This is a genomic window from Pseudomonas sp. Irchel s3b2 (assembly GCF_900187445.1).
Taxonomy (GTDB): Bacteria; Pseudomonadota; Gammaproteobacteria; order Pseudomonadales; family Pseudomonadaceae; genus Aquipseudomonas.
Genome location: NZ_FYEB01000011.1, coordinates 1 through 54,801 on the forward strand (window position 1 = coordinate 1; position 54,801 = coordinate 54,801).

General features: G+C 56.0%; 63 protein-coding genes, 4 tRNA genes and 1 rRNA gene (1 of these 68 only partly in view). 55 read left to right on the forward strand and 13 right to left on the reverse strand.

Translation table 11 applies throughout. The annotated features are described in order from the left end of the window. From rrf to bfr, 50 genes are all read left to right on the forward strand, one after another. Positions 1–100, forward strand: a 5S ribosomal RNA gene (gene rrf / locus CKW20_RS20540); the annotation flags it as partial. Positions 101–236: 136 nt separating this feature from the next. Next, positions 237–1,196, forward strand: coding sequence for a bifunctional biotin--[acetyl-CoA-carboxylase] ligase/biotin operon repressor BirA (gene birA, locus CKW20_RS20545; RefSeq protein ID WP_095054547.1), 960 nt, complete (start codon positions 237–239; stop codon positions 1,194–1,196). Next, the gene (locus tag CKW20_RS20550) at positions 1,186–1,935 is read left to right on the forward strand and encodes a pantothenate kinase (protein ID WP_095054548.1); all 750 of its coding nucleotides are present in this window, start codon (positions 1,186–1,188) and stop codon (positions 1,933–1,935) included. The genes birA and CKW20_RS20550 overlap by 11 nt, the downstream gene beginning before the upstream one ends. A 7-nt stretch (positions 1,936–1,942) precedes the next feature. Beyond that, positions 1,943–2,383: a hypothetical protein gene (locus CKW20_RS20555; RefSeq protein ID WP_095054549.1), complete on the forward strand. Its 441-nt coding sequence runs from the start codon at positions 1,943–1,945 to the stop codon at positions 2,381–2,383. A gap of 143 nt (positions 2,384–2,526) precedes the next feature. Next, positions 2,527–2,611, forward strand: a tRNA-Tyr gene (locus CKW20_RS20560). Between the two features lie 24 nt (positions 2,612–2,635). Beyond that, positions 2,636–2,709 (forward strand) — tRNA-Gly (locus CKW20_RS20565). A 26-nt stretch (positions 2,710–2,735) separates the two neighbouring features. Beyond that, positions 2,736–2,811 (forward strand) — tRNA-Thr (locus CKW20_RS20570). 173 nt (positions 2,812–2,984) lie between these two features. Next, a tRNA-Trp gene (locus tag CKW20_RS20575) sits at positions 2,985–3,060 on the forward strand. Between the two features lie 45 nt (positions 3,061–3,105). Continuing rightward, complete coding sequence (secE, locus tag CKW20_RS20580; protein ID WP_007896620.1) at positions 3,106–3,474, forward strand: preprotein translocase subunit SecE; 369 nt, start codon at positions 3,106–3,108, stop codon at positions 3,472–3,474. 9 nt (positions 3,475–3,483) lie between these two features. Beyond that, positions 3,484–4,017, forward strand: a complete 534-nt coding sequence (gene nusG, locus CKW20_RS20585) for a transcription termination/antitermination protein NusG (protein ID WP_007933727.1) — start codon at positions 3,484–3,486, stop codon at positions 4,015–4,017. A gap of 117 nt (positions 4,018–4,134) precedes the next feature. Then, positions 4,135–4,566 (forward strand): 50S ribosomal protein L11, encoded by a 432-nt coding sequence (gene rplK / locus CKW20_RS20590; RefSeq protein WP_007933726.1) that lies wholly within the window; start codon positions 4,135–4,137, stop codon positions 4,564–4,566. After that, complete coding sequence (rplA, locus tag CKW20_RS20595; protein ID WP_003186095.1) at positions 4,566–5,261, forward strand: 50S ribosomal protein L1; 696 nt, start codon at positions 4,566–4,568, stop codon at positions 5,259–5,261. Before rplK ends, rplA begins: the two co-directional genes overlap by 1 nt. 198 nt (positions 5,262–5,459) lie before the next feature. Next, the gene (gene rplJ, locus CKW20_RS20600) at positions 5,460–5,960 is read left to right on the forward strand and encodes a 50S ribosomal protein L10 (RefSeq protein WP_095054550.1); all 501 of its coding nucleotides are present in this window, start codon (positions 5,460–5,462) and stop codon (positions 5,958–5,960) included. A gap of 75 nt (positions 5,961–6,035) precedes the next feature. Next, on the forward strand, positions 6,036–6,401 hold the full coding sequence (gene rplL, locus CKW20_RS20605; protein WP_095054551.1) for a 50S ribosomal protein L7/L12: 366 nt from the start codon (positions 6,036–6,038) through the stop codon (positions 6,399–6,401). A 220-nt stretch (positions 6,402–6,621) separates the two neighbouring features. Further along, on the forward strand, positions 6,622–10,695 hold the full coding sequence (gene rpoB, locus CKW20_RS20610; protein WP_095054552.1) for a DNA-directed RNA polymerase subunit beta: 4,074 nt from the start codon (positions 6,622–6,624) through the stop codon (positions 10,693–10,695). 64 nt (positions 10,696–10,759) lie between these two features. Then, positions 10,760–14,959: a DNA-directed RNA polymerase subunit beta' gene (rpoC, locus tag CKW20_RS20615; protein ID WP_017341073.1), complete on the forward strand. Its 4,200-nt coding sequence runs from the start codon at positions 10,760–10,762 to the stop codon at positions 14,957–14,959. A gap of 216 nt (positions 14,960–15,175) precedes the next feature. Next, complete coding sequence (gene rpsL, locus CKW20_RS20620) at positions 15,176–15,547, forward strand: 30S ribosomal protein S12 (protein ID WP_003186084.1); 372 nt, start codon at positions 15,176–15,178, stop codon at positions 15,545–15,547. Between the two features lie 119 nt (positions 15,548–15,666). Then, positions 15,667–16,137, forward strand: a complete 471-nt coding sequence (gene rpsG, locus CKW20_RS20625; protein ID WP_002555493.1) for a 30S ribosomal protein S7 — start codon at positions 15,667–15,669, stop codon at positions 16,135–16,137. Between the two features lie 30 nt (positions 16,138–16,167). Further along, on the forward strand, positions 16,168–18,273 hold the full coding sequence (fusA, locus tag CKW20_RS20630) for an elongation factor G (RefSeq protein ID WP_030131211.1): 2,106 nt from the start codon (positions 16,168–16,170) through the stop codon (positions 18,271–18,273). A gap of 31 nt (positions 18,274–18,304) precedes the next feature. Beyond that, positions 18,305–19,498, forward strand: a complete 1,194-nt coding sequence (gene tuf, locus CKW20_RS20635) for an elongation factor Tu (RefSeq protein WP_054594277.1) — start codon at positions 18,305–18,307, stop codon at positions 19,496–19,498. A 157-nt stretch (positions 19,499–19,655) separates the two neighbouring features. After that, positions 19,656–19,967: a 30S ribosomal protein S10 gene (rpsJ, locus tag CKW20_RS20640; RefSeq protein WP_003186070.1), complete on the forward strand. Its 312-nt coding sequence runs from the start codon at positions 19,656–19,658 to the stop codon at positions 19,965–19,967. A gap of 80 nt (positions 19,968–20,047) precedes the next feature. Then, complete coding sequence (gene rplC, locus CKW20_RS20645) at positions 20,048–20,683, forward strand: 50S ribosomal protein L3 (RefSeq protein WP_003186059.1); 636 nt, start codon at positions 20,048–20,050, stop codon at positions 20,681–20,683. 12 nt (positions 20,684–20,695) lie between these two features. Further along, positions 20,696–21,298 (forward strand): 50S ribosomal protein L4, encoded by a 603-nt coding sequence (gene rplD, locus CKW20_RS20650; RefSeq protein ID WP_003228735.1) that lies wholly within the window; start codon positions 20,696–20,698, stop codon positions 21,296–21,298. Further along, on the forward strand, positions 21,295–21,594 hold the full coding sequence (gene rplW / locus CKW20_RS20655) for a 50S ribosomal protein L23 (protein WP_002555488.1): 300 nt from the start codon (positions 21,295–21,297) through the stop codon (positions 21,592–21,594). The genes rplD and rplW overlap by 4 nt, the downstream gene beginning before the upstream one ends. 14 nt (positions 21,595–21,608) lie before the next feature. Next, positions 21,609–22,433: a 50S ribosomal protein L2 gene (gene rplB / locus CKW20_RS20660; protein ID WP_003210080.1), complete on the forward strand. Its 825-nt coding sequence runs from the start codon at positions 21,609–21,611 to the stop codon at positions 22,431–22,433. Positions 22,434–22,449: 16 nt separating this feature from the next. Beyond that, complete coding sequence (rpsS, locus tag CKW20_RS20665) at positions 22,450–22,725, forward strand: 30S ribosomal protein S19 (protein WP_002555486.1); 276 nt, start codon at positions 22,450–22,452, stop codon at positions 22,723–22,725. An 11-nt stretch (positions 22,726–22,736) separates the two neighbouring features. Beyond that, the gene (rplV, locus tag CKW20_RS20670) at positions 22,737–23,069 is read left to right on the forward strand and encodes a 50S ribosomal protein L22 (RefSeq protein ID WP_003103908.1); all 333 of its coding nucleotides are present in this window, start codon (positions 22,737–22,739) and stop codon (positions 23,067–23,069) included. A gap of 13 nt (positions 23,070–23,082) precedes the next feature. Next, entirely contained in the window at positions 23,083–23,769 is a 687-nt protein-coding gene (rpsC, locus tag CKW20_RS20675) for a 30S ribosomal protein S3 (RefSeq protein ID WP_003176422.1), read from the forward strand. A gap of 12 nt (positions 23,770–23,781) precedes the next feature. After that, a complete protein-coding gene (gene rplP, locus CKW20_RS20680) occupies positions 23,782–24,195 on the forward strand; it encodes a 50S ribosomal protein L16 (protein ID WP_019409905.1) in 414 nt (137 codons plus the stop codon). After that, entirely contained in the window at positions 24,195–24,386 is a 192-nt protein-coding gene (gene rpmC / locus CKW20_RS20685; protein WP_002555481.1) for a 50S ribosomal protein L29, read from the forward strand. The genes rplP and rpmC overlap by 1 nt, the downstream gene beginning before the upstream one ends. Before the next feature lie 2 nt (positions 24,387–24,388). Further along, positions 24,389–24,655: a 30S ribosomal protein S17 gene (rpsQ, locus tag CKW20_RS20690; RefSeq protein ID WP_003176419.1), complete on the forward strand. Its 267-nt coding sequence runs from the start codon at positions 24,389–24,391 to the stop codon at positions 24,653–24,655. 23 nt (positions 24,656–24,678) lie between these two features. After that, positions 24,679–25,047, forward strand: a complete 369-nt coding sequence (gene rplN / locus CKW20_RS20695; protein WP_002555479.1) for a 50S ribosomal protein L14 — start codon at positions 24,679–24,681, stop codon at positions 25,045–25,047. 11 nt (positions 25,048–25,058) lie between these two features. Continuing rightward, positions 25,059–25,373: a 50S ribosomal protein L24 gene (gene rplX, locus CKW20_RS20700; RefSeq protein ID WP_007896770.1), complete on the forward strand. Its 315-nt coding sequence runs from the start codon at positions 25,059–25,061 to the stop codon at positions 25,371–25,373. A 20-nt stretch (positions 25,374–25,393) separates the two neighbouring features. Then, entirely contained in the window at positions 25,394–25,933 is a 540-nt protein-coding gene (rplE, locus tag CKW20_RS20705; RefSeq protein ID WP_003210069.1) for a 50S ribosomal protein L5, read from the forward strand. A gap of 13 nt (positions 25,934–25,946) precedes the next feature. Further along, positions 25,947–26,252 (forward strand): 30S ribosomal protein S14, encoded by a 306-nt coding sequence (gene rpsN, locus CKW20_RS20710; protein WP_003176414.1) that lies wholly within the window; start codon positions 25,947–25,949, stop codon positions 26,250–26,252. Between the two features lie 210 nt (positions 26,253–26,462). Continuing rightward, positions 26,463–26,855, forward strand: a complete 393-nt coding sequence (gene rpsH, locus CKW20_RS20715; protein ID WP_003186040.1) for a 30S ribosomal protein S8 — start codon at positions 26,463–26,465, stop codon at positions 26,853–26,855. Positions 26,856–26,867: 12 nt separating this feature from the next. Continuing rightward, complete coding sequence (gene rplF / locus CKW20_RS20720) at positions 26,868–27,401, forward strand: 50S ribosomal protein L6 (RefSeq protein WP_003176412.1); 534 nt, start codon at positions 26,868–26,870, stop codon at positions 27,399–27,401. A gap of 10 nt (positions 27,402–27,411) precedes the next feature. Further along, a complete protein-coding gene (gene rplR / locus CKW20_RS20725) occupies positions 27,412–27,762 on the forward strand; it encodes a 50S ribosomal protein L18 (protein WP_003186037.1) in 351 nt (116 codons plus the stop codon). Between the two features lie 3 nt (positions 27,763–27,765). Beyond that, complete coding sequence (gene rpsE / locus CKW20_RS20730; protein WP_003186035.1) at positions 27,766–28,266, forward strand: 30S ribosomal protein S5; 501 nt, start codon at positions 27,766–27,768, stop codon at positions 28,264–28,266. A gap of 2 nt (positions 28,267–28,268) precedes the next feature. Continuing rightward, positions 28,269–28,445, forward strand: a complete 177-nt coding sequence (rpmD, locus tag CKW20_RS20735) for a 50S ribosomal protein L30 (RefSeq protein WP_003186033.1) — start codon at positions 28,269–28,271, stop codon at positions 28,443–28,445. A 3-nt stretch (positions 28,446–28,448) separates the two neighbouring features. Then, positions 28,449–28,886, forward strand: a complete 438-nt coding sequence (gene rplO, locus CKW20_RS20740; RefSeq protein ID WP_007896782.1) for a 50S ribosomal protein L15 — start codon at positions 28,449–28,451, stop codon at positions 28,884–28,886. Then, the gene (gene secY / locus CKW20_RS20745; RefSeq protein WP_007896784.1) at positions 28,887–30,215 is read left to right on the forward strand and encodes a preprotein translocase subunit SecY; all 1,329 of its coding nucleotides are present in this window, start codon (positions 28,887–28,889) and stop codon (positions 30,213–30,215) included. It abuts the gene before it with no gap. 27 nt (positions 30,216–30,242) lie between these two features. Further along, positions 30,243–30,359, forward strand: coding sequence for a 50S ribosomal protein L36 (gene rpmJ, locus CKW20_RS20750; protein WP_002555468.1), 117 nt, complete (start codon positions 30,243–30,245; stop codon positions 30,357–30,359). Positions 30,360–30,489: 130 nt separating this feature from the next. Next, positions 30,490–30,846, forward strand: a complete 357-nt coding sequence (gene rpsM / locus CKW20_RS20755; protein ID WP_003186020.1) for a 30S ribosomal protein S13 — start codon at positions 30,490–30,492, stop codon at positions 30,844–30,846. Positions 30,847–30,876: 30 nt separating this feature from the next. Continuing rightward, positions 30,877–31,266 carry a 30S ribosomal protein S11 gene (gene rpsK, locus CKW20_RS20760; RefSeq protein WP_002555466.1) on the forward strand — a complete coding sequence of 130 codons (390 nt, stop codon included), beginning with the start codon at positions 30,877–30,879 and terminating at the stop codon, positions 31,264–31,266. Positions 31,267–31,284: 18 nt separating this feature from the next. Then, the gene (gene rpsD / locus CKW20_RS20765) at positions 31,285–31,905 is read left to right on the forward strand and encodes a 30S ribosomal protein S4 (RefSeq protein WP_003176404.1); all 621 of its coding nucleotides are present in this window, start codon (positions 31,285–31,287) and stop codon (positions 31,903–31,905) included. 22 nt (positions 31,906–31,927) lie between these two features. Then, complete coding sequence (gene rpoA / locus CKW20_RS20770) at positions 31,928–32,929, forward strand: DNA-directed RNA polymerase subunit alpha (RefSeq protein WP_003186012.1); 1,002 nt, start codon at positions 31,928–31,930, stop codon at positions 32,927–32,929. A gap of 42 nt (positions 32,930–32,971) precedes the next feature. Then, positions 32,972–33,358 (forward strand): 50S ribosomal protein L17, encoded by a 387-nt coding sequence (gene rplQ / locus CKW20_RS20775; RefSeq protein WP_007924175.1) that lies wholly within the window; start codon positions 32,972–32,974, stop codon positions 33,356–33,358. Positions 33,359–33,597: 239 nt separating this feature from the next. After that, positions 33,598–35,046 carry a catalase gene (locus CKW20_RS20780; RefSeq protein ID WP_095054553.1) on the forward strand — a complete coding sequence of 483 codons (1,449 nt, stop codon included), beginning with the start codon at positions 33,598–33,600 and terminating at the stop codon, positions 35,044–35,046. Between the two features lie 155 nt (positions 35,047–35,201). Beyond that, positions 35,202–35,666, forward strand: a complete 465-nt coding sequence (gene bfr / locus CKW20_RS20785) for a bacterioferritin (RefSeq protein WP_095054554.1) — start codon at positions 35,202–35,204, stop codon at positions 35,664–35,666. A gap of 152 nt (positions 35,667–35,818) precedes the next feature. Here the strand turns inward: bfr and uvrA are convergent, their stop codons facing one another. Continuing rightward, positions 35,819–38,653 carry an excinuclease ABC subunit UvrA gene (gene uvrA / locus CKW20_RS20790; RefSeq protein WP_095054555.1) on the reverse strand — a complete coding sequence of 945 codons (2,835 nt, stop codon included), beginning with the start codon at positions 38,651–38,653 and terminating at the stop codon, positions 35,819–35,821. Positions 38,654–38,844: 191 nt separating this feature from the next. Between uvrA and CKW20_RS20795 the strand changes: the two genes are divergently transcribed. Then, positions 38,845–40,242 carry an MFS transporter gene (locus CKW20_RS20795; RefSeq protein WP_095054556.1) on the forward strand — a complete coding sequence of 466 codons (1,398 nt, stop codon included), beginning with the start codon at positions 38,845–38,847 and terminating at the stop codon, positions 40,240–40,242. Between the two features lie 9 nt (positions 40,243–40,251). Beyond that, positions 40,252–40,776 carry a single-stranded DNA-binding protein gene (locus CKW20_RS20800; RefSeq protein WP_007896798.1) on the forward strand — a complete coding sequence of 175 codons (525 nt, stop codon included), beginning with the start codon at positions 40,252–40,254 and terminating at the stop codon, positions 40,774–40,776. 175 nt (positions 40,777–40,951) lie between these two features. On the opposite strand, the gene CKW20_RS20805 is transcribed toward CKW20_RS20800, so the two are convergent. The 10 genes from CKW20_RS20805 to CKW20_RS20850 form a co-directional block, all read right to left on the reverse strand. Continuing rightward, complete coding sequence (locus CKW20_RS20805; protein ID WP_095054557.1) at positions 40,952–43,144, reverse strand: OsmC domain/YcaO domain-containing protein; 2,193 nt, start codon at positions 43,142–43,144, stop codon at positions 40,952–40,954. Between the two features lie 108 nt (positions 43,145–43,252). After that, positions 43,253–44,410 (reverse strand): glutathionylspermidine synthase family protein, encoded by a 1,158-nt coding sequence (locus CKW20_RS20810; RefSeq protein WP_095054558.1) that lies wholly within the window; start codon positions 44,408–44,410, stop codon positions 43,253–43,255. 12 nt (positions 44,411–44,422) lie between these two features. Beyond that, positions 44,423–45,148 carry a DUF1190 domain-containing protein gene (locus CKW20_RS20815; RefSeq protein WP_095054559.1) on the reverse strand — a complete coding sequence of 242 codons (726 nt, stop codon included), beginning with the start codon at positions 45,146–45,148 and terminating at the stop codon, positions 44,423–44,425. Positions 45,149–45,166: 18 nt separating this feature from the next. Then, complete coding sequence (locus tag CKW20_RS20820) at positions 45,167–45,595, reverse strand: DUF350 domain-containing protein (protein WP_095054560.1); 429 nt, start codon at positions 45,593–45,595, stop codon at positions 45,167–45,169. A 14-nt stretch (positions 45,596–45,609) separates the two neighbouring features. After that, complete coding sequence (locus tag CKW20_RS20825; protein ID WP_095054561.1) at positions 45,610–46,284, reverse strand: DUF2491 family protein; 675 nt, start codon at positions 46,282–46,284, stop codon at positions 45,610–45,612. Further along, complete coding sequence (locus CKW20_RS20830) at positions 46,271–47,305, reverse strand: ion channel (RefSeq protein ID WP_095054562.1); 1,035 nt, start codon at positions 47,303–47,305, stop codon at positions 46,271–46,273. The genes CKW20_RS20825 and CKW20_RS20830 overlap by 14 nt, the downstream gene beginning before the upstream one ends. A gap of 70 nt (positions 47,306–47,375) precedes the next feature. Then, entirely contained in the window at positions 47,376–47,939 is a 564-nt protein-coding gene (locus CKW20_RS20835) for a rhomboid family intramembrane serine protease (RefSeq protein WP_095054563.1), read from the reverse strand. A 164-nt stretch (positions 47,940–48,103) separates the two neighbouring features. Then, the gene (locus CKW20_RS20840; protein ID WP_095054564.1) at positions 48,104–48,802 is read right to left on the reverse strand and encodes a PspA/IM30 family protein; all 699 of its coding nucleotides are present in this window, start codon (positions 48,800–48,802) and stop codon (positions 48,104–48,106) included. Positions 48,803–48,826: 24 nt separating this feature from the next. Beyond that, positions 48,827–49,408 (reverse strand): YjfI family protein, encoded by a 582-nt coding sequence (locus CKW20_RS20845; protein WP_095054565.1) that lies wholly within the window; start codon positions 49,406–49,408, stop codon positions 48,827–48,829. Between the two features lie 304 nt (positions 49,409–49,712). Next, the gene (locus CKW20_RS20850) at positions 49,713–50,261 is read right to left on the reverse strand and encodes a cysteine hydrolase family protein (protein ID WP_095054566.1); all 549 of its coding nucleotides are present in this window, start codon (positions 50,259–50,261) and stop codon (positions 49,713–49,715) included. A gap of 102 nt (positions 50,262–50,363) precedes the next feature. Here CKW20_RS20850 and CKW20_RS20855 point away from each other — a divergent pair, with 102 nt between their 5' ends. The 3 genes from CKW20_RS20855 (at position 50,364) to CKW20_RS20865 (ending at position 53,524) form a co-directional block, all read left to right on the forward strand. Further along, a complete protein-coding gene (locus CKW20_RS20855) occupies positions 50,364–51,359 on the forward strand; it encodes a GlxA family transcriptional regulator (protein ID WP_095054567.1) in 996 nt (331 codons plus the stop codon). 307 nt (positions 51,360–51,666) lie between these two features. After that, the gene (locus tag CKW20_RS20860) at positions 51,667–52,776 is read left to right on the forward strand and encodes a DUF3182 family protein (RefSeq protein WP_095054568.1); all 1,110 of its coding nucleotides are present in this window, start codon (positions 51,667–51,669) and stop codon (positions 52,774–52,776) included. Next, complete coding sequence (locus CKW20_RS20865) at positions 52,766–53,524, forward strand: S9 family peptidase (protein WP_095054569.1); 759 nt, start codon at positions 52,766–52,768, stop codon at positions 53,522–53,524. Before CKW20_RS20860 ends, CKW20_RS20865 begins: the two co-directional genes overlap by 11 nt. A gap of 125 nt (positions 53,525–53,649) precedes the next feature. On the opposite strand, the gene CKW20_RS20870 is transcribed toward CKW20_RS20865, so the two are convergent. Next, positions 53,650–54,636 carry a lysylphosphatidylglycerol synthase domain-containing protein gene (locus tag CKW20_RS20870; RefSeq protein ID WP_095054570.1) on the reverse strand — a complete coding sequence of 329 codons (987 nt, stop codon included), beginning with the start codon at positions 54,634–54,636 and terminating at the stop codon, positions 53,650–53,652. Continuing rightward, positions 54,633–54,801, reverse strand: partial view of a cardiolipin synthase ClsB gene (clsB, locus tag CKW20_RS20875; protein WP_095054571.1) — the 3' end only. 1,118 nt of this gene lie beyond the right edge of the window; 169 of the gene's 1,287 nt are visible here — the last part of the coding sequence; the start codon falls outside the window, past its right edge; it ends in the stop codon at positions 54,633–54,635. The genes CKW20_RS20870 and clsB overlap by 4 nt, the downstream gene beginning before the upstream one ends.

The following is a 54,801-nucleotide window of genomic DNA, read 5'->3' on the forward strand; positions in this document are numbered from 1 at the left end:
CATTGGAACCACCTGATCCCATCCCGAACTCAGCAGTGAAACGATGCATCGCCGATGGTAGTGTGGGGTTTCCCCATGTGAGAGTAGGTCATCGTCAAGATTAAATTCCGAAACCCCTATCTGCGTATGCAGGTAGGGGTTTTGTTTTGTCCGCAGGAAAATCTCGCTTGCAGGGTTTCTATGCAACAGCCCGGGGCATGGCTATCATGCGGGCCTCATTGTGAGGCGAGACTTGCATGCTGACCTTGTTAAAGCTTCTTAAGGATGGTCGATTCCATTCAGGCCAGGCCCTGGGTGCTGCCTTGGGCGTCAGTCGTAGCGCTGTATGGAAGCAGCTTCAGCACTTGGAAGCCGAACTCGGTTTATCCATTCACAAAGTGCGCGGTCGCGGCTATCAACTGGCTGCGCCATTGACACTGCTTGATCCTGCGGAAATAAGCGCGCTGGCGTCTTCTTGTGAGTGGCCCATCCTAGTCTTCGATTCAATTGACTCCACCAACGCTGAAGCCTTGCGCTCTATCGAGCGTGGTCAGCCTGCGCCATTTCTGGTGCTAGCTGAGCGGCAAACGGCCGGTCGCGGACGGCGTGGACGCAAATGGGTGAGCCCGTTTGCAGAAAACCTCTATTACAGTCTGGTGCTGCGCATTGATGGTGGGATGCGGCAGTTGGAAGGCTTGAGTCTTGTCGTTGGGCTTGCCGTAATGCAGGCCTTGCGAGGGCTTGGTGTTTCAGGTGTGGGGTTGAAGTGGCCGAATGATCTTCTGGTGGGGCAGAAAAAGATCGCTGGAATACTGCTCGAATTAGTGGGAGATCCTGCTGATGTTTGTCACGTGGTAATCGGTGTCGGAATCAATGTAAACATGCAGATGACCGATGAGGTTGATCAGCAATGGACGTCCATGCGACTCGAGTCGGGTATGGCGGTTGATCGCAATCATCTGGTTGCGGAGTTAGGGGTAATGCTCCAGGCCTATTTAAATCGCCACCAGGCCGGCGGATTTCCTGCTATCCAGGCGGAGTGGGAGCAAAATCATCTATGGCAGGGGCGGGCGGTGTCTTTAATTGCCGGTGTTAGTCAGATAGATGGTGAGGTGTTGGGTATCGATAGTCAGGGTGCCTTGCGCTTGAAGGTGAATGGTGTGGAGAAGGTCTTTAGTGGTGGCGAGCTCAGCCTGAGGTTACGTGATGATTCTTGAGCTCGATTGTGGAAACAGTTTCATCAAGTGGCGTGTGCTCAGCAAGGATGTCCGGCGGGTGGTTGGCGAGGGGGTCGTTGATTCGGATCTCGCACTGCTGGAGAGTTTGAAGGGGCTCAAGGGGCTCGCTCTCATGCATTGTCGTTTAGTCAGTGTCAGAACTGCCGAAGAAACCAGTGCGCTGATTTCTCTGCTGGCCGAGGTTTTCGGCGTTTCCGTAGTGTGCGCGACGCCGACTCGCGAGATGTCCGGGGTTCGAAATGGCTATGAGGAGTTCGAGCGGCTAGGGCTTGATCGCTGGCTTGCAATGCTCGGAGGATTTCATCTGGCTTCGGGTGCTTGTCTGGTGTTCGATTTTGGTACGGCTGTTACGGCTGACTTTATTGCAGGGGATGGTGAGCATCTCGGAGGATTTATCTGTCCCGGGATGCCTTTGATGCGCAACCAGCTGCGTACCCATACCCGTAGAATTCGTTATGGAGATCTTGCTGCTGAGCGCGCTTTGGAGAGTCTCGTTCCTGGGCGTACAACCGTCGAGGCTGTCGAGCGAGGTTGTTTGCTAATGTTGAGAGGGTTTGTCCTGACTCAGCTAGAGTTGGCGCGTAGCTATTGGGGGGAAGATTTCGCAGTTTTCCTGACTGGAGGGGATGCTGATCTGGTCTCTGAGATTGTACCCCAGGCCAGGGTGGTTCCAGACCTGGTATTTGTAGGTTTGGCGATGGCCTGTCCCTTGTCCTGAGGTTTTTATGCGTTGGTTGTTCCTGTTGTTGTTTGTTCTCAATGTGTTCTATTACGTCTGGCACCAACAGGAGGCTCCGCTTCGAGCGAAAGATGTAACCCCCTTGAGTTTGTATCGCGGCTCGCAGCAGGATATTCGTTTGTTGAGCGAGGCAACTGATACGGCTCGAGACAAAGGAAAATCTACGCAGGCGGATAGCAGTTGTCTCTATCTGGGAGGTTCTGCTCGACAGGAAATCGCCCTGGTAATCGAACGTCGATTGAATGCCATGGATATCAAGTTTCAGTCCCTGCCGAAGGATCTCCCCGAATATGCTGGTTACTGGGTGCGCATAGCCCCGGAAAGCCGGCGTTTGCTGGGTGACTCGCAGTTGCAAAACCTTTCTAAAGAATTCAATGAGTTAAAACATAAAATAATGCCTTGCGAGGGGGTTGCACCCGTCGAATAGTTTGCATAGAATGGCGCCCGCTCCGCAGTGAAGACCTTTAACAGTCAACAGCGCGAAGCGAGGTCAATGCAGCTAAGCTCAGGTTTTTAATGAGAAAAATGCTTGACAGAAGGCTGGCATGATGTAGAATGCCGGCTCGCTTAGGAGGGGTTCCCGAGCGGCCAAAGGGATCAGACTGTAAATCTGACGTCTACGACTTCGAAGGTTCGAATCCTTCCCCCTCCACCATTTTTAGCGAGAGCTGCAAGCCTCGCGGGTATAGTTTAGTGGTAGAACCTCAGCCTTCCAAGCTGATGATGCGGGTTCGATTCCCGCTACCCGCTCCAAGTTTGCAGGTTTTGCAAAGTGTTACGCTCTTGTAGCTCAGTTGGTAGAGCACACCCTTGGTAAGGGTGAGGTCAGCGGTTCAAATCCGCTCAAGAGCTCCATATAACAAGGCAGATATGAAAATATCTGCCTTTGTTTTAATGGCTTGTGGTTGTTCTGTGCTGTTCGCGAGGGTGATTGATTGCTCTGGTGTCGGTGGGGCGGTCGAGGTCGTTGAGTAAGTTGTTGTAAAGTCTTTTTCGGATCGGCATAATGGTCGGCCTGATTTCGTTTTAGGTCAGTAGCTCAATTGGCAGAGCGACGGTCTCCAAAACCGTAGGTTGGGGGTTCGATTCCCTCCTGACCTGCCAGATTCACCACGTGTGTCTGGCTTTCTTTTCACAGGATCTTCATAGATGACTCCTAAAGCTGAAGCTCAAGGCTCTCGCTTCGATCTGCTCAAGTGGCTAGTAGTAGTCGCTTTGGTGGTTGTTGGCGTTGTTGGCAATCAGTATTACTCTGCTTCGCCGATCCTGTACCGCGTACTCGCTTTGCTCGTGATTGCTGCTGTAGCTGCCTTTGTAGGTCTGCAGACAGTCAAGGGCAAGTCTTTCTTTGTGCTTGTCAAAGAGGCACGCACCGAGATTCGTAAAGTCGTATGGCCAACTCGCCAGGAAACCACGCAGACCACGTTGATCGTTGTGGCTGTTGTTCTGGTTATGGCGTTGCTGTTGTGGGGGCTTGATTCCCTGCTCGGCTGGCTTGTTTCTTTGATCGTCGGCTAAGGGTGTCCCGTGGCTAAGCGTTGGTATGTTGTGCATGCTTACTCCGGTTACGAGAAGCATGTAATGCGCTCGCTCATTGAGCGCGTAAAGCTGGCTGGCATGGAAGATGGCTTCGGCGAGATTCTGGTCCCCACTGAAGAAGTGGTTGAAATGCGCAATGGCCAGAAGCGCAAAAGCGAGCGCAAATTCTTCCCAGGCTATGTGCTGGTGCAGATGGATATGAACGAGGGTACTTGGCACTTGGTCAAGGATACGCCTCGGGTGATGGGTTTCATTGGCGGTACCGCCGACAAACCAGCCCCAATCACCGATAAAGAAGCAGAAGCGATTCTGCGTCGCGTTGCTGATGGTAGCGATAAGCCGAAGCCGAAGACGTTGTTCGAGCCAGGCGAGTCGGTGCGTGTCAATGACGGACCGTTTGCTGATTTTACTGGCACGGTTGAAGAGGTTAACTACGAGAAGAGCCGGATCCAAGTGGCAGTGCTCATTTTCGGTCGCTCTACACCGGTAGAGCTAGAGTTCAGCCAGGTCGAAAAGGTCTAGCTGAGCAAGCATCCCAACCCCACAGCCTTAGGCTGTGGGGTTTTGTCGTCACTGGGATAAACGCGCAAGTAACCGGGGAGCCTTTCGAGGCGTTCGAACCCGTAATTGGAGTGCCTCATGGCCAAGAAGATTACCGCTTACATCAAGCTGCAAGTGAAGGCCGCTCAGGCTAACCCAAGCCCACCTGTTGGTCCTGCTCTGGGTCAGCACGGCGTGAATATCATGGAATTCTGCAAGGCTTTCAACGCCCGTACTCAGGGTCTTGAGCCAGGTCTGCCGACTCCAGTGATCATCACTGTCTACAGCGACCGTAGCTTCACTTTCGAAACCAAATCCACCCCTGCTTCGGTTCTGCTGAAGAAGGCGGCCGGTCTGACCAGCGGTTCCGCTCGTCCGAACACCGTTAAGGTTGGCACTGTGACTCGTGCTCAGCTGGAAGAAATCGCGAAAACCAAAAACGCGGATCTGACTGCAGCTGATATGGAAGCAGCCGTGCGTACCATCGCCGGTTCTGCTCGTAGCATGGGCCTTAACGTGGAGGGTGTGTAATGGCTAAGCTGACCAAGCGTCAAAAGGCTATCGCCGGCAAAATCGAAGCAGGCAAGGCCTACAATTTTGTAGATGCTGCTGCTCTGCTGGCTGAGCTGTCGACTGTCAAGTTCAGCGAGTCGTTCGACGTTGCTGTGAACCTGGGTGTTGACCCGCGTAAATCCGACCAGGTCGTTCGTAGCGCTACTGTGCTGCCACACGGCACTGGCAAGACCGTTCGCGTTGCTGTGTTTACCCAAGGTCCAGCTGCTGAGGCCGCTCTGGCTGCCGGCGCTGACCGTGTAGGTATGGACGACCTGGCTGCCGAAATGAAAGGCGGCGACCTGAACTATGACGTAGTTATCGCATCCCCGGATGCCATGCGCGTTGTTGGTCAATTGGGTCAGATCCTCGGTCCACGTGGTCTGATGCCTAACCCTAAAGTCGGCACTGTAACTCCAGACGTAGCTACCGCGGTTAAAAACGCCAAGGCTGGTCAGGTTCGTTATCGCACCGACAAAAACGGCATCATCCACACTTCCGTTGGCAAGATCGGCTTCGACGCCGTCAAGCTGAAGGAAAACGTTGAAGCCCTGATCGCTGATCTGAAGCGTATCAAGCCAGCTTCCTCGAAAGGCATCTACGTCAAGCGCGTTACCCTGAGCACCACTATGGGCCCAGGTTTGGTTATCGACCAAAGCTCGCTCGACGCGTAAGACACAAATTGGTGCAAGCGATTGCGCCAATTGAAAAATTGGGGTCCCTGCCTGGCGGGGGCTATCCAAGACCGTAGGCGACGCAAGTCTTAAACCACAAGCCTACGCAGATGGTGCTCCCGGTTCCTTACCGAATCAGACACCAAAACGACATCCGGCTCCGGCCAGATGAAACGGTAACAAGCAGGAGTTAAACCCGTGGCAATTAAACTCGAAGACAAGAAGGCCATCGTCGCTGAAGTCAACGAGGCTGCCAAAGTCGCTCTGTCCGCTGTCGTGGCTGATGCCCGTGGCGTAACAGTAGGCGCGATGACCGGACTCCGTAAAGAGGCTCGTGAAGCTGGCGTTTACGTACGTGTTGTGCGTAACACCCTGCTCAAGCGCGCTGTTGCTGACACTGAATTCAGTGTTCTCAACGACGTGTTCACCGGCCCTACCCTGATTGCCTTCTCCAAGGAACATCCAGGCGCTGCTGCCCGGATTTTCAAAGAGTTCGCAAAGGGTCAGGACAAGTTCGAGATCAAGGCAGCTGCGTTCGAGGGCAAGTACCTCGCAGCTAACCAAATCGACGTACTGGCAACTCTGCCGACCCGTGACGAAGCAATTTCTCAGCTGATGAGCGTGATTCAAGGCGCTACCAGCAAGTTGGCTCGTACTCTGGCGGCAATTCGCGACCAGAAAGAAGCTGCTGCAGCCTAAGGCTCGTCAACTTCTCGCGTTTTTTGTTTTTTTCGATGGTCGCGTAGGCCGTCCCCAATATCAGGAATTAGATTCATGTCTATCTCTCAGAACGATATCCTTGAAGCAGTTGGCAACATGTCCGTAATGGAAGTTGTTGAGCTGATCAAAGCTTTCGAAGAAAAATTCGGTGTTACCGCTGCTGCTGCATCGGCTGGTCCAGCTGCTGCTGCCGCCGTTGTTGAAGAGCAAACTGAATTCAACGTCATGCTGACCGAAGCTGGCGAGAAGAAAGTTAACGTGATCAAGGCAGTACGTGAACTGACCGGTCTGGGCCTGAAAGAAGCCAAGGCTGTAGTTGACGGCGCTCCTGCCATGGTTCTGGAAGCTGTTTCGAAAGACGCAGCTGACAAAGCCAAAGCAACTCTGGAAGAAGCAGGCGCTAAAGTCGAGCTGAAGTAAGCATCGACTTTGCACCTCCAGCCCGAGCGTTAAGCGAAAGGCTGATGGCTGGTGGCTCTTGCCACCGGCCTTTTTCCGTTATTGGCAACCGACTGGGTCGGTGCTGGTAACGAGCTGTAACCACCCGATGCGGTGGCGCAAACCATGGGGTTTGCACGATTTTCTGGCTGCTCCCGTCGGGAGGGGCCAAACAAGCAGGTGACCAAGCTGGGGAACGCTGATGGCTTACTCATATACTGAGAAAAAACGTATCCGCAAGGACTTTAGCAAGTTGCCGGACGTCATGGATGTGCCGTATCTCCTGGCAATCCAGCTGGATTCGTATCGTGAATTCTTGCAGGCGGGAGCGACTAAAGATCAGTTCCGCGACGTGGGCCTGCATGCGGCCTTCAAATCCGTTTTCCCGATCATCAGCTACTCCGGCAATGCTGCGCTGGAGTACGTCGGTTATCGCCTGGGCGAACCGGCATTTGATGTCAAAGAATGCGTATTGCGCGGTGTAACTTACGCCGTACCTTTGCGGGTAAAAGTGCGCCTGATCATTTTCGACAAAGAATCGTCGAACAAAGCGATCAAGGACATCAAAGAGCAAGAAGTCTACATGGGTGAAATCCCCCTGATGACTGAGAACGGTACCTTCGTAATCAACGGTACCGAGCGTGTAATCGTTTCCCAGCTGCACCGTTCCCCGGGCGTGTTCTTCGACCACGACCGTGGCAAGACGCACAGCTCCGGCAAACTCCTGTACTCCGCGCGCATCATTCCTTACCGCGGTTCGTGGCTGGACTTCGAGTTCGACCCGAAAGACTGCGTGTTCGTGCGTATCGACCGTCGTCGCAAGCTGCCTGCATCGGTACTGCTGCGCGCGTTGGGCTATACCACTGAAGAAGTGCTGGACGCCTTCTACACCACCAACGTCTTCCACGTGCAAGGTGAAAACCTCAGCCTGGAACTGGTGCCTCAGCGCCTGCGTGGTGAAATTGCTGTCCTGGATATCCTGGATGACAAAGGCAAGGTTATTGTCGAGCAAGGTCGTCGTATTACTGCTCGCCACATCAACCAGCTGGAAAAAGCAGGGATCAAAGAGCTGCAAGTGCCTCTGGACTACGTCCTGGGTCGCACTACCGCCAAGGTCATCGTGCATCCGGCAACCGGCGAAATCCTGGCAGAGTGCAACACCGAGCTGAACACCGAGATCCTGGCAAAAATCGCCAAGTCTCAGGTTGTTCGTATCGAAACTCTGTACACCAACGATATCGACTGCGGTCCGTTCGTCTCCGACACTCTGAAGATCGACTCTACCAGCAACCAATTGGAAGCGCTGGTCGAGATCTATCGCATGATGCGTCCTGGCGAGCCGCCAACCAAAGACGCAGCCGAGACTCTGTTCAACAACCTGTTCTTCAGCCCTGAGCGCTATGACCTGTCTGCGGTCGGCCGGATGAAGTTCAACCGTCGTATCGGTCGTACCGAGATCGAAGGTTCGGGCGTGTTGTGCAAGGAAGACATCGTCGCGGTACTGAAGACTCTGGTCGACATCCGTAACGGTAAAGGCATCGTCGATGACATCGACCACCTGGGTAACCGTCGTGTTCGCTGCGTAGGCGAAATGGCCGAGAACCAGTTCCGCGTTGGCCTGGTACGTGTTGAGCGTGCGGTCAAAGAGCGTCTGTCGATGGCTGAAAGCGAAGGCCTGATGCCGCAAGACCTGATCAACGCCAAGCCAGTGGCTGCGGCGGTGAAAGAGTTCTTCGGTTCCAGCCAGCTTTCCCAGTTCATGGACCAGAACAACCCGCTGTCCGAGATCACCCACAAGCGTCGTGTTTCTGCACTCGGCCCTGGCGGTTTGACTCGTGAGCGTGCTGGCTTTGAAGTTCGTGACGTACACCCGACTCACTACGGTCGTGTATGCCCGATTGAAACGCCGGAAGGTCCGAACATCGGTCTGATCAACTCCTTGGCTGCCTATGCGCGCACCAACCAGTACGGCTTCCTCGAGAGCCCGTACCGTGTGGTGAAAGACGCTCTGGTCACCGACGAGATCGTGTTCCTGTCCGCCATCGAAGAAGCTGATCACGTGATCGCTCAGGCTTCGGCCACGATGAACGACAAGAAAGTCCTGATCGACGAGCTGGTAGCTGTTCGTCACTTGAACGAGTTCACCGTCAAGGCGCCGGAAGACGTCACCTTGATGGACGTATCGCCGAAGCAGGTAGTTTCGGTTGCAGCGTCGCTGATCCCGTTCCTCGAGCACGACGACGCCAACCGTGCGTTGATGGGTTCGAACATGCAGCGTCAAGCTGTACCAACCCTGCGCGCTGACAAGCCGCTGGTAGGTACTGGCATGGAGCGTAACGTAGCCCGTGACTCCGGCGTTTGCGTCGTGGCTCGTCGTGGTGGCGTGATCGACTCCGTCGACGCCAGCCGTATTGTGGTTCGTGTTGCTGATGATGAAGTTGAAACCGGCGAAGCTGGTGTCGACATCTACAACCTGACCAAGTACACCCGCTCCAACCAGAACACCTGCATCAACCAGCGTCCGCTGGTGAGCAAGGGTGATCGGGTTCAGCGCAGCGACATCATGGCCGACGGTCCGTCCACCGATATGGGTGAGCTGGCTCTGGGTCAGAACATGCGCATCGCGTTCATGGCATGGAACGGCTTCAACTTCGAAGACTCCATCTGCCTGTCCGAGCGTGTTGTTCAGGAAGACCGTTTCACCACGATCCACATTCAGGAACTGACCTGTGTGGCACGTGACACCAAGCTTGGGCCAGAGGAAATCACTGCAGACATCCCGAACGTGGGTGAAGCTGCACTGAACAAGCTGGACGAAGCCGGTATCGTTTACGTAGGTGCTGAAGTTGGCGCAGGCGACATTCTGGTCGGTAAGGTCACTCCGAAAGGCGAGACTCAACTGACTCCAGAAGAGAAGCTGTTGCGTGCGATCTTCGGTGAAAAAGCCAGCGACGTTAAAGACACCTCCCTGCGTGTGCCTACCGGCACCAAGGGTACCGTCATCGACGTACAGGTCTTCACCCGCGACGGCGTTGAGCGTGATGCTCGTGCACTGTCGATCGAGAAGACTCAACTCGACGAGATCCGCAAGGATCTGAACGAAGAGTTCCGTATCGTTGAAGGCGCCACTTTCGAACGTCTGCGTTCCGCTCTGGTCGGCCACAAAGCCGAAGGCGGCGCCGGTCTGAAGAAAGGTCAGGACATCACCGACGAAATTCTCGACGGTCTTGAGCATGGTCAGTGGTTCAAACTGCGCATGGCTGAAGATGCTCTGAACGAGCAGCTCGAGAAGGCTCAGGCCTACATCGTTGATCGCCGCCGTCTGCTGGACGACAAGTTCGAAGACAAGAAGCGCAAACTGCAGCAAGGCGATGACCTGGCTCCAGGCGTGCTGAAAATCGTCAAGGTTTACCTGGCAATCCGTCGTCGCATCCAGCCGGGCGACAAGATGGCCGGTCGTCACGGTAACAAAGGTGTGGTCTCCGTGATCATGCCGGTTGAAGACATGCCGCACGATGCCAATGGCACCCCGGTCGACGTCGTCCTCAACCCGTTGGGCGTACCTTCGCGTATGAACGTTGGTCAGATCCTTGAAACCCACCTGGGCCTCGCGGCCAAAGGTCTGGGCGAGAAGATCAACCGGATGGTAGAAGAGCAGCGTAAAGTTGCTGAACTTCGCACCTTCCTGGACGAGATCTACAACCAGATCGGCGGTCGTAACGAAGATCTGGATAGCTTCTCCGACCAGGAAATCCTGGATCTGGCGAAGAACCTGCGTGGCGGCGTACCAATGGCCACTCCAGTGTTCGACGGCGCCAAGGAAAGCGAAATCAAGGCCATGCTGAAACTGGCAGACCTGCCAGAAAGCGGCCAGATGCAGCTGACTGACGGCCGTACCGGCAACAAGTTTGAGCGCCCGGTTACTGTTGGCTACATGTACATGCTGAAGCTGAACCACTTGGTAGACGACAAGATGCACGCTCGTTCTACCGGTTCGTACAGCCTGGTTACCCAGCAGCCGCTGGGTGGTAAGGCGCAGTTCGGTGGTCAGCGTTTCGGGGAGATGGAGGTCTGGGCACTGGAAGCATACGGTGCCGCTTACACTCTGCAAGAAATGCTCACAGTGAAGTCGGACGATGTGAACGGTCGGACCAAGATGTACAAAAACATCGTGGACGGCGATCACCGTATGGAGCCGGGCATGCCCGAGTCCTTCAACGTGTTGATCAAAGAAATTCGTTCCCTCGGCATCGATATCGATCTGGAAACCGAATAACACGTGACGCGAATCGAGAGCGGGGCAGGATTGCCCGCTCTCTGCTCCGCCAGGAGGAAAGGCCTTGAAAGACCTACTGAATTTGCTGAAAAACCAGGGTCAAGTCGAAGAGTTCGACGCCATCCGTATTGGATTGGCATCGCCTGAGATGATCCGTTCGTGGTCGTTCGGTGAAGTTAAAAAGCCGGAAACCATCAACTACCGTACGTTCAAACCTGAGCGTGACGGCCTGTTCTGCGCCAAGATCTTTGGCCCGGTAAAGGATTACGAGTGCCTGTGCGGTAAGTACAAGCGCTTGAAGCACCGTGGTGTGATCTGCGAGAAGTGCGGCGTTGAAGTCGCGCTGGCAAAAGTTCGTCGTGAGCGCATGGCGCACATCGAACTGGCCTCGCCAGTTGCCCACATCTGGTTCCTGAAATCGCTGCCGTCCCGTATCGGCTTGCTGATGGACATGACCCTGCGTGATATCGAACGCGTTCTCTACTTCGAGAGCTATGTCGTTATCGATCCAGGCATGACCACCCTTGAAAAGGGTCAGCTGCTCAACGACGAGCAGTACTTCGAAGCGCTGGAAGAGTTCGGCGACGATTTCGATGCCCGCATGGGTGCCGAAGCTGTCCGTGAACTGCTGCACGCTATCGACCTGGAACACGAGATTGGCCGCCTGCGTGAAGAAATTCCGCAAACCAACTCCGAAACCAAGATCAAGAAGCTGTCCAAGCGTCTGAAGTTGATGGAAGCCTTCCAGGGTTCCGGCAACCTGCCAGAGTGGATGGTGCTGACCGTTCTGCCGGTTCTGCCGCCAGATCTGCGTCCACTGGTCCCGCTGGATGGCGGTCGCTTCGCGACTTCCGACCTCAACGATCTGTATCGTCGAGTGATCAACCGTAACAACCGCTTGAAGCGTCTGCTCGATCTGTCCGCTCCGGACATCATCGTGCGCAACGAAAAGCGTATGTTGCAGGAAGCTGTCGACGCACTGCTCGACAACGGTCGTCGTGGTCGCGCTATCACCGGTTCCAACAAGCGTCCTCTGAAATCCCTGGCTGACATGATCAAGGGTAAGCAGGGTCGTTTCCGTCAGAACTTGCTCGGTAAGCGTGTTGACTACTCCGGTCGTTCGGTAATTACCGTTGGCCCGACTCTGCGTCTGCACCAGTGCGGTCTGCCGAAGAAGATGGCTCTCGAGCTGTTCAAGCCGTTCATTTTCGGCAAGCTGGAAATGCGTGGTCTTGCTACCACCATCAAAGCTGCCAAGAAGATGGTCGAGCGCGAGCTGCCAGAGGTTTGGGATGTTCTCGCTGAAGTGATTCGCGAACACCCGGTTCTCCTCAACCGTGCACCGACCCTTCACCGTCTGGGTATCCAGGCGTTTGAACCGGTACTGATCGAAGGCAAGGCTATCCAGCTGCACCCTCTGGTCTGTGCTGCGTACAACGCCGACTTCGACGGCGACCAAATGGCCGTACACGTACCGCTGACACTGGAAGCCCAGTTGGAAGCGCGTGCGTTGATGATGTCGACCAACAACATTCTGTCGCCAGCCAACGGTGAGCCAATCATCGTTCCGTCGCAGGACGTTGTATTGGGTCTGTACTACATGACGCGTGAAGCGATCAACGCCAAGGGCGAAGGTCGTGTGTTCGCGGATCTGCAGGAAGTTGACCGTGTGTTCCGTGCCGGCGAAGCCGCGCTGCACGCCAAGGTCAAAGTGCGGATCAACGAAACCGTCAACGATCGTGATGGTGGCAGCGTCAAGAACACCCGTATTGTCGACACCACTGTCGGCCGTGCGCTGTTGTTCCAGGTTGTTCCACCTGGCCTGTCGTACGACGTCGTCAACCAGCCGATGAAGAAAAAGGCGATCTCCAAGCTGATCAACCAGTGCTATCGCGTGGTTGGTTTGAAAGAGACCGTGATCTTCGCTGACCAGTTGATGTACACCGGTTTTGCCTATTCGACCATCTCCGGCGTTTCCATCGGTGTTAACGACTTCGTTATCCCGGATGAAAAAGCCCGCATCATCGGTGCGGCCACCGACGAAGTGAAAGAGATCGAAAGCCAGTACGCCTCCGGCCTGGTAACCCAGGGCGAGAAGTACAACAAAGTGATCGACCTTTGGTCCAAGGCGAACGACGAAGTTTCCAAGGCGATGATGGCCAACCTCTCGAAAGAGAAAGTCATCGACCGTCATGGTGTCGAAGTCGACCAAGAGTCTTTCAACTCGATGTACATGATGGCCGACTCGGGCGCACGGGGTTCTGCTGCGCAGATCCGTCAGCTCGCCGGTATGCGTGGCCTGATGGCCAAGCCGGACGGTTCCATCATCGAAACGCCAATTACTGCGAACTTCCGTGAAGGTTTGAGCGTACTTCAGTACTTCATCTCCACTCACGGTGCTCGTAAAGGTTTGGCGGATACCGCGTTGAAAACTGCGAACTCCGGTTACCTGACTCGTCGTCTGGTAGACGTTGCGCAGGATCTGGTTGTGACCGAGATCGATTGCGGCACCGAACATGGCCTGGTAATGACTCCGCACATTGAAGGCGGTGATGTTGTTGAGCCGTTGGGTGAGCGCGTATTGGGTCGTGTCATTGCTCGTGACGTATTCAAGCCAGGTACTGAGGAAGTTATTGTTCCTGCCGGCACTCTGGTAGACGAGAAGTGGGTCGAGTTCATCGAGCTGAACAGCATCGACGAAGTGATCGTGCGTTCGCCGATCAGCTGCGAAACCCGCTACGGCATTTGCGCCAAGTGCTACGGCCGTGATCTGGCTCGTGGTCACCAGGTGAACATCGGTGAAGCGGTCGGCGTTATCGCTGCCCAGTCCATCGGTGAGCCGGGTACCCAGCTGACCATGCGTACGTTCCACATCGGTGGTGCGGCAAGCCGGACCTCCGCGGCCGACAGCGTTCAGGTGAAGAATGGCGGTACCGTCCGTCTGCATAACCTGAAGCACGTTGAGCGAGTGGATGGCTGCCTGGTTGCTGTGTCCCGTTCCGGTGAGCTGGCAATCGCTGATGACTTCGGTCGTGAGCGCGAGCGTTACAAGCTGCCGTACGGTGCTGTGATTTCGGTTAAAGAAGGTGACAAGGTCGACGCTGGCGCAATCGTGGCCAAGTGGGATCCGCACACTCACCCAATCGTTACCGAAATGAAAGGTACCGTGACCTACGTGGGCATGGAAGAAGGCATCACGATCAAGCGTCAGACTGACGAATTGACCGGTATGACCAACATTGAAGTACTCGACGCCAAAGACCGTCCAGCTGCCGGTAAAGATATCCGTCCTGCTGTGAAGATGGTTGATGACAACGGCAAGGATCTCTTGCTGCCGGGTACCGACGTAATCGCTCAGTACTTCTTGCCTGCCAACGCCTTGGTCGGTGTGGCGGACGGTGCGAAAATCGCGATCGGTGATGTTATCGCTCGTATTCCGCAAGAGACTTCGAAGACCCGTGACATCACCGGTGGTCTGCCTCGTGTTGCCGACTTGTTCGAAGCCCGTCGTCCGAAAGAAGCTTCGATTTTGGCTGAAGTCAGCGGCACCATCGCGTTCGGTAAAGAGACCAAAGGCAAGCGCCGTCTGGTTATCACCCCGAACGACGGTAGCGATCCGTACGAAGAGCTGATTCCGAAGTGGCGTCACCTGAACGTCTTCGAAGGCGAACAGGTAAACCGCGGCGAAGTTATCTCCGACGGCCCGAGCGATCCACACGACATCCTGCGTCTGCTGGGTGTGAGTGCGCTGGCCAAGTACATCGTGAACGAGATCCAGGACGTTTACCGTCTGCAAGGCGTGAAGATCAACGATAAGCACATCGAGACCATTCTGCGTCAGATGCTGCGTAAAGTTGAAATCGCTGAATCCGGCGATTCCAGTTTCATCAAGGGTGACCAGATGGAATTGACTCACGTTCTGGTAGAGAACGAGCGTCTGGCTGGCGACGAGAAATTCGTTTCCAAGTTCACTCGCGTACTGCTGGGTATCACCAAGGCGTCGTTGTCCACCGAATCGTTCATCTCGGCGGCTTCCTTCCAGGAAACCACTCGCGTACTGACCGAGGCGGCGGTAACCGGCAAGCGCGATTACCTGCGCGGCCTGAAAGAAAACGTAGTCGTGGGTCGTTTGATCCCGGCAGGTACCGGTCTGGCTTATCACAGCGAGCGCAAGCGCCGCCGTGATGCTGACAAACCGTTGCGCGTAAGCGCCAGTGAAGTGGAAGCTGCACTGACCGAAGCGCTGAACTCGAGCGGTAACTGAGTTCTGCGATAAATGAGCGTAGGGCCCTGGCCATTCCGTTCATCGAATCGAGACAATTTGTCGAGGTTGGATGAGCGGGGAGGTCGGGGCCTTGCCTTGACTGGGGGCAAGATCCTCTTTAGACTCTTGTACCCCTAAATTTGGCGGGAATTCGTTCCTGCCATTTTGCTTTTCTTGCAAGACAATAGCGTCGCAAGACAACAGTGGAGCTAGTAGATGGCAACTATCAACCAGCTGGTACGTCAGCCGCGTAAGCGTATCGTCGAGAAATCCGACGTGCCTGCGCTGCAGAACTGCCCGCAACGTCGTGGCGTATGCACCCGTGTGTATACCACCACGCCGAAAAAACCTAACTCGGCACTGCGTAAAGTATGCCGTGTGCGTCTGACCAACGGTTTCGAGGTTTCCTCGTACATCGGCGGTGAAGGCCACAACCTGCAAGAGCACAGCGTGGTACTGATCCGCGGCGGTCGTGTAAAAGACTTGCCAGGTGTTCGTTACCACACCGTACGCGGTTCTTTGGATACTTCCGGCGTTAAAGGTCGTAACCAGGGTCGTTCGAAGTACGGTACCAAGCGTCCGAAGTAATAGCCGCTTGCTGCAAAAAACTGATTTCTATTTTTCTGAGTCGATAAGAGTAAGGTCGGAGGCGTCCCGTGAAGGGCACCGATTCCGAGCGAACCTGAAGACCGTTTGAGGGCTTATCCATGCCAAGAAGACGCGTAGCAGCCAAGCGCGAAGTGCTTGACGATCCAAAATACGGCAGCCAGATCCTGGCCAAGTTCATGAACCACGTAATGGAAAGCGGCAAGAAAGCCGTTGCCGAGCGTATCGTTTATGGCGCGCTGGAAAAGGTTAAAGAACGCAAGAACAGCGATCCCCTGGAAATCTTCGAGAAAGCTCTCGACGCCATCGCTCCGCTGGTCGAAGTAAAGTCGCGCCGTGTAGGCGGTGCTACTTACCAGGTTCCGGTCGAAGTTCGTCCGTCCCGTCGTAACGCTCTGGCAATGCGCTGGTTGGTAGACTTCGCTCGCAAGCGCGGCGAGAAGTCTATGGCTCTGCGTTTGGCTGGCGAACTGTTGGACGCCGCCGAAGGTAAAGGTGCTGCAGTTAAGAAGCGTGAAGACGTGCACCGTATGGCTGAAGCCAACAAGGCTTTCTCGCACTACCGCTTCTAATTTTAGCGTCACTAATTTTGCGAGGGCTTTATGGCTCGTACTACACCGATTAACCGCTACCGTAACATTGGTATCGTTGCTCACGTGGATGCTGGTAAAACCACCACCACCGAGCGCGTCCTTTTTTACACTGGCAAAAGCCACAAGATGGGCGAGGTGCATGACGGCGCCGCGACCACAGACTGGATGGTGCAGGAACAGGAGCGTGGTATTACCATTACTTCTGCTGCTATTACCGCCTTCTGGCAAGGTTCTGCGAAGCAGCACAAGGACCAATACCGCTTCAACGTCATCGATACCCCGGGTCACGTAGACTTCACTATTGAAGTTGAACGTTCCCTGCGTGTACTCGACGGCGCTGTCGTTGTGTTCTGTGGTACTTCGGGCGTTGAGCCGCAGTCCGAAACCGTATGGCGTCAAGCCAACAAGTACGGTGTTCCACGTATCGTTTACGTGAACAAGATGGACCGTGCCGGTGCGAACTTTCTGCGCGTGATTGCTCAGATCAAGCAGCGCCTGGGTCACACCCCGGTGCCTATCCAGTTGGCTATCGGTTCCGAAGACAACTTCCAGGGTCAGATCGATCTGATGACCATGGAAGCGGTTTACTGGAACGATGCCGACAAGGGTATGACTCCGCGTCGCGAAGCTATCCCTGCCGAACTGCAGGAGCTGGCTGAAGAGTGGCGCAGCAACATGGTTGAGGCTGCGGCCGAAGCCAGCGAAGAGCTGATGAACAAGTACCTTGAAGGTGAAGAGCTCACCATCGAGGAAATCAAGGCCGCTCTGCGTCAGCGTACTATTGCTGGTGAGATCGTTCTGGCTGTTTGCGGTTCTTCCTTCAAGAACAAGGGCGTTCCCCTGGTTCTCGACGCCGTTATCGACTACCTGCCTGCACCAACTGACATTCCTGCCATCAAGGGTACTGACCCGGATGACGAGGAAAAGCAGATGGAGCGTCATGCAGACGACAACGAGCCGTTCTCGGCTCTGGCGTTCAAGATCGCTACCGACCCATTCGTGGGTACCTTGACCTTCGTCCGCGTTTACTCGGGCGTGTTGGCCTCCGGCGACGGCGTGATCAACTCGGTCAAAGGCAAGAAAGAGCGCGTGGGTCGTATGGTGCAAATGCACGCAAACGCCCGTGAAGAGATCAAGGAAGTGCGCGCTGGCGACATCGCGGCCTTGATCGGCATGAAGGACGTCACCACTGGTGAGACTTTGTGCAACGCTGACAAGCCAATCATCCTGGTTCGCATGGACTTCCCGGAGCCGGTTATTTCGGTTGCCGTTGAGCCAAAGACCAAGGATGACCAGGAAAAAATGGGTATCGCTCTGGGCAAGCTTGCTCAGGAAGACCCGTCTTTCCGCGTCAAAACTGATGAAGAGACTGGTCAAACGATCATCTCCGGCATGGGCGAGCTGCACCTGGACATCCTGGTTGACCGGATGCGCCGTGAGTTCAACGTCGAAGCCAACATCGGCAAGCCTCAGGTTTCCTATCGTGAGCGCATCACGAAGAACTGTGAAATCGAAGGCAAGTTCGTTCGTCAGTCCGGCGGTCGTGGCCAGTTCGGTCACTGCTGGATCCGTTTTGCTCCTGCTGACGAAGGTCAGGAAGGTCTGCAATTCGTGAACGAAGTAGTGGGTGGTGTGGTTCCTAAGGAATACATCCCGGCTATCCAGAAGGGTATCGAAGAGCAGATGAAGAACGGTGTTGTTGCCGGCTATCCGCTGATCGGCCTGAAGGCTACCGTGTTTGATGGTTCCTACCACGACGTCGACTCGAACGAGATGGCGTTTAAGGTGGCTGCTTCCATGGCGACCAAGCAACTGGCCCAGAAGGGCGGTGGTGAGCTGCTTGAGCCGATCATGGCGGTAGAGGTTGTTACGCCTGAAGACTATATGGGTGACGTGATGGGCGACCTTAACCGTCGTCGCGGCATGATTCTGGGTATGGAAGATACGGTCTCCGGTAAGGTGATTCGTGCTGAAGTTCCGTTGGGCGAGATGTTCGGTTATGCGACCGACGTTCGTTCGATGTCCCAGGGTCGCGCAAGCTACTCTATGGAATTCAAAAAATACAATACAGCTCCGTCGCACATCGTCGAAACTGTTACCAAAAAACAAGGCTGATTCAGCCCCTTTAGGCTAGGAGTTAATTGTCGTGGCTAAAGAAAAATTTGATCGTTCCCTTCCGCACGTCAACGTTGGCACCATCGGTCACGTTGACCACGGTAAAACCACTCTGACTGCTGCTCTGACTCGCGTCTGCTCCGAAGTTTTCGGTTCGGCTCGTGTTGACTTCGACAAGATCGACAGCGCACCAGAAGAGAAAGCTCGCGGTATCACCATCAACACCGCGCACGTTGAGTACAACTCGAAGATTCGTCACTACGCTCACGTTGACTGCCCAGGTCACGCTGACTACGTGAAGAACATGATCACCGGTGCTGCTCAGATGGACGGCGCGATCCTGGTTTGCTCGGCCGCTGATGGTCCGATGCCGCAAACCCGTGAGCACATCCTGCTGTCCCGTCAGGTAGGCGTTCCGTACATCGTGGTTTTCCTGAACAAGGCTGACCTGGTAGACGACGCTGAGCTGCTGGAACTGGTTGAGATGGAAGTTCGCGACCTGCTGTCCACCTACGACTTCCCGGGCGATGACACTCCAATCATCATCGGTTCGGCTCGTATGGCTCTGGAAGGTCTGGACGACAACGAGATGGGCACCACTGCCGTCAAGAAGCTGGTTGAAACTCTGGACAGCTACATCCCGGAGCCAGAGCGTGCTATCGACAAGCCGTTCCTGATGCCAATCGAAGACGTGTTCTCGATCTCCGGTCGCGGTACTGTTGTGACTGGTCGTATCGAGCGCGGTATCGTTCGCGTTCAGGATCCACTGGAAATCGTTGGTCTGCGTGACACCACTGTCACCACCTGCACCGGTGTTGAGATGTTCCGCAAGCTGCTCGACGAAGGTCGTGCTGGCGAGAACTGCGGCGTTCTGCTGCGTGGCACCAAGCGTGACGACGTTGAGCGTGGTCAGGTTCTGGTTAAGCCGGGTTCGGTTAAGCCTCACACCAAGTTCACTGCAGAAGTTTACGTTCTGAGCAAGGAAGAAGGCGGTCGTCACACTCCGTTCTTCAAAGGCTACCGTCCACAGTTCTACTTCCGTACTACTGACGTGACTGGTAACTGCGAGCTGCCAGAAGGCGTTGAAATGGTAATGCCAGGTGACAACATTCAGATGACTGTTACCCTGATCAAAACCATCGCGATGGAAGATGGTCTGCGTTTCGCTATCCGTGAAGGCGGTCGTACCGTCGGCGCTGGCGTCGTAGCCAAAATCATCGAGTAATCTCTTTGTTGAGATAGCTTTGATGCTTTGAAAAAGCCCCCGCTCAGCGGGGGCTTTTTTATTGGGTTGACACCTATCTGGGGCGTCTATAGAATTGCGCCTCCTTTTAACGGGCGTATTGCGCTCGGTGGGAATAGCAGCCGGAGTCTGAAATCCAATGCAAAATCAGCAAATCCGTATCAGGTTGAAGGCTTTTGACCATCGCCTGATCGACCAATCCACCCAGGAAATCGTGGAAACCGCGAAACGTACTGGTGCTCAAGTGCGTGGTCCAATTCCACTGCCTACCCGTAAAGAGCGGTTCACCGTTCTGGTCTCCCCGCACGTCAACAAAGACGCGCGTGACCAGTACGAAATCCGTACTCATAAGCGCGTTCTGGACATCGTCCAGCCAACGGATAAAACCGTTGATGCTCTTATGAAGCTTGATCTTGCGGCCGGTGTGGAAGTGCAGATCAGCCTCGGCTAAGACTCGGTCTTAGTCGTGTAACGCTCTGAAATGGGCGGCCATAGCGGGTGAAAGCCCCGTACACTCATGAGGTTTACAACATGACTATTGGTGTAGTCGGTCGTAAATGCGGTATGACCCGTATTTTCACCGAAGAAGGTGTCTCCATTCCGGTCACGGTCATTGAGATCGAGCCGAATCGCGTCACCCAGTTCAAAACTGAAGAGACCGATGGCTATCGTGCAGTGCAAGTCACTGTCGGCGAGCGTCGTGCTTCGCGTGTAACAGCAGCTCAGGCTGGCCACTTCGCTAAAGCGAACGTTGCCGCTGGTCGTACCGTAATGGAATTCCGCCTTGAAGAAGGCGAGTACCAGGCCGGCGATCTGATCAACGCTGAAATCTTCGCCGCTGGTCAACTGGTTGATGTAACCGGTCAGTCCAAAGGTAAAGGCTTCCAGGGTACGATCAAGCGTTGGAATTTCCGCGGGCAAGATAACACCCACGGTAACTCCGTATCCCACCGCGTTCCAGGCTCTATCGGCCAGTGCCAGACTCCTGGTCGTGTATTCAAGGGCAAAAAAATGTCCGGTCATATGGGCGCTGAGCGCGTGACCGTGCAGTCCCTCGAAGTAGTGCGCGTGGACGCTGAACGCAATCTGTTGTTGGTCAAGGGCGCTGTTCCTGGCGCTACTGGCGGCAACTTGGTTGTACGTCCAGCAGCCAAGGCTCGCGGTTAAGGGGAAGCTGACATGCAATTAAATGTAAATGACGCTCAAGCGATCGAAGTTTCCGAACTGACATTTGGCGGCGAATTCAACGAGACGCTGGTTCACCAAGCAGTCGTGGCCTACATGGCCGGCGGCCGTCAAGGTAGCAAGCAGCAAAAGACCCGTTCCGACGTTCGTGGTGGCGGTAAGCGTCCATGGCGTCAGAAAGGTACTGGCCGTGCTCGTGCTGGTACTATCCGTAGCCCAATCTGGCGTGGCGGCGGTACCACTTTCGCAGCTCGTCCTCAGGATCACTCCCAGAAGCTGAACAAGAAGATGTATCGCGCAGCAATGCGTTCCATCCTTGCTGAGCTGGTGCGTACTGATCGTCTGGTTGTGGTTCAGGATTTCGCCGTTGAAACGCCGAAAACCAAAGACCTGCTGGGCAAGCTGAACAACATGAGCCTGACCGACGTTCTGATCGTGTCGGACGCTGTTGATCAGAACCTGTACCTGGCTGCTCGTAACCTGCCACACGTAGATGTACGTGACGTGCAAGGTTCCGATCCAGTTAGTCTGATCGCATACGACAAGGTGTTGATCACTGTGTCGGCCGTGAAGAAATTCGAGGAGCTGCTGGGATGAACCAGGAACGCGTATTTAAAGTTCTGCTTGGCCCGCACGTTTCCGAGAAGGCTACGGTTCTGGCAGACAAGAAAGGCCAGTTCGTTTTCAAGGTTGCTACTGATGCAACCAAGCTGGAAATCAAGAAGGCCGTCGAAAGCCTGTTCAGCGTGAAAGTAGAGCGTGTTACTACCCTGAATGTTCTGGGTAAGAGCAAGCGCACTGCTCGCGGTCTGGGCAAGCGTAATGACTGGAAGAAGGCAGTTATCTCCCTTCAGCCAGGCCAAGATCTCGATTTCAGCAGCAGTGCTGAGTAAGGAAGGGGTGCATCATGGCAATCGTTAAATGCAAACCGACTTCCCCTGGCCGCCGTTTTGTGGTCAAGGTGGTCAACCAGGAGCTGCATAAAGGCGCTCCTCACGCACCGCTGCTCGAGAAAAAATCGAAGACTGGTGGTCGTAACAACAATGGTCGTATTACCACTCGTCACATCGGTGGTGGCCATAAGCAGCATTATCGTCTGGTTGATTTCCGTCGCAACGACAAAGATGGCATCGCTGCCACTGTCGAGCGTATCGAATACGATCCAAACCGTACTGCTCACATCGCTCTGCTGCTGTACGCAGATGGCGAGCGTCGCTACATCATCGCCCCTAAAGGCGTGAGTGCTGGTGACCAGCTGATCGCAGGTGCTTTGGCGCCGATCAAGCCGGGCAACGCTCTGCAACTGCGTAACATTCCAGTTGGTAGCACCGTACACGGCATCGAATTGAAGCCAGGTAAAGGCGCACAAATCGCTCGTTCCGCTGGTGCTTCGGCTCAGCTGATCGCTCGTGAAGGTGTCTACGTGACCCTGCGTCTGCGTTCTGGTGAGATGCGTAAAGTGCTGGCTGAATGCCGCGCGACCCTGGGTGAAGTCTCGAACTCCGAGCACAGCCTGCGTTCGCTGGGTAAAGCTGGTGCCAAACGCTGGCGTGGCGTTCGCCCAACCGTTCGTGGTGTTGCCATGAACCCGGTTGACCACCCACATGGTGGTGGTGAAGGTCGTACCTCTGGTGGTCGTCATCCGGTATCGCCATGGGGCTTCCCGACTAAGGGCGCGAAGACTCGTGGTAATAAGCGTACCGACAAAATGATCGTCCGTCGTCGCAAGTAAATAGAGGGATACGACAGTGCCACGTTCTCTGAAAAAAGGTCCTTTTATCGATCTTCACCTACTGAAGAAGATCGAAGTGGCGGCGGAAAAGAACGATCGCAAACCAGTTAAAACCTGGTCGCGCCGTTCGATGATCCTGCCACAAATGGTCGGTCTGACCATCGCAGTACACAACGGTCGTCAACACGTCCCAGTTCTCGTTAACGAAGACATGGTCGGCCACAAACTGGGCGAGTTCGCCGGTACCCGCACTTATCGTGGGCACGTGGCAGACAAGAAAGCCAAGCGTTAAGGGGTTAGGAAATGGAAGTAGCCGCTAAGTTGTCGGGCGCTCGAATCTCCGCCCAGAAAGCCCGCTTGGTCGCCGACCAGATCCGCGGGAAGAAGGTGGGCGAAGCGCTCAACCTGTTGGCTTTCAGCAGTAAGAAAGCCGCCGAGATCATGAAGAAAGTGCTGGAGTCGGCCGTAGCCAACGCCGAGCATAACGAAGGCGCAGACGTTGATGACCTGAAGGTCAGCACCGTTTTCGTCAACGAAGGGCGTTCGCTGAAGCGCATCATGCCACGTGCCAAAGGCCGTGCTGATCGCATCGTCAAGCGGTCTTGCCATATCACTGTCAAGGTTGCTGACAAGTAACGGAGTCGAAGAGATGGGTCAGAAAGTACATCCCATTGGCATTCGCCTGGGAATCGTCAAGGAGCACACCTCCGTCTGGTACGCAGACGGTCGGACTTATGCGGACTACTTGTTCGCTGATCTGAAGGTGCGTGAGTATCTCCAAGACAAACTAAAAAGCGCGTCCGTAAGCCGTATCGATATCCATCGTCCGGCTCAGACTGCACGTATCACCATCCACACCGCTCGTCCAGGTATCGTTATCGGGAAGAAAGGTGAAGATGTTGAGAAACTGCGTCAGGACCTGACCAAGCAAATGGGTGTGCCTGTGCACATCAATATCGAAGAGATCCGCAAGCCGGAGCTCGACGGTATGCTGGTTGCGCAGAGCGTAGCTCAGCAGCTGGAGCGTCGCGTAATGTTCCGTCGCGCTATGAAGCGCGCTGTTCAGAACGCCATGCGCATTGGTGCCAAAGGCATCAAAATCCAAGTGAGCGGTCGTCTCGGCGGTGCTGAAATCGCACGTACTGAATGGTATCGCGAAGGTCGTGTGCCACTGCACACCCTGCGTGCCGACATCGACTATGCCAACTACGAAGCTCACACCACTTATGGTGTGATCGGTGTAAAGGTTTGGATCTTCAAAGGCGAAGTAATTGGTGGTCGCCAAGAAGAGCTGAAGCCACAAGCACCAGCGCCTCGTAAAAAAGCTGCTAAGTAAGGGGTACGCCAAATGTTGCAACCAAAGCGTACGAAGTTCCGCAAGCAAATGACTGGTCACAACCGTGGCCTGGCATTGCGCGGTAGCAAAGTCAGCTTCGGCGAGTATGCGCTGAAGTCTGTAGCTCGTGGTCGTCTCACCGCTCGTCAGATCGAGTCAGCGCGTCGTGCACTGACCCGTCACGTTAAACGTGGCGGCAAGATCTGGATCCGTGTGTTCCCGGACAAGCCTATTTCCAAAAAGCCACTCGAAGTTCGGATGGGTAAAGGTAAGGGTAACGTGGAGTACTGGGTTGCCCAGATTCAGCCAGGCAAAGTCCTGTATGAAATCGAGGGTGTTTCTGAAGAGCTGGCGCGTGAGGCTTTCGCCCTGGCTGCTGCAAAGCTGCCGCTCGCCACCTCCTTTGTTAAACGGACGGTGATGTGATGAAAGCGAATGAACTTCGTGAAAAATCCGCACAGCAGCTGAACGAGCAACTGCTCGGCCTGCTGCGCGACCAGTTCAATCTGCGTATGCAGAAAGCAACTGGCCAGTTGGGGCAGTCTCATCTGCTCTCGCAAGTTAAGCGTGACATCGCTCGCGTGAAGACTGTGCTCAACCAGCAGGCAGGTAAGTAATCATGGCTGAAGCCGAAAAAACTGTCCGTACGCTGACTGGCCGTGTTGTCAGCGACAAGATGGACAAAACCATCACCGTTCTGATCGAGCGTCGCGTTAAGCACCCGATCTACGGTAAATACGTTAAGCGTTCGACTAAGCTGCACGCACACGACGAAACCAATCAGTGCCACATCGGCGACAAAGTCACTATTCGTGAAACTCGTCCTTTGGCCAAGACCAAGTCTTGGGCGCTGGTTGATGTTCTCGAACGCGCTGTGGAAGTCTAAGGACTAGGGGTCGGAGAAATTATATGATTCAGACTCAATCCATGCTCGATGTGGCCGATAACAGCGGCGCTCGCCGTGTTATGTGCATCAAGGTGCTGGGTGGCTCCCATCGTCGTTACGCTGGTATCGGTGACATCATCAAGGTTACCGTCAAGGAAGCAATTCCTCGCGGTAAAGTGAAAAAAGGCCAAGTGATGACTGCTGTTGTAGTCCGCACTCGTCACGGCGTACGTCGTGCTGATGGCTCCATTATCCGCTTTGATGGCAACGCTGCTGTTCTTCTGAACAACAAGCAAGAGCCGATCGGCACCCGTATCTTTGGGCCAGTGACCCGTGAACTTCGTACTGAGAAGTTCATGAAGATCGTCTCGCTCGCCCCAGAAGTGCTGTAAGGAGATCCGACATGCAAAAGATTCGTCGTGACGACGAGATCATCGTGATCGCCGGCAAAGACAAAGGTAAGCGCGGTAAGGTGCTTAAGGTTCTCGCTGACGACCGTCTGGTTGTTGGTGGTCTGAACCTGGTTAAGCGTCATACCAAGCCAAACCCGATGTCGGGCGTACAAGGCGGTATCGTCGAGAAAGAAGCGCCACTGCACGCTTCCAACGTTGCCATTTTCAACGGCGAAACCAACAAGGCTGATCGCGTTGGTTTCAAAGTAGAAGACGGTAAGAAAATTCGTGTCTTCAAGTCGACCCAAAAAGCGGTTGATGCTTGAACACTGCTAGGTAGAAGACCATGGCACGACTAAAAGAGATTTACCGGAAGGAAATCGCTCCGAAACTTAAGGAAGAACTTAAGCTTTCGAACGTGATGGAAGTTCCGCGCGTTACCAAAATCACCCTGAACATGGGTCTGGGCGAAGCGATCGGCGACAAAAAAGTCATCGAGCACGCTGTTGCTGACCTGGAAAAGATCACCGGCCAGAAAGTCGTTGTGACCTACGCTCGGAAATCCATCGCTGGCTTTAAAGTCCGTGAAGGTTGGCCGATCGGCGTCAAAGTGACCCTGCGCCGTGAGCGTATGTACGAATTCCTGGATCGTCTGCTGTCGATCTCCCTGCCTCGGGTTCGCGACTTCCGCGGCCTGAATGCCAAGTCCTTCGATGGTCGTGGTAACTACAGCATGGGCGTTAAAGAGCAGATCATCTTCCCGGAAATCGACTACGACAAGATCGATGCTCTCCGCGGTCTGGACATCACCCTGACCACCACTGCCAAGAACGATGATGAAGGCCGCGCTCTGCTGCGTGCGTTCAAATTCCCGTTCCGCAACTGATTGGAGTAGGACCATGGCCAAGATGAGCATGAAAAACCGCGAGCTGAAGCGTCAGCTCACGGTTGCCAAGTACGCCAAGAAGCGTGCAGCACTGAAAGCTATCATCGTTGATCTGAACGCAAGTCCAGAAGCGCGTTGGGAAGCCACAGTAGCTCTGCAGAAGCAGCCACGTGACGCAAGCGCCTCGCGCATGCGTAACCGCTGCCGCCTGACCGGTCGTCCACACGGCGTTTACCGCAAGTTCGGCCTTGGCCGTAACAAACTGCGTGAAGCGGCAATGCGTGGTGACGTACCTGGTCTGGTTAAAGCCAGCTGGTAAGCACTATCAAAGTCTCGGTGTTCGGGATCGCAAGATCCTGACCACCGGTGACCTTGAACATGAATCAAGCCCCTATTGGGGCTTGATTCATTTGTGGGGTGTGTCTAGAATACCCGGCTCGCCTGAGCCCGTGCTTTTTTTGTGCGGATGTACTCGGCGACACGTAATAGCCGCAAGGCTAATTTTTTGTGTATTAGGAGCGTCTAGCCCATGAGTATGCAGGACCCGTTAGCGGACATGCTAACTCGAATCCGTAATGCCCAGATGGCTGAAAAGTCCGTCGTAAGCATGCCATCTTCTACTTTGAAGGTAGCTGTTGCCAAAGTCCTGAAGGACGAAGGTTACATTGCGGGTTATCAGATCAGCAGCGAAATCAAACCACTGCTGTCCATCGAGCTGAAGTACTTCGAAGGCCGTCCGGTCATCGAGGAAGTGAAGCGCGTTAGCCGTCCAGGCCTGCGTCAGTACAAGTCCGTCGATGATCTGCCAAAAGTTCGTGGCGGTCTCGGTGTGTCTATCGTCTCCACCAACAAAGGTGTGATGACGGATCGTGCTGCGCGCGCTGCCGGTGTCGGCGGCGAAGTTCTTTGCACTGTGTTCTAAGGGGGGATAAGCATGTCACGCGTCGCTAAGAACCCCGTTAAGCTGCCAGCCGGTGTCGAAGTCAAATTCGCAGGCCAACAGCTTTCGGTGAAGGGTGCCAAGGGTACTCTTGAACTGAACATCCATTCGTCCGTTGAGATTGTTGAAGAAGCTGGTGAGCTGCGTTTCGCTGCTCGCAATGGCGATCAACAAACTCGCGCAATGGCTGGTACCACTCGTGCGTTGGTTAACAACATGGTCCAAGGCGTAAGCCAAGGCTTCGAGCGCAAGCTCCAGCTGGTCGGTGTTGGTTACAAAGCGCAAGCAAAAGGCACAGTGCTGAACCTGGCTCTTGGCTTCTCGCACCCAGTGGATTATGAACTGCCGGAAGGCATCACCGCTGAGACTCCTAGCCAGACCGATATCCTGATCAAGGGCATCGATAAGCAGCTGGTAGGTCAAGTGGCCGCCGAGATCCGCGACTTCCGTCCACCAGAGCCGTACAAAGGCAAAGGTGTGCGCTACGCGGACGAAGTCGTCCGTCGTAAAGAAGCCAAGAAGAAGTAGGGCATAGCAAATGACCGACAAAAAAGTTACTCGACTGCGTCGCGCTCGCAAAGCACGCCTGAAAATGCACGAACTCGAAGTCGTGCGTCTCTGCGTGTTCCGCTCGTCGCAGCACATCTACGCCCAGGTCATTTCGGCCGACGGCAACAAAGTCCTGGCAAGTGCCTCGACTTTGGATAAAGAACTGCGTGATGGCGCCACTGGCAACATCGACGCGGCCACTAAGGTTGGCCAGCTGGTCGCTACGCGTGCTAAAGCCGCTGGCGTCTCGCAGGTGGCTTTCGACCGCTCTGGCTTCAAGTATCACGGCCGCGTCAAGGCGCTGGCTGATGCTGCTCGTGAAGCTGGGCTGGAGTTCTAAGTTATGTCAAATAACGACCAAAAGCGCGACGAAGGCTACATCGAGAAGCTGGTTCAAGTTAACCGCGTAGCCAAAACCGTTAAAGGCGGCCGTATCTTCACTTTCACCGCGTTGACCGTGGTTGGTGATGGTAAAGGGCGTGTTGGCTTCGGCCGTGGCAAGTCGCGTGAAGTGCCTGCTGCGATCCAGAAGGCAATGGAAGCTGCTCGCCGCAACATGATCCAAGTTGATCTGAACGGCACCACTCTGCAGTACGCGATGAAGTCCGCTCACGGCGCTTCGAAGGTGTACATGCAGCCTGCTTCTGAAGGTACCGGTATCATCGCTGGCGGCGCTATGCGTGCTGTCCTCGAAGTTGCTGGCGTTCAGAACGTTCTGGCCAAGTGCTACGGCTCGACTAACCCGGTAAACGTGGTTCACGCCACTTTCAAAGGTTTGAAAGCTATGCAGTCTCCTGAATCCATTGCCGCCAAGCGTGGCAAAAGCGTCAAGGAGATCTTCTGATCATGGCTACCGTTAAAGTTACGCTGATCAAAAGCATGACCGGCCGCATCCCTAACCACAAACTGTGCGTTAAGGGTCTGGGTCTGCGTCGCATCGGTCACACTGTAGAAGTACTTGATACTCCCGAGAACCGCGGGATGATCAACAAGGCTTACTACATGCTGCGTGTCGAGGGTTAATCGATGAAACTCAATGATCTGAGTCCAGCGCCGGGTTCCCGTCGCGAAAAGCATCGTCCGGGCCGTGGTATCGGTAGTGGTTTGGGCAAGACCGGTGGCCGTGGCCACAAAGGTCAGTCCTCCCGCTCCGGTGGCACCATTGCTCCAGGCTTTGAAGGCGGTCAACAGCCGCTGCATCGTCGCCTGCCGAAGTTCGGTTTCGTTTCCCTGAAAGCCATGGATCGCGCAGAAGTGCGTTTGTCCGAGCTGGCTAAAGTGGAAGGCGACATCGTCACCGTGCAGTCCCTGAAAGATGCCAACGTGATCAACGTCAACGTTCAGCGTGTGAAAATCATGCTGTCCGGCGAAGTTACTCGCGCTGTCACCATCGGAAAGGGAATCGGCGCCACCAAAGGTGCGCGTGCGGCTATCGAAGCAGCTGGCGGCAAGTTCGAGGAATAAATGGCTAAGCAAGGTGCTCTCTCTGCGCTCGGCAAAGGCGGTATGTCTGAACTCTGGGCTCGTCTGCGTTTTCTATTCTTGGCGATTATCGTCTACCGAATAGGCGCACACATCCCGGTTCCAGGTATCAACCCGGACCGACTCGCGGACCTGTTTCGACAGAATGAGGGGACCATTCTTAGCTTGTTCAACATGTTTTCCGGCGGCGCGCTGGAGCGGATGAGCATCTTTGCACTGGGGATCATGCCGTACATTTCGGCATCGATCATCATGCAGCTGATGACCGCCGTCAGCCCGCAGCTGGAGCAGTTGAAGAAGGAAGGTGAAGCTGGTCGTCGCAAGATCGCCCAGTACACCCGCTACGGCACTGTCGTCCTCGCTCTCGTTCAGGCCATTGGCATGTCCATTGGTCTGGCAGGGCAGGGTGTTGCGTTCACTGGTGACTTTGGCTTCCATTTCGTCGCGGTATCCACGTTTGTGGCTGGTGCGATGTTCATGATGTGGCTGGGTGAGCAGATTACTGAGCGTGGTGTTGGCAACGGTATCTCGATGTTGATTTTCGCAGGTATCGTCGCCGGTCTTCCGAGAGCAATCGGGCAGTCTTTCGAGTCTGCACGTCAGGGTGACATCAACATTTTCGCCCTGGTTGCCATCGGTTTGCTGGCAGTAGCGATTATCGGTTTCGTGGTGTTCATTGAGCGTGGTCAGCGTCGTATTGCTGTTCATTACGCCAAGCGTCAGCAGGGCCGCAAGGTCTTTGCTGCGCAGACTAGCCACTTGCCGCTGAAGGTGAACATGGCCGGTGTTATTCCGGCCATTTTCGCGAGCAGCATTTTGCTGTTTCCGGCTTCGCTGGGTACCTGGTTTGGTCAGTCTGAAGGTATGGGCTGGCTGCAGGACATCTCGCAGTCGATCGCTCCTGGTCAGCCGTTGAATATTCTGCTGTTTAGTGCAGGGATTATTTTCTTCTGCTTCTTCTATACGGCGTTGATGTTCAATCCGAAAGACGTAGCGGAAAACCTGAAGAAGTCCGGTGCCTTTATTCCGGGCATCCGTCCGGGTGAGCAGTCTGCGCGCTACATTGATGGCGTTCTGACTCGTTTGACCCTGTTCGGTGCTCTATATATGACGGCCGTGTGTTTGTTGCCCCAGTTCCTGGTGGTAGCGGCAAACGTTCCGTTCTACCTTGGCGGGACCTCGTTGCTGATCGTCGTCGTGGTTGTGATGGACTTCATGTCCCAAGTACAATCGCACCTCGTTTCGCACCAGTACGAATCCCTGATGAAGAAAGCCAACCTGAAGGGTTACGGCAGCGGCATGTTGCGCTGAGTACCCATAAGGTTCGAGGAGTTGGTGATGAAAGTTCGTGCATCGGTGAAAAAGCTGTGCCGTAACTGCAAAATTATTCGCCGCGAAGGTGTTGTTCGAGTAATTTGCAGCGCGGAACCGCGTCACAAACAGCGCCAAGGCTGAGTGTGATTGTGCTTCAAGCCCGGCAGCTAGTGCGCTGCCGGGTTGATTATTTGTTATTACAGCGATATTATCTCGCGCCCTATTTCTTGGCTTCCGGGGCGTAGGTAGCTGTCAATTGGAGTCCCACTGAATGGCCCGTATTGCAGGCGTTAACATTCCAGATAACAAGCATACTGTTATCTCGCTGACCTACATCTATGGTGTTGGTCGCACTACTGCACAGAAAATTTGTGCAGTGACTGGGGTAAACCCAGCCGCAAAGATCAAAGATCTGAGCGACGAGCAGATTGAACAGCTGCGTGGCGAAGTGGCGAAGTTCACCACTGAAGGTGACCTGCGTCGCGAAATCAACATGAAAATCAAGCGTTTGATGGACCTCGGTTGCTATCGCGGTCTGCGTCATCGTCGTGGTCTTCCAGTGCGCGGTCAGCGTACCAAGACTAACGCGCGTACCCGTAAAGGTCCGCGTAAGCCGATCCGCAAGTAATCGCCCCAGCGAATCGACAGGAAATTAATCATGGCTAAACCTGCTGCTCGTCCTCGTAAAAAAGTTAAAAAGACAGTGGTTGATGGCATCGCCCACATCCATGCTTCTTTTAACAACACAATCGTGACCATCACCGACCGTCAAGGCAACGCTCTTTCCTGGGCTACCTCCGGTGGTTCGGGTTTCCGCGGTTCCCGCAAGTCCACCCCGTTCGCTGCTCAAGTAGCTGCTGAACGTGCTGGTCAAGCTGCGCTGGAATACGGCCTGAAAAACCTCGACGTTAACGTCAAAGGTCCAGGCCCAGGTCGTGAATCCGCAGTCCGCGCTTTGAACGGCTGTGGCTACAAGATCGCCAGCATCACCGACGTGACGCCAATCCCGCACAACGGGTGCCGTCCGCCGAAGAAGCGCCGCGTGTAATCCAGGAGATTGTAAAGAATGGCTCGTTACATTGGTCCAAAATGCAAACTCGCTCGTCGCGAAGGCACCGATCTCTTTCTGAAGAGCGGCGTGCGCGCGATCGAATCGAAGTGCAACATTGAAGCAGCACCTGGTATCCACGGCCAACGCCGCGGTCGCCAGTCCGATTACGGCACCCAACTGCGTGAAAAGCAGAAGGTCCGTCGTATCTACGGCGTTCTCGAGCGTCAATTCAGCGGCTACTACAAAGAAGCAGCTGGCAAGAAAGGTGCAACCGGTGAAAACCTGCTGCAACTGCTCGAATGCCGTCTGGACAACGTTGTATACCGTATGGGTTTTGGCTCTACTCGTGCCGAATCCCGTCAGCTGGTATCGCACAAGTCGATCAGCGTTAACGGTCAGACCGTAAACGTTCCGTCTTACCAGGTTCGTGCTGGTGACGTGGTCGCAGTTCGCGAGAAAGCAAAGAACCAACTTCGCATTGTCCAAGCTCTCGATCTGTGTGCCCAACGTGGCCGCGTAGAATGGGTAGAAGTAGACACTGAGAAGAAGTCGGGCGTTTTCAAGAACGTTCCTGCTCGCAGTGATCTGTCCGCCGACATCAACGAAAGCCTGATTGTCGAGCTCTACTCCAAGTAAGGGCTAGAAAATAGGTGCATCCATGCAGATTTCGGTAAATGAGTTCCTGACACCCCGCCATATTGATGTGCAGGTTGTCAGTCCAACCCGCGCCAAGATCACTCTCGAGCCTCTCGAGCGTGGTTTCGGCCACACCCTGGGCAACGCGCTGCGCCGCATCCTGTTGTCCTCAATGCCCGGCTGTGCAGTAGTCGAGGCCGAGATTGACGGTGTACTCCATGAGTACAGCGCCATCGAAGGCGTACAGGAAGACGTAATTGAAATCCTGTTGAACCTTAAAGGTCTGGCTATCAAGCTGCACGGTCGTGACGAAGTTACGCTGACCTTGTCGAAGAAGGGTTCGGGGGTGGTTACCGCTGCCGATATTCAGCTGGATCATGATGTCGAGATCGTTAACCCCGATCACGTAATCGCTAACCTGGCGTCTAACGGCGCCCTGAACATGAAGCTCACCGTAGCTCGTGGTCGTGGTTATGAACCGGCAGACTCGCGTCAGAGCGATGAAGACGAAAGCCGCAGCATCGGTCGCTTGCAGCTTGACTCTTCGTTCAGCCCGGTTCGCCGTATCGCATACGTGGTGGAAAACGCCCGTGTCGAACAGCGTACTAACCTGGACAAGCTGGTTATTGATCTGGAAACCAACGGTACCCTGGATCCTGAAGAGGCTATCCGTCGTGCTGCAACCATTCTGCAACAGCAGTTGGCTGCGTTCGTCGACCTCAAAGGTGACAGTGAGCCAGTGGTTGTCGAGCAGGAAGACGAGATCGATCCGATCCTGCTTCGCCCGGTTGACGATCTGGAACTGACTGTACGTTCGGCTAACTGCCTTAAGGCGGAAAACATCTACTACATCGGTGACCTGATTCAGCGTACCGAAGTAGAGCTGTTGAAGACTCCGAACCTTGGCAAGAAATCCTTGACTGAAATCAAGGACGTTCTGGCCTCCCGCGGTCTGTCCCTCGGCATGCGCCTCGACAACTGGCCGCCTGCAAGTCTTAAGAAGGACGACAAGGCGACTGCCTGATCGTCGTAATCACCGAACGTAGTGTTTGGTAAGGAATGAACCATGCGTCATCGTAAAAGTGGTCGTCACCTGAGCCGCACCAGCTCGCACCGCAAGGCCATGTTTCAAAACATGGCGGTGTCGCTGTTCGAGCACGAGCTGATCAAAACTACACTGCCAAAAGCCAAAGAACTGCGTCGCGTTGCTGAGCCGCTGATCACTTTGGCCAAGACAGACAGCTTGGCTAACCGCCGTCTGGCTTTCGACCGTACTCGTTCGAAAGCTATCGTTGGTAAGCTCTTCAACGACCTGGGCAAGCGTTACGCTACCCGTGAGGGTGGCTACCTGCGCATCCTCAAGTGCGGTTTCCGCGCTGGCGACAACGCGCCTATGGCGTACGTCGAGTTGGTTGATCGTGCTGTCGGCGGTGAAGCTGTATCCGCTGAGTAAGACGTCAGTCTGAAACAAGAAACCGGGCCTAGTGCCCGGTTTTTTGTGCCTGTAAGAAACGCGCTCTACGTACAAGCTTCAAACCTTTTTCGGTCTGCACTATATGCGTGGGATTGATCATTAGAGATTTTCTATTGATGTCTGCAAGTTAATGAATTTGTGACTGTCATTTGGATGATCAATACTTCCCGCCAAGCCGATTCGCCGGCAGTTCAAGACTGACAGAGGAAGAAGATCGCATGAGCCAGAATAAAACGCTTACGACCGCCAGTGGCGCTCCTGTCGCCGACAACCAGAATTCCCGTTCCGCCGGCCCCCGTGGCCCTTTACTGCTCGACGATTTCCACCTGATCGAGAAGCTTGCGCACTTCAATCGTGAAAACATCCCTGAGCGTCGTGTACACGCCAAAGGTTCGGGTGCCTACGGTACGTTCACCGCGACTCGCGACATCACCGAATACACCAGCGCCAAGTTGTTTGAGTCCGTCGGCAAACAAACCCCGACATTCTTGCGATTCTCCACCGTGGGCGGCGAGCGCGGTTCGGCGGACACCGAGCGTGATCCACGTGGTTTTGCTTTGAAGTTTTACACTGAAGAAGGCAACTGGGACATTGTCGGTAACAACACGCCGGTTTTTTTCATCCGCGATCCGCTGAAGTTCCCTGACTTTATCCACACCCAGAAACGGCTGCCGCAAAGTAATTTGAAAAGTGCGCAAATGATGTGGGACTTCTGGTCGCATTCGCCCGAGGCGTTGCACCAGGTCACCATTCTGTTCTCGGACCGTGGCATCCCTGACGGTTATCGTCATATGCACGGCTTCGGCAGCCATACCTACAGCCTGATCAACGCCAATGGCGAGCGTCACTGGGTGAAGTGGCACTACAAAACCAAACAAGGGATCAAGAATCTCGCTCCGGCAGAAGCGGCTCGCCTGGCTGGCACCGATCCGGATTACGCACAACGTGACCTGTTCGGCGCCATTGAGCGCGGTGACTTCCCGAAATGGAGTGTCAACATCCAGATCATGACCGAGGCCCAAGCCGCGGCTCACTATGAGAACCCCTTCGACGTTACCAAAACCTGGTCGCAGAAAGAGTTCCCACTGATCGAAGTGGGTGAATTGGAGCTCAACCGTAATCCGCTGAACTACTTTGCCGAAGTCGAGCAAGCGGCGTTCGGTCCGAGCAACATGGTTCCGGGTGTTGGCCTGTCGCCTGACCGCATGCTGCAAGGTCGTGTGTTCGCTTATGCTGATGCCCACCGCTACCGCGTTGGCACCAATCACCAGCAATTGCCGGTGAATGCGCCTCGTAGCCCGGTCAATACCTACCAGCGCGACGGCTCCATGGCGTTTGGCAGCAATGGTGGCGCAACGCCGAACTACGAGCCGAACAGCTACATAGAATCACCGAAACAGGCACCGCGCTACGCGGAACCTGCCTTGGCCTTGAGTGGCGCGGCTGATCGTTACGATCATCGCGAAGATACAGACTACTACAGTCATGCTGGTGCGCTGTTCCGCCTGATGAGCAATGAGCAGAAAACCCTGCTGATCAACAACATTGCCGGCGCCATGGCTGGTGTTTCCAGCGATGTTGTTGATCGCCAATTGCAGCATTTCTTCAAGGCCGACCCGGCGTATGGAGAAGCAATCGCGAAGGCACTCAACGTACAGCTTAACTAAGTCTAAACGATAAGCAGAACCGCCCTCATTTTGGCGGTTTTTGCGTTATTTAAACTGGTTTTCTCAGAATATCTTCGCTTTTGTTGCGTATGGCGAGTGACCTTCCGGTCAGGTTGGTTCAAACTACAGACTTTCAAGCAGGGAGATGTAGGGCGATGCAAGGTCACCCAGACGTAATCGATTACCTCAACACGTTGCTGACAGGCGAACTGGCCGCGCGTGATCAATATTTCGTGCACTCGCGGATGTATGAGGACTGGGGGTTCACCGAGCTCTACGAACGTATCAATCACGAGATGGAAGAAGAGGCGCAGCACGCTGATGCCCTGATGCGTCGGATCCTCATGCTCGAAGGTACTCCACGTATGCGTCCGGACGATCTGGATGTCGGCACCACCGTGCCTGACATGCTCGCCGCTGACCTGCGTCTGGAATACAAAGTTCGCGCAGCTCTGTGCAAGGGCATAGAGCTTTGTGAGCTGCACAGGGATTACGTCAGTCGCGAGATCCTGCGCATTCAGCTGGCCGATACCGAAGAAGATCACACCTACTGGCTCGAGAAGCAGCTGGGCCTGATCAAACTGATCGGTCTGGAAAACTACCTGCAATCGCAGTTCTGATGCTGTTGTAGGAGCGAGGCCCGCGAAGGGATCGCCGCGGCGCATCAGCCTGACCGAGGTGAGGCCTTCGCGGGCAAGCCTCGCTCCTACAGAAACGCACAAAAAAGCCCCTGTCACTGATGAAGTGACAGGGGCTTTTTCGTGGGCCTGATTCAGTCTCTGTCGCGAGCCAGTAACGGTTTCAGGTAGAAGCCAGTGTGAGACTGCTTCATCTCGGCGACTTCTTCCGGTGTACCGACGGCAATGATCTGCCCGCCTTTGGAACCACCTTCCGGCCCCAGGTCCACCAACCAGTCGGCGGTCTTGATCACATCCAGGTTGTGCTCGATCACTACCACGGTATTGCCGTGGTCGCGAAGACGATGCAGTACGTCGAGCAGTTGCTGGATATCCGCAAAGTGCAGGCCGGTGGTCGGCTCATCGAGGATGTAAAGCGTCTTGCCGGTATCGCGCTTGGACAGCTCGCGGGACAGTTTCACCCGCTGGGCTTCGCCGCCGGACAGCGTCGTCGCCGATTGCCCCAGCTTGATGTAGGAAAGACCTACGTCCATCAAGGTCTGAAGCTTGCGCGCCAAAGCTGGAACTGCATCGAAGAACACCCGCGCTTCCTCAATGGTCATCTCGAGGGTTTCGTGGATGCTCTTGCCCTTGTATTTGATCTCCAGCGTTTCGCGGTTGTAACGCTTGCTCTTGCAGACGTCGCACGGGACATAAATATCCGGCAGGAAGTGCATTTCAACCTTGATCAGGCCATCACCCTGACAGGCTTCGCAGCGTCCGCCCTTCACATTGAAGGAGAAGCGCCCCGGTCCGTAACCGCGGGAGCGGGATTCCGGTACACCGGCGAACAACTCGCGAATCGGCGTGAACAGCCCGGTATAGGTCGCCGGGTTAGAGCGCGGCGTGCGACCGATCGGGCTCTGATCGATGTCGACGACTTTATCCAGATGCTCCAGACCTTTGATGTTGTCGTGAGCTGCCGCTTCCAGAGTCGTGGCGCCGTTGAGTGCGGTAGCGCTCAAAGGAAACAGCGTGTTGTTGATCAGTGTCGACTTGCCCGAGCCAGACACACCGGTCACGCAGGTCAGTAGACCGATCGGAATCTCCAGATCGACATTGCGCAGGTTGTTGCCACGGGCACCCTTGAGGGCCAGCGACAACTTCTTGTTACGCGGCGTGCGTTTGGCTGGAACTGCGATCTTTACCCGGCCCGACAAGTACTTGCCGGTCAGCGAATCAGGGTGAGCCATGACCTCGGCCGGCGTCCCTTCGGCGACGATATGCCCACCATGCACGCCGGCGCCCGGGCCGATATCCACCACATAGTCGGCAAGACGAATCGCATCTTCGTCGTGCTCGACCACAATCACCGTGTTGCCGATGTCGCGCAGGTGCTTGAGGGTGCCCAGCAACCGGTCATTGTCCCGTTGATGCAGGCCGATCGACGGTTCATCGAGGATGTACAGAACGCCCACCAGACCGGCGCCAATCTGACTGGCCAGACGAATACGCTGGGCTTCGCCGCCCGACAGCGTATCGGCACTGCGATCCAGGGACAGGTAGTCCAGGCCAACGTTGACCAGAAACTGCAGCCGCTCGCGGATTTCCTTGAGAATCTTGTCGGCGATCTCGCCGCGGCGACCGGTCAGTTTCAGCACGCCAAAATATTCACAGGCGTCACCGATCGGCAGATTGGTCACCGCCGGCAAGGTCTTCTCGCCAACCCACACGTGCCGCGCCTCGCGACGCAGACGGGTGCCGCGGCAATCCGGGCAGGGCTGGGTGCTGAGGAACTTGGCCAGTTCTTCACGGACCGAAGCCGACTCGGTTTCGCGGTAGCGGCGTTCCAGGTTCGGCACTATGCCTTCGAACGGGTGCGAACGTTTGACGATATCGCCACGGTCGTTCAGGTACTTGAAGTCGACATTCTGCGAGCCGCTGCCATGCAGGATGAATTTCTGCTGATCGACCGGCAGCTCGTTGAACGGCACTTCAAGGCTGAACTTGTAGTGCGAGGCCAGCGAGCCAAGCATCTGGAAGTAATAGACGTTGCGCCGGTCCCAGCCGCGAATCGCACCTTCGGCCAGGGTCAGTTCACCGTTCACCAATCGTTTGGTGTCGAAGAATTGTTTAACCCCCAGACCATCGCAGGTCGGGCAAGCGCCGGCCGGGTTGTTGAAGGAAAACAGCTTGGGCTCCAACTCGCTGATGGCATGGCCGCAGATTGGACAGGCGAAGCGCGCGGAGAAGATGATTTCTTCGCCGGGCTCGTCATCCATTGGCGCCACAAGAGCGATACCGTCCGCCAGTTTCAGCGCGGTCTCGAACGATTCGGCCAGGCGTTGCTGCAAATCGGCGCGGACCTTGAAGCGGTCGACCACGACATCGATCGAGTGCTTCTTCTGTTTATCCAGCTTCGGCAACTCGTCCAGCTCGTAGAGCCTGCCGTTGACCCGGGCTCGCACAAAACCCTGGGCGCGGAGTTCTTCGAAGACCGAGAGGTGCTCGCCCTTGCGCTCGCGGATCACCGGCGCTAACAGCATAAGCTTGCTGCCCTCCGGTTGTGCCAGCACCAGATCAACCATCTGGCTGACGGTCTGAGCTTCCAGCGGAATGTCGTGGTCCGGGCAGCGCGGAATACCGACGCGAGCGTAGAGCAGGCGCAGGTAGTCGTAGATTTCGGTAATGGTGCCGACCGTCGAACGCGGGTTGTGCGAGGTCGACTTCTGTTCGATGGAGATCGCTGGCGACAGACCTTCGATGGTGTCGACGTCAGGTTTTTCCATCATCGACAGGAATTGCCGGGCGTAGGCCGACAGCGATTCGACATAACGGCGCTGGCCTTCGGCGTACAGCGTGTCAAAGGCCAGGGACGACTTGCCGGATCCGGACAGGCCGGTGATAACGATCAGTTTGTCCCGTGGCAGGGTCAGGTCGATGTTCTTCAGGTTGTGGGTTCGGGCCCCACGAATCAGGATCTTGTCCAAAGTGGCCTCGCTCGGCGGGCGTCGAAAACGTAGGAGTATACGGCCAAATACTGGATGGATGCACACTATCAAATCAGGGGCGCGCCGCCTTGCATGAAGACTGCGTCATCTGTGCGCGTCATAGCGTCGCGATGTACCCCGTCAATCGATGGGACTGGTAGAATCGCCGCCGGTTCACATGAGGTTTTTCCATGCACGATCCCCACAGCGAACGCATGAGTGGCAGTGAGACCCGCGCAGCAAGCGGTCTGGCCCTGGTGTTCGCCTTCCGTATGCTTGGCATGTTCATGGTGTTGCCGGTTCTGGCGACCTATGGGATGGACCTGGCAGGAGCGACCCCGGCCCTCATCGGGTTGGCGATTGGCGCTTACGGCCTGACCCAGGCGATTTTTCAGATTCCTTTTGGCTTCATTTCCGACCGCATCGGTCGTCGTCCGGTGATTTACCTGGGGCTGATCATCTTCGCCCTGGGGAGTGTGCTGGCGGCCAATGCCGATTCGATCTGGGGCGTTATCGCTGGACGCATCCTGCAAGGTGCAGGGGCGATTTCCGCGGCGGTCATGGCGTTGCTGTCAGACCTGACCCGCGAACAGCATCGGACCAAAGCCATGGCCATGATCGGCATGACGATTGGTCTGTCGTTCGCTGTCGCCATGGTTGTAGGACCGTTGCTGACCCGTGTCTTCGGTCTGTCCGGGTTGTTCTTCGCCACCGGTGGCATGGCGCTGGTCGGCATCGTCATCGTGATGTTCATGGTGCCGCGCGCAACCGGGCCGTTGCAGCACCGTGAGTCCGGCGTTGCGCGGCAGGCGCTGATACCGACGCTCAAGCACCCGGACCTGCTTCGCCTGGACCTGGGCATTTTTGTGTTGCACGCGATGTTGATGTCGAGCTTCGTGGCATTGCCCCTGGCCTTGGTCGAAAAGGCCGGGCTGCCCAAAGAGCAGCACTGGTGGGTGTACCTGACCGCGCTGCTGATTTCCTTCTTTGCCATGATTCCGTTCATTATCTATGGCGAGAAGCGACGCAAAATGAAACGAGTTTTGCTCGGTGCCGTCGTGACGCTGATGTTCACTGAGCTATTCTTCTGGCAGTTCGGCGACAGCTTGCGGGCTCTGGTAATCGGCACGGTGGTGTTCTTCACCGCGTTCAATCTGCTGGAAGCCTCTTTGCCATCGCTGATCAGCAAGGTTTCACCGGCAGGCGGCAAGGGCACGGCGATGGGGGTTTATTCCACCAGCCAGTTCCTCGGTTCGGCACTGGGCGGGATCCTCGGCGGCTGGCTGTTCCAGCATGGCGGTTTGTCGGTTGTGTTCCTTGGATGCGCAGGTCTGGCTGCCCTCTGGTTAGCCTTTGCTGTTACCATGCGAGAACCTCCGTATGTGACGAGCCTGCGCTTGCCGTTGTCGCCCGAAGCGATTCGTGAAGCTGGCCTGATCGAGCGCCTGAAGGCCGTCGTTGGAGTAACCGATGCAATCGTGGTTGCCGATGAAGCGGCGATTTACATCAAACTGGACACCGAATTATTGGATCGCACTACCTTGGAGCGTCTGGTGAACAACCCGGCCGCGACAGCGTGCGAAGCCTAGGAGAACGTTATGGCCCGTGGGGTTAACAAAGTCATATTGGTCGGCACTTGCGGCCAGGATCCCGAAGTTCGCTACTTGCCTAACGGTAACGCCGTGACCAACCTGAGTCTGGCGACCAGCGAACAGTGGACCGACAAGCAAACCGGTCAGAAAGTCGAAAAGACCGAATGGCACCGCGTGTCGATGTTCGGCAAGGTTGCTGAAATTGCCGGCGAATACCTGCGTAAAGGTTCGCAGGTCTACATCGAAGGCAAACTGCAAACCCGCGAGTGGGAAAAAGACGGTATCAAGCGTTACACCACTGAAATCGTGGTCGACATGCAAGGCACCATGCAACTGCTGGGCGGCCGTCCACAGCAGGGTGACCAACAAGGCGGGGGTAACAACTACCAGCAGTCCGCTCCGGCTCCACGCCAACAGGCACCGCGTCCGCAGCAGTCGGCACCGCAACAGTCGCGTCCGGCTCCACAACAGCAGGCCGCTCCGCAGCCAGCTCCGGATTTCGACAGCTTTGATGACGATATCCCGTTCTAGGATACGGCTTAGCCTTTCTTGTAAGGTTTAGCCTCGAAACCCCCAATCAGTTCTTTGACTGGTCGGGGGTTTTCTTTTGCGCCTCATTTTTGTAGGAGCCAGCTTGCTGGCGAAGAACGATGACGCGGTTTGCCTGATTACCCGCGTGACCGTTCTTCGCCAGCAAGCTTGGCTCCTACAGGATTGCGGTCCGCGCCGAGTGCAGTTTTTTGTAGCTATCGATCAACCGCAGATGCCTGTCGAGCCCCTCCAGTTTCATGCTGGTCGGCGTCAAGCCATGGAAGCGCACGCTGCCATCCACCGATCCGATCGCTGCATCCATCCGCTCGTTGCCAAACATCCGGCGGAAATTGGCCTCGTAGTCTTCCAGTTCCAGGTCTTCGTCCAGCTTCATCTCCAGCACCACATTGACGGCCTGGTAGAACAAGCCACGCTCAACCGTGTTGTCGTTGTACTGCAGGAACATTTCCACCGCCTCTTTCGCTTCTTCAAATTGCTGCAAGGCGAGATAGATCAGCAGCTTCAACTCTAGGATCGTCAGCTGACCCCAGGCGGTATTGTCGTCAAACTCGATGCCGATCAAGGTGGTGATGTCGGTGTAGTCGTCCAGCTCACTTTCCACCAGACGCTCAACCAGCGCTTGCAGTTCGTCTTCGTCCAGGCGATGCAGGTTCAGAATATCGGCGCGGAAAAACAGCGCTTTGTTGGTGTTATCCCAGATCAGATCGTCTACCGGATAAATTTCCGAATAGTTCGGTACCAGGATGCGGCAGGCCTTCGCGCCGATATGCTCGTAGACCGCCATGTACACTTCCTTGCCCATGCCTTCGAGAATGCCGAACAGGGTCGCGGCTTCCTCGGCATTCGAGTTTTCACCCTGGCCGGAGAAGTCCCACTCCACGAATTCGTAATCCGACTTGGCACTGAAGAATCGCCACGACACCACGCCGCTGGAGTCGATAAAGTGCTCGACGAAGTTATTCGGCTCGGTCACTGCATGACCTTCAAAAGTTGGCTGAGGCAAGTCGTTGAGGCCTTCGAAGCTGCGGCCCTGCAGCAATTCGGTCAGGCTGCGTTCCAGCGCCACTTCCAGGCTTGGGTGCGCGCCGAACGAGGCGAACACGCCGCCGGTACGCGGGTTCATCAACGTGACACACATCACCGGGAACTCACCGCCCAGGGACGCATCTTTTACTAGCACGGGGAAACCCTGCTCTTCCAGGGCCTGGATACCGGCCAGAATCCCGGGGTATTTCGCCAACACCTCGGCCGGCACATCCGGCAGTGCAAATTCACCTTCGATGATTTCGCGTTTTACCGCACGTTCGAAGATCTCCGACAGACACTGCACCTGGGCTTCGGCCAGCGTGTTACCGGCACTCATGCCGTTGCTGAGGAACAGGTTTTCGATCAGGTTGGACGGGAAATACACCACCTCACCGTCTGACTGGCGCACGTACGGCAGCGAGCAGATCCCGCGCTCTTCATTGCCGGAGTTGGTATCGATCAGATGGGAGCCACGCAGTTCGCCGTCGCGGTTGTAAATCTTCAGGCAGTATTCGTCGAGAATTTCAGTCGGCAGCGCATCCTTGCGGCCAGGCTTGAACCAGCGTTCGTGCGGGTAATGCACAAACGGCGCGTTGGCGATGTCTTCGCCCCAGAACTGGTCGTTGTAGAAGAAGTTGCAGTTGAGCCGCTCGATAAACTCGCCCAGCGCCGACGCCAACGCGCCTTCTTTGGTCGCGCCCTTGCCATTGGTGAAACACATCGGCGAGTGCGCATCGCGGATGTGCAGTGACCACACATTGGGCACGATATTGCGCCACGAAGCGATTTCAATCTTCATGCCCAGGTCCGCCAGAATGGCCGACATATTGGCGATGGTTTGCTCCAGCGGCAGGTCCTTGCCGGCAATATAAGTGCTCGCCTCGGAATTAGAAGCAGGCATCAATAACGCCTGGGCATCGGCGTCGAGGTTTTCCACCTCTTCGATCACAAACTCAGGTCCGGCTTGCACCACTTTTTTCACGGTGCAACGGTCGATGGAACGCAGGATGCCCTGGCGGTCCTTATCGGAGATGTCCGCCGGCAACTCGACCTGGATCTTGAAAATCTGGTTGTAGCGGTTTTCCGGATCAACAATGTTGTTCTGCGACAGGCGAATGTTATCGGTGGGAATACTGCGAGTGTCGCAGTACAGCTTCACGAAATAAGCCGCACACAAAGCCGATGAGGCCAGAAAGTAATCGAACGGACCAGGTGCCGAGCCATCGCCCTTGTAGCGGATAGGTTGATCGGCCACCACCGTGAAGTCATCGAACTTGGCTTCAAGTCGAAGGTTATCGAGAAAGTTGACCTTGATTTCCATGGGGGGTTACCAGAATAACGGGCTAGACAATTTGGCCGCCATTATCCGGCATTTCAGCCATAAGTCTTGTGGACGTCTTACTATCTGTCCACCACGGCGATGGATGGGTCAATCGAGTATCAGGTGCGGTAAAAACCGGCTCGAATCCTTGGTGATCAAACTGTTGTCTTCCCGCACGCCAATCCCCGCGGCTTGATCCCCGATTACCCAAGAGCCAATCAGCGTAAAGCTGTCGCCAAACTGCGGCAGCGGGGCGAATTCCTGAAGGATAAACGGCGCGTCGGTGTAGGGCCCGTCCTCTTTCACGATCAGACCGTCAGCGGTTTGCAATTCAATGTTGGCACCTTCCCGGGAGAAGAACGGCTTGCGCACCCAGCCCTTGGGTACCGCTTTGCTCGGGTCGGCATCCAGGTGCGCCGCGAGCAGGTTCGGGTGACCTTTGTTGAACTCCCACAGCAGCGGCAAAATGCCCTTGTTGGAAATGATCGATTTCCAGGCTGGCTCGAAAAACTGTGTATCGCTCTGGGCAATCGCAGCACCAAAGGGCTCGTGGAAGATGAATTCCCAGGCATGCAGCTTGAACAGGTGAGGAATCCAGCGATCTTCCAAATCGACGAAACGTCCTTCATGGGTGAGGCCGATGTCCTCGATGTCGATGTGCCGTGATTCGATGCCGACTTTTTCCGCGATCAGGCGCAGATAGTCGGTGGTGCCTTTGTCTTCGACCGAGTCTTTCATCGAGGCGAAATAGAAGGGCTGTTTGAGCTGCAGTTGGGCAAAGGCCTGATGCAACTTGGTGTCGATGCTGTTGAACTGATCGGCATGTTTGGGCAGCAAACCACGTTCGATACATTGCTCCAGCCAACCCCACTGAAACGCCGCGGCCTCATACAGGCTGGTCGGCGTGTCGTAGTTGAGTTCCAGCAACTTGGCGGGCCCGCTGCCGTTGTAGGAAAAATCCATGCGCCCATACAGGTGCGGGTGGCCTTCGAGCCATGAAGTGCGAACCATGTCGAAGAATGGCGCGGGAATGCTCAGGCGCTCCAGCAACTCCTCGCTCTGAACCACGCGTGCCACCAGGTCCATGCACATCTCATGAATCTCGGTGGTCGGGTCTTCGAGATCGTTCTCGATCTGTTTGAGCGTGAACTGGTAATACGCGCTCTCGTCCCAATAAGGTTCGTCGTCGATGGTATGGAACAGGAAGCCAAGATTTTCAGCGGTCTGTTTCCAGTCATGACGCTCGGCGCAGAGGATCTTCTTCATGGCGCTCGTTCCTTAGCTGCTCGATCGGCCAGCGCTGCTTGAACCGCCCCAACCGCTGCGGGCGCTGGCTTTGCTGCCGAAGCCGCCACGGGATGTGGACGACGCAACGGAAATCGGCTTGCTGGCGGAACGGATTGAGTCGGTATAGCTGCTGCTGCCGTACCTTGCCTGATTGGACTTGGTAAAGGTTGTGCCTTTCGAAATCCGCTGGTTAAGCGTCGAGGAGCCGTAGTTGCCGCGATCATCGCGATAGCGGTAGACCGGCTGGGAGTAATAGCTGTTGCGGTTGTTGCTCAGCATGTTGCCGATCAGCAGGCCGGTCAGCAGGCTGGTGCCGGAGAACCCGGAACCTCCACTGTTCGCTTCCGAGGCGGGCAATTGAGCCTTGGCGGCGTCCACTTGGGATTGCGTCACCTCGCCATCGGCGGTCAGTTCGAAACCACCCAGCTTGGGGATGAACTTGCCGGCGGAATCCTGCTGGCACCAGTCGGCGACAAAGTCGGCATCGCAATCGGCCTGGTTGTCGTATACCGGCGCGATACGGCGATGCTCAGCCATGGCGGCCATGTAGGCGTCAGAGCAGACGTCCACCGGGAGCTTTTCATCGGCACACTGCTGAACGGACTGGAAGTTGTACTTCTTCTGCATCGCGTAGGTTTTTTCTTCCTGCCCGCAGCCTGATATCGCCATGGCGACCGACGCTGCCAGCGAGAGCTGAACGTACTTGCTTCGTTTCATCGGGATCTCCGTGCGCAATCAGTTCTGGGAAGGGGTCATGCACGCGGCGTTCAACATGCCGACGCTGATGGCCACTGCCGCGACATAGATACCCGCAGCGATTTCACCTTTTTTAATGCGTTCAGAGGCGCCTTTGAGCACCAGGCTGGTCAGCAGAAACGCCAGCAGCTGTACGAAAGCGGCGATCACTGCCCAGACGACGAAGTCCAGAATGCTGATTGAGTAGGCGATCACATTGCTGGCCGGAATGGCGAAACCGATGATGGCGCCACCCAGTGCGATCGAGGCCGCTACGTTGCCCGAGCGGATCAGTTCGAACTCTTTGTGCGGGGTGATTCGGGTGTAGATGAACTGGAACAGCGCGAACAGCACGGCGGCGCCGAGAATGTACAAAACAAACCCGAGCACGGCGGCTTTGTTCAGGGAGATGGAGAGCGCTTCAAGCATGGACTTCTTCCTTTTTAAAAAGTGTTCAGGTCAGTGGTGTACAGCGAAATGCCCAGCGAAGTGCTCAAGCTGATGGTGCCTTCGGCGTCTTCTTCGACAGAAAACAGCAGGAATTCCCGGCGATCGGTCAGGCCGGTTTCCCGGACGTATAGCATCGAACGGTGTTCGATACTGTAGGACTCATCCGGATTTTTCAGGTGTTCGCTCAGCGCCACCAGTTCTGTCTGGCCGGTCTCGGTGCCCCATTCGCGGGTGTATTCGACACCGTTGTGGTTGTAAGTCGGCAGGCCAATCAAGCTTTGAGGGCCGGCCAGCCGACTCAGCTCCGCTTCACTGTTGATGGTGATGTAACTGAGGTAATTGAACAGGATCACCGATTCGACCTGTCCGGCGATGCCACCGGTAGTGTGTACTTGCAGCCAGTAATCTTCGTCGTTCATGTAATAGCGCGACAGCCAGGTCGACTGCCCGAGATCAATGGTGCCGGCGCTCCAGATCTGTTGGGAGCCAGGGATGACCACGGTGGTGTTGCCGTCGAGCAACAACTTCAGGGTGGTGTCGAACATCACCTCTTTACCCAATGCCAGGCCCAGTGGACCGATGGCGGGCAGGGTTTCGCTGGCTGTCCATTTCGATTGCGTATTCGCTTTCGGGGCCTCAAGCCCCATCAACTGTTTAAACCATCCCATGGGTGATTTCCTTGAGGCGCGTTGAGGCGATGTAGAAGAGTTCGCCGCCCTCGACGCGAGTGGCGCCGGGCGGGTTGATCGACGGGTGTCGGGCGCCTTTGGCGCGGTAGCCGATAAGGGTCGCGTTGTGGTGTTCTTTCATCTGTGCGTACAGATCGCCGAACGTTGCTTCAAAGGTGTCTGGCAGTTTCATCAAATATTGGGTGGCGCCTTGACCCACGCACAGCAATTCATTGATGACCACGGATGAGCCTGGATCCTGAGAGGCGCGCACCAACATCTCGATGGCCATGCTCGAGGTGCATTCCAGGCGGGGCGCGTAGGCGCTGGCGAGCGCAGCGATCTCACTTTCATTGAAGTGGGCGACCACATGGCCGACAGGGCTCAGTTGATTGACCGCCAGCACGGTGGCCAGGGTCAGATCGTCTGAGTGGGTACGCACCAGGACACGCTCGGCACCGGGAACGCCGGCACGCAGCAAAAGTGCGGCGGAGGACAGGCTTTCGCCTTTGATAAAGTCCGCTTTGCCCGGCATGGGATTTTCTTCGAGGTCGCAATCGCAAATGACGATCAGGTTGTCATTGGATGTTTCGTCCTGCAGCAATAATTCAACGACCCGCTCGCTGGACGCACCTTCCCAGCCGATGAGAACCGTATGGCCGACCTTGCCGGTGAAATCGCCTTTGCCCTTCATGCCTTTTCTCCATACATCGATGACACTGCTGGTGGTTTTGCCGATGGCTGCCGTCAGCAGCGCAATGCCCCCGAGCATGACCCAGGTCGCCACGAAAATTCGTCCCGCGGCTGTTTGTGGCGCGAGATCGCCGTAGCCGACAGTGAGTGTGGTGGTGAGATAGAAGTAGGTAAACGTGGCGGGGGAGATGAGGTGTTGTTCGCCCAGAAGCACAAGGCCGATATAGGCCGTGCTCAGGTGTACGCCCAACGCAATGGTCAGGCCTGCCCAGCCGAACCGATGGAAGAAGGATGAGGCGTACGTGCGCAATAAAAGGAAAATCGACATTACATCCCTGACTCCGTGGGGCTCATTCCTGGCGACGTAATCGCTCTGGCGTCTGAGTGCTCAAGTGCGGTTACCGGGCGGCATTAAACCTGCTGCGCGGCGTAGATAACAGTACCTTGGCTGCAATAAACCCGGCGATCGCCCCAAAGATATGCCCTTCAAAGGACATGCCCTGGCGAGGAAGGAAGCCAAAGATCAAGCCGCCATAGAGCAGGACCACGATACTGGCCGTTATCAGATTGCTCCAGCTCCTCTGGAACCAGGCGCGCGACAGAAGGTACGCCCACAGCCCGAATACCCATCCGCTGGCACCGACGTGTACACCTGCAAAACCGAACAGCCAGACCAGCGAACCGCCCAGCAAAATAATGATAGCGCTGACAACCATGAACCGGCTGAGCCCTTCGACAATGACCAGGGTACCGAGGATCAAAAAGGCAATCAGGTTGGTGCTCAGGTGCGTAAAGGACCCATGCAAGAAAGGCGAGGTAATGATGCCGGCCAATCCGTGCAGTGTTCTCGGCACCAGGCCGAAGGCAGTCAGGCTGTAGCCGGTCGCAACATTGAGCAGTTGCAGCACAACCATGAAGAGGGCCACGCCTGCGATTGTCTTGAAACCCTTCAGGGTATCCATCCGTGACCTCGACTCAACTCGACTCGACGAAAATTGAAACGCAATCCATTGTGGGAGCGAGCCTGCTCGCGAAGCGTTTTGTCAGGCAACATTGATGTCGACTGACACTACCTCTTCGCGAGCAGGCTCGCTCCCACAGGTTATGCATCCGGCACTTGAGTCGATTACTCAGCCGATTTTTTCTTCAGGCGTTCCAGAATCGCATTGGCGCTGCCTTCGTTCGGCGTGATGCCGGCTTCACGCAGCTTGCGCTCCAGGTCGGTGCCGGTCGACGCATCGGCCAGTTGGTTCTGGGCTTGCAGTTCAGCGGCGCGTTGTTGCTGTTTGGCTTGCAGGCGGTTCAGCGTACCGACGGCGGTTTCCAGTTTGCCGTTGGCGCCGCCACTGGCGATCGAAGCACTGACCTGGGCTTTCTGTACGCTTTCACGCGCCTTGGCCATGTCCACTTGCTGACGCAGGCTTTTGATGCGGCTTTCGGCCTTGGTGATGTCTTTACGCATGCTGTCCGCGTAACCGCCGAATTCGGTGGCCTGCTTTTGCTCGACGTCCAGTTCATTGGTCAGGGTCGAAATGGCTTCGGCCACTTCCAGTGCCAGATCTTCGCGGTTGGCCTGGATCGCGGCCAGGGCCTTGGATTCCAGGTCCTTGATCTTGGCGTTGTACTCGCTGACGCGATCAGTCGACAGTTTGTGCTTGGCCATGATGGTGACCAGCTCACGCTTGGCGTTGGCCAGCGCGCTGTCAGCATCGCGAATTTCCTGGTCGAGGATGCGCAGGGCCTGTTGATCGACGATCGATTCGCCGACTTCATTGGCACCGCCACGCAGCGCGGTGAACAATTTGCTCCAGATGGACTGAGTCATTGGATAGTTCCTGTTCCCGAAAAATTAGATGAAGAAACGTTCAAAGGCTTCGCTGGCGCGCTGGACGTTGTCGACGAGGGTTTTGACCTCGGTCACGACGTTGGTCAGGCTGGAGTCGGAGCTCAGCGCGCCGAACATGTTGTAAACGATCTGACCGTTGGGCATGGACTCGATACCGATCGAGGACAGCGGGAACATTTCCCGGCTGCGCAGCACGGCATCGTTGAAGGCCGGTACGTCGTTGATGGACTCGACATCGACCAGGACGGTATCCACGATGACCTGATCGCCCACTACCGCGATGTAAATCGGCAAGCCACCGAACTCGTTCATTTCCAGCTTGATGCTGGACTCGGAGCCTTGAACGAGGGAAAGGGTGATGTCGTTCGAAACCACTTCGTCGAGGGCCTGAAGGGCGCTGTAGAGGCGATCGATGTTCCAGTTATTACCTGCGCTCATGTAATTCTCCGACATGAATGAGCCAGCCAGAATCGGTTGGCGTAGCTGTTTCTCCATCTGCTTGAGCAGGCTTCGGTTTTCGGGAAGCACCCAAGTCTCGTGTTTCACATAGCCGGCGGCACCCAGGCCCGCGCGCATCTGCTTCATGTAGAAGCTAGATGGTTTTTTCGCGGACGGTTTCGAGCGCTCTCCCTTTTGGCTCGCTGAATCGGTAACAGATCCGGTAGGCGGATCTGATGGAGAGCTGCTTTGCATGATGCTGGCCTCGTTGTGAAAAATCTCACGCGTGAGAAACACTACAGGCATTTTTTGCAGCTCTCAATAGCTCACGCGTGAGATTTTTTCGACTGTGTAGGAGCGGGCTTGCCCGTGAAGACGGCGGTACAGTCAACATTGATGTCGCCTGACACACCGCTTTCGCGGGCAAGCCCGCTCCTACAGGTTTCTCACCTTAATCAGCCAGAAAGTCGTCGGTGGACACCACGCTGGCATAGGCAAAACCCAGGGCCGACATGAAGGCGGCGTGAACGTGGGCGGCCGGCACGGTGACGCCATTGAATTCCAGGTCACGGGTGGCACAGGCGTCGTGAATCACCGTGACGGTGTAGCCCAGGTCGGCCGCGGCTCGGGTGATGCCGTCGATGCACATGTGGCTCATGCTCCCGACGATCACCAGGTGCTCGATGCCTTGCTGGTCGAGGAGGGCCTCCAGTTCGGTCTCGCGGAACGAGTTGACGAAGTGTTTGAGCACCACCGGCTCGTCGGCGCGGTTGAGGACTTTGGGGTGCAACTTTGAGCCTTCAGAGCCTGGCGTGAAGAACGGTGCGGCGTCGGAGGTGAATTCGTGGCGGATATGCACCACCGGATCACCGGCCTCGCGAAACGCCTGAATCAACCGTGCGGCGTTGTCTGCTGCGGCGTCGGCGCCCACCAGCGGCCACTTGCCCTGGGGGAAGTAGTCGTTCTGGATATCGACTACGATGAGTGCTTGCTTGGCCATGGGTGTTTCCTCGAAGTGTGTATTGGGTGTGGAATGAAGTATTGGCGCTGGCTCTCCGTTCGAGGATTGGCCGCACCGACAATAGAAGGGGGAAAACTGACAATGGGTGTAGAAAGGGCAGTCGCCGAACTGGGAGTGCTGATCTATCCCGGTGCGCAGATGGCGGCGGTGCATGGGCTGACGGATCTTTTCGGCGTGGCCAACCGGATCGCCGCCGAGCATCAGGCGGCGCAGCTACCGTTACTGCGGGTCAGTCACTGGCAGGTCGATGGCGATCAAGTGCCCGAGCGGGTCTATGACACTCATCCTGGCCCGGCCGGCGCATTGGTCGCCGTGTTGATCCCGCCCTCGATCGGAGGTTTTTCCAAGGGGCAGGCGCCCCAAGGACTGATTCGCTGGCTTCGTCAGCAACATGCCAACGGTGCGACCCTTGGCGGGGTCTGCGTGGGTTCTATTCTGTTGGCTGAAAGCAGCCTGCTCGACGGCCGTAGCGCCACTACCCACTGGACTTCGGCCAAGGCCTTCGCCGAGCGTTATCCGGCGATCAAACTCAAGGCCGATACACCCATAGTCGATGATGGCGACCTGATCACCACCGCCGGGTTGATGGCCTGGTCAGAGCTGGGGTTGCGGCTGGTGAACCGTTTGCTCGGGCCGAGCATTGCCACCGGCACGGCACAGTTTCTGGTGGTGGAACACAGCGACAGCGCGAGCGAGTGCGGCAGTAATTTTTCACCGATTCTCAGCCATGGCGATGCGTCGATTCTCAAGGTCCAGCATTGGCTGCAAAGCACCGGGGCGACCGATGTTTCGGTGGCGGCGATGGCCGAGCGGGCGGGGCTGGAAGAGCGCACCTTCCTGCGGCGTTTTCGTGCGGCGACCGGATTGAAACCCACCGAGTACTGCCAGCACCTGCGAGTCGGCAAGGCACGGGAAATGCTCGAGTTTACAAACGGCACCATTGATCACATTGCCTGGACCGTGGGTTATCAGGATCCGAGTGCGTTTCGGGCAACGTTCAAGAAGATTACCGGGCTGGCGCCGAGTGATTACCGGGGGCGGTTTGGTGTGTCTGCGACCGCAGCGGTGGCTCGGTAGCGAGCATCACCGCAGATCCAATGCAAAAGCGAGCTTGCTCGCGAAAGCGATCTATCAGTCGACATTGATGCTAATTGATCCACCGCATTCGCGAGCAAGCTCGCTCCTACATTTGGATCTTGCGCCAGGCTGTGGTCGTGCAAAATGCCGGGAGTTTTGAAAGGCGTCGTGCAGAATAAAACAGGCTTGGTGCCATCATGCATTTCGCAACCGGCTGATTTTAAACCCGTTTCTCTCCAGCCGCTGTTGGCCTGATCTCTGCACCCCCTTCAACTACATTCATCAAGCGCAGATTGAAGGGGAACGCATGACCCCAACAAACCGCAAGAAACTGGTGCTCGCCCATTCGGTGCGCCCCGACGCCTCGCTGCACGAAGTCGAAACCAATCGCGCGCTGGCCCGTTGGCTGGCGCAGGTCGTCGGGCTCGAATACGGCGGCAGTTATGACTTGGACCTGCATAGCGGCCGTGATGTTTATCTGTTGCCGACCCAGACGCTGGTGGGCGTTGCTGCCGCCCGGCAGTTGGGTGTCAAAGGGCCGGAGGATTTGTGGGGCGGTTACGTCGACCACGATTTCATCTGTACCAAAGCCATCAGTCATGGGTTGTTGAACCGCTATGCGTTCGCGCCCGAAGGCTGGTCGTCATTGTTTTCCGAACGGGTACGCAGCGTCGTACTCGACGGCCTCAGCGTGTTCTCCCTGGACGATGCTCGCCCGGCAGCGGAGCATCTGCTCTATAGCGGTCCGATCCGCATGAAGCCTATTCATGCCTGCGCCGGACGCGGTCAGGAAGTGATCAAAAGCCTCGACCAGTTCGACGCCATCCTCACTCGTCCCGAGGTCAAAACGTTGTTCACCGAAGGCGTAGTGCTGGAACAAGACTTGACCGAGGTGATCACCCACAGCGTCGGCCAAAGCTTCATTGGCGACAAGGTGCTGAGTTATTGCGGTGATCAATACTTGACCGAAGACGGTCAGGGCGAGCAGGTTTATGGAGGCTCCAACCTGTTGGTGGTGCAGGGCTATTACGAGGATCTGCTGGCGCTGGAACTGCCGGATGACACAAGGCTGGCGATCCAGCAAGCGCAGGTGTTCGACAGCGCAGCGGATGAAGCCTACCCCGGTTTCTACGCCTCGCGACGCAACTACGACATCGCCCAGGGGCTGGACTGCAACGGCAAACAACGCAGCGGCGTGCTCGAACAGTCCTGGCGCATCGGCGGTGCAAGCAGTGCCGAAGTCGCGGCGCTGCAGAGCTTCGTCAACAACCCCGGCTTGCGCGCGATTCGCGTGTCGTCGGTTGAAACCTATACCGACCAACCGCTGCCGGCCAACGCCATTGAGGTGTACCGCGGGCCGGCGGAACACAGTGACTTTCTTCTCAAGTACGTAACGGTCAAATCCTATGACGGCTAGAAGCGAAACCATTGCGATCGACATTGACGATGAACAGATGAGCGGGACCTTTCTCAGCCCCAAATCGAAAGTCCCGGGTGTGCTTTTCGTCCACGGTTGGGGCGGTAGTCAGGAACGCGATCTGGAGCGCGCCAAAGGCATCGCCGGTTTGGGTTGCGTGTGCCTGACGTTCGACTTGCGCGGCCATACGGGCGGGACCGGTATTCCGTTGTCGCGGATAACCCGCGAAGACAACTTGCGCGACCTGCTGGCAGCCTACGACCGCTTGCTCGCTCACCCGGCGCTCGACACCTCAGCGATCGCGGTGGTCGGCACTAGTTATGGGGGTTATCTGGCGTCGATCCTGACGTCGTTGCGCCCGGTGCGCTGGTTGGCGTTGCGGGTGCCGGCGTTGTATCGCGACGACTTTTGGCACACGCCCAAGCGTGAGCTGGACAAGCTCGATTTGCGCGATTATCGCAGCACGCGGGTCAGCGCCGACAGCAATCGCGCGCTGCATGCCTGTTCGCAATTTACCGGGGATGTGTTGCTGGTGGAGTCCGAGACCGATACCTATGTGCCCCACGCGACTATCATGAGTTACCGCGCGGCGTGTCAGCAGACCCACTCGCTGACTCACCGGATCATCGATGGTGCCGATCACGCCTTGAGCGAGCCTGTCTCGCAACAGGCGTACACCACGATCCTGGTGGGCTGGATCACGGAAATGGTGGTGGGCGAGCGGTTGAGCATTATTCAGTCGAGTTGAGGTTTGCGGTGATCTTGCGATTATTCGCGGGCAAGCCTCGCTCCTACGGGTTTTGTATCGGTCACGGCATTGTGGTCTGTAGGAGCGAGGCTTGCCCGCGAAGGCGTCATCCCGAACGCCACACCTCATCCCGGTTTTTTCGAAATCCGCAACGACCTCGCCTTGGCCTCCACCACCAGGTACATCACCACGGTAATCAGCAGCGGCAAGAGGAAATAGATCGCCCGATAAGCGAGCAACCCCGCCACCAGGCTTCCCCGCGAGACCTCATGTTGTAGCAACGCCACGAACACCGCCTCCAAAACGCCGAGCCCGGCCGGAATGTGGGTGATAACCCCGGCAAAGGCGCTGATCAGCAACACGCCAAGCACCAGCGGATAGTCCAGCTTGCTCGGCAGCAGGGTGAAGATCACCGCCGCCATCAGCGACCAGTTCAGCGCGCCGAGGGCCAGTTGAAGAACCGCCATGTGCAGCGACGGCAGATTGATTTCCACGCCGCGAATCGACCATTCCCGCCGCCTGGAAAACCGACAGGCCGCCAGATACCCCGCGCTCAACAGCAGCAACAACGCGCCCACGCCTTGCAGGGCACCACTGCTCAACTTCCAGCCCGGCGGCATTCGCACCAGTCCGCTGCTGAACACTGTGCCGGCAATCACCATGTAGCCGAACCAGTTGGTCGCCAGGCTCAGCCCGAGGATTTTCGCGATGTTGCTTTTGCTCACGCCGAGCCGCGAATACAGCCGATAACGCATGGCGACCCCGCCGACCCAGGCGCTCAGGTTAAGGTTGAAGGCATAGCTGATGATGCCCACCGGCAGGATCTGCCGCCAGGTCAGGTCCTGTCGGATGTAGGTGCGACCGATCAAGTCGAAACAGGCGTAGACCAGAAAACTCATCAACGTCAATCCGGACGCGATGATCAGTGTGCGCACTTTGAAGTTGGCCAGGGTATCGAACACTTCACCCCATTCGATGCGTTGGGCAAGCATCGTGAACAGCACGATCAACGCCAGAAAAAACAGCATCGTCAGAGGCTTTTTCCAGCGGTGCCAATGGGATTTTCGCGGCGTGTCGGAGTGAGGGGCAGGCTGCGCATCAGAATGCCTCATGCCTTATCGCTCCCGGTCGGATGGATGAAGGGTTTCAGGCGCGGTTTATGCGCCGGCAGCCAACCGGCCCACGCCGGGAAATGCCGCAGGAAGTGAAACACCAGAAAACCGACAGTCATGTGCCAGACCCGTCCGCGAGGCGTCTTGTCCGCCGACATGACCTTG

What these genes read in the sequence shown, in the direction of transcription:
- birA (WP_095054547.1), top strand. Translation starts at nt 237, where the DNA reads ATGCTGACCTTGTTAAAGCTTCTTAAGGATGGTCGATTCCATTCAGGC.
- CKW20_RS20550 (WP_095054548.1), top strand. Translation starts at nt 1,186, where the DNA reads ATGATTCTTGAGCTCGATTGTGGAAACAGTTTCATCAAGTGGCGTGTG.
- CKW20_RS20555 (WP_095054549.1), top strand. Translation starts at nt 1,943, where the DNA reads ATGCGTTGGTTGTTCCTGTTGTTGTTTGTTCTCAATGTGTTCTATTAC.
- secE (WP_007896620.1), top strand. Translation starts at nt 3,106, where the DNA reads ATGACTCCTAAAGCTGAAGCTCAAGGCTCTCGCTTCGATCTGCTCAAG.
- rplK (WP_007933726.1), top strand. Translation starts at nt 4,135, where the DNA reads ATGGCCAAGAAGATTACCGCTTACATCAAGCTGCAAGTGAAGGCCGCT.
- rplA (WP_003186095.1), top strand. Translation starts at nt 4,566, where the DNA reads ATGGCTAAGCTGACCAAGCGTCAAAAGGCTATCGCCGGCAAAATCGAA.
- rplL (WP_095054551.1), top strand. Translation starts at nt 6,036, where the DNA reads ATGTCTATCTCTCAGAACGATATCCTTGAAGCAGTTGGCAACATGTCC.
- rpoB (WP_095054552.1), top strand. Translation starts at nt 6,622, where the DNA reads ATGGCTTACTCATATACTGAGAAAAAACGTATCCGCAAGGACTTTAGC.
- rpsL (WP_003186084.1), top strand. Translation starts at nt 15,176, where the DNA reads ATGGCAACTATCAACCAGCTGGTACGTCAGCCGCGTAAGCGTATCGTC.
- rpsG (WP_002555493.1), top strand. Translation starts at nt 15,667, where the DNA reads ATGCCAAGAAGACGCGTAGCAGCCAAGCGCGAAGTGCTTGACGATCCA.
- fusA (WP_030131211.1), top strand. Translation starts at nt 16,168, where the DNA reads ATGGCTCGTACTACACCGATTAACCGCTACCGTAACATTGGTATCGTT.
- rpsJ (WP_003186070.1), top strand. Translation starts at nt 19,656, where the DNA reads ATGCAAAATCAGCAAATCCGTATCAGGTTGAAGGCTTTTGACCATCGC.
- rplC (WP_003186059.1), top strand. Translation starts at nt 20,048, where the DNA reads ATGACTATTGGTGTAGTCGGTCGTAAATGCGGTATGACCCGTATTTTC.
- rplD (WP_003228735.1), top strand. Translation starts at nt 20,696, where the DNA reads ATGCAATTAAATGTAAATGACGCTCAAGCGATCGAAGTTTCCGAACTG.
- rplW (WP_002555488.1), top strand. Translation starts at nt 21,295, where the DNA reads ATGAACCAGGAACGCGTATTTAAAGTTCTGCTTGGCCCGCACGTTTCC.
- rplB (WP_003210080.1), top strand. Translation starts at nt 21,609, where the DNA reads ATGGCAATCGTTAAATGCAAACCGACTTCCCCTGGCCGCCGTTTTGTG.
- rplV (WP_003103908.1), top strand. Translation starts at nt 22,737, where the DNA reads ATGGAAGTAGCCGCTAAGTTGTCGGGCGCTCGAATCTCCGCCCAGAAA.
- rpsC (WP_003176422.1), top strand. Translation starts at nt 23,083, where the DNA reads ATGGGTCAGAAAGTACATCCCATTGGCATTCGCCTGGGAATCGTCAAG.
- rplP (WP_019409905.1), top strand. Translation starts at nt 23,782, where the DNA reads ATGTTGCAACCAAAGCGTACGAAGTTCCGCAAGCAAATGACTGGTCAC.
- rpmC (WP_002555481.1), top strand. Translation starts at nt 24,195, where the DNA reads ATGAAAGCGAATGAACTTCGTGAAAAATCCGCACAGCAGCTGAACGAG.
- rpsQ (WP_003176419.1), top strand. Translation starts at nt 24,389, where the DNA reads ATGGCTGAAGCCGAAAAAACTGTCCGTACGCTGACTGGCCGTGTTGTC.
- rplN (WP_002555479.1), top strand. Translation starts at nt 24,679, where the DNA reads ATGATTCAGACTCAATCCATGCTCGATGTGGCCGATAACAGCGGCGCT.
- rplX (WP_007896770.1), top strand. Translation starts at nt 25,059, where the DNA reads ATGCAAAAGATTCGTCGTGACGACGAGATCATCGTGATCGCCGGCAAA.
- rplE (WP_003210069.1), top strand. Translation starts at nt 25,394, where the DNA reads ATGGCACGACTAAAAGAGATTTACCGGAAGGAAATCGCTCCGAAACTT.
- rpsN (WP_003176414.1), top strand. Translation starts at nt 25,947, where the DNA reads ATGGCCAAGATGAGCATGAAAAACCGCGAGCTGAAGCGTCAGCTCACG.
- rpsH (WP_003186040.1), top strand. Translation starts at nt 26,463, where the DNA reads ATGAGTATGCAGGACCCGTTAGCGGACATGCTAACTCGAATCCGTAAT.
- rplF (WP_003176412.1), top strand. Translation starts at nt 26,868, where the DNA reads ATGTCACGCGTCGCTAAGAACCCCGTTAAGCTGCCAGCCGGTGTCGAA.
- rplR (WP_003186037.1), top strand. Translation starts at nt 27,412, where the DNA reads ATGACCGACAAAAAAGTTACTCGACTGCGTCGCGCTCGCAAAGCACGC.
- rpsE (WP_003186035.1), top strand. Translation starts at nt 27,766, where the DNA reads ATGTCAAATAACGACCAAAAGCGCGACGAAGGCTACATCGAGAAGCTG.
- rpmD (WP_003186033.1), top strand. Translation starts at nt 28,269, where the DNA reads ATGGCTACCGTTAAAGTTACGCTGATCAAAAGCATGACCGGCCGCATC.
- rplO (WP_007896782.1), top strand. Translation starts at nt 28,449, where the DNA reads ATGAAACTCAATGATCTGAGTCCAGCGCCGGGTTCCCGTCGCGAAAAG.
- secY (WP_007896784.1), top strand. Translation starts at nt 28,887, where the DNA reads ATGGCTAAGCAAGGTGCTCTCTCTGCGCTCGGCAAAGGCGGTATGTCT.
- rpmJ (WP_002555468.1), top strand. Translation starts at nt 30,243, where the DNA reads ATGAAAGTTCGTGCATCGGTGAAAAAGCTGTGCCGTAACTGCAAAATT.
- rpsM (WP_003186020.1), top strand. Translation starts at nt 30,490, where the DNA reads ATGGCCCGTATTGCAGGCGTTAACATTCCAGATAACAAGCATACTGTT.
- rpsK (WP_002555466.1), top strand. Translation starts at nt 30,877, where the DNA reads ATGGCTAAACCTGCTGCTCGTCCTCGTAAAAAAGTTAAAAAGACAGTG.
- rpsD (WP_003176404.1), top strand. Translation starts at nt 31,285, where the DNA reads ATGGCTCGTTACATTGGTCCAAAATGCAAACTCGCTCGTCGCGAAGGC.
- rpoA (WP_003186012.1), top strand. Translation starts at nt 31,928, where the DNA reads ATGCAGATTTCGGTAAATGAGTTCCTGACACCCCGCCATATTGATGTG.
- rplQ (WP_007924175.1), top strand. Translation starts at nt 32,972, where the DNA reads ATGCGTCATCGTAAAAGTGGTCGTCACCTGAGCCGCACCAGCTCGCAC.
- CKW20_RS20780 (WP_095054553.1), top strand. Translation starts at nt 33,598, where the DNA reads ATGAGCCAGAATAAAACGCTTACGACCGCCAGTGGCGCTCCTGTCGCC.
- bfr (WP_095054554.1), top strand. Translation starts at nt 35,202, where the DNA reads ATGCAAGGTCACCCAGACGTAATCGATTACCTCAACACGTTGCTGACA.
- CKW20_RS20795 (WP_095054556.1), top strand. Translation starts at nt 38,845, where the DNA reads ATGCACGATCCCCACAGCGAACGCATGAGTGGCAGTGAGACCCGCGCA.
- CKW20_RS20800 (WP_007896798.1), top strand. Translation starts at nt 40,252, where the DNA reads ATGGCCCGTGGGGTTAACAAAGTCATATTGGTCGGCACTTGCGGCCAG.
- CKW20_RS20805 (WP_095054557.1), bottom strand. Translation starts at nt 43,144, where the DNA reads ATGGAAATCAAGGTCAACTTTCTCGATAACCTTCGACTTGAAGCCAAG.
- CKW20_RS20810 (WP_095054558.1), bottom strand. Translation starts at nt 44,410, where the DNA reads ATGAAGAAGATCCTCTGCGCCGAGCGTCATGACTGGAAACAGACCGCT.
- CKW20_RS20815 (WP_095054559.1), bottom strand. Translation starts at nt 45,148, where the DNA reads ATGAAACGAAGCAAGTACGTTCAGCTCTCGCTGGCAGCGTCGGTCGCC.
- CKW20_RS20820 (WP_095054560.1), bottom strand. Translation starts at nt 45,595, where the DNA reads ATGCTTGAAGCGCTCTCCATCTCCCTGAACAAAGCCGCCGTGCTCGGG.
- CKW20_RS20825 (WP_095054561.1), bottom strand. Translation starts at nt 46,284, where the DNA reads ATGGGATGGTTTAAACAGTTGATGGGGCTTGAGGCCCCGAAAGCGAAT.
- CKW20_RS20830 (WP_095054562.1), bottom strand. Translation starts at nt 47,305, where the DNA reads ATGTCGATTTTCCTTTTATTGCGCACGTACGCCTCATCCTTCTTCCAT.
- CKW20_RS20835 (WP_095054563.1), bottom strand. Translation starts at nt 47,939, where the DNA reads ATGGATACCCTGAAGGGTTTCAAGACAATCGCAGGCGTGGCCCTCTTC.
- CKW20_RS20840 (WP_095054564.1), bottom strand. Translation starts at nt 48,802, where the DNA reads ATGACTCAGTCCATCTGGAGCAAATTGTTCACCGCGCTGCGTGGCGGT.
- CKW20_RS20845 (WP_095054565.1), bottom strand. Translation starts at nt 49,408, where the DNA reads ATGAAGCAGATGCGCGCGGGCCTGGGTGCCGCCGGCTATGTGAAACAC.
- CKW20_RS20850 (WP_095054566.1), bottom strand. Translation starts at nt 50,261, where the DNA reads ATGGCCAAGCAAGCACTCATCGTAGTCGATATCCAGAACGACTACTTC.
- CKW20_RS20855 (WP_095054567.1), top strand. Translation starts at nt 50,364, where the DNA reads ATGGGTGTAGAAAGGGCAGTCGCCGAACTGGGAGTGCTGATCTATCCC.
- CKW20_RS20860 (WP_095054568.1), top strand. Translation starts at nt 51,667, where the DNA reads ATGACCCCAACAAACCGCAAGAAACTGGTGCTCGCCCATTCGGTGCGC.
- CKW20_RS20865 (WP_095054569.1), top strand. Translation starts at nt 52,766, where the DNA reads ATGACGGCTAGAAGCGAAACCATTGCGATCGACATTGACGATGAACAG.
- CKW20_RS20870 (WP_095054570.1), bottom strand. Translation starts at nt 54,636, where the DNA reads ATGAGGCATTCTGATGCGCAGCCTGCCCCTCACTCCGACACGCCGCGA.